Annotated in this window: 55 protein-coding genes, 2 tRNA genes and 1 pseudogene (2 of these 58 cut by a window edge); 22 read left to right on the forward strand and 36 right to left on the reverse strand. The window is 68.3% G+C overall.

Going from position 1 to position 57,069, the window contains the following annotated elements; genetic code table 11:
* The 5 genes in view from G531_RS0103870 to G531_RS0103890 are tightly spaced (at most 47 nt apart) and all read left to right on the forward strand, a layout consistent with a single transcriptional unit that may run on beyond the window.
* On the forward strand, window positions 1–399 hold the 3' portion of the coding sequence (locus tag G531_RS0103870; RefSeq protein ID WP_026926243.1) for an acyl-CoA thioesterase. Its footprint begins 24 nt before the window's first position; the window shows 399 of its 423 coding nt (coding positions 25–423); the start codon falls outside the window, past its left edge; its stop codon occupies window positions 397–399.
* Window positions 400–446: 47 nt separating this feature from the next.
* The gene (locus G531_RS0103875) at window positions 447–917 is read left to right on the forward strand and encodes a MarR family winged helix-turn-helix transcriptional regulator (protein ID WP_081683798.1); all 471 of its coding nucleotides are present in this window, start codon (window positions 447–449) and stop codon (window positions 915–917) included.
* Entirely contained in the window at window positions 914–2,212 is a 1,299-nt protein-coding gene (locus G531_RS20255) for an MFS transporter (protein WP_081683799.1), read from the forward strand. The genes G531_RS0103875 and G531_RS20255 overlap by 4 nt, the downstream gene beginning before the upstream one ends.
* A gap of 8 nt (window positions 2,213–2,220) precedes the next feature.
* A complete protein-coding gene (locus G531_RS20260; protein ID WP_245630540.1) occupies window positions 2,221–2,649 on the forward strand; it encodes a globin in 429 nt (142 codons plus the stop codon).
* Window positions 2,646–4,319, forward strand: a complete 1,674-nt coding sequence (locus G531_RS0103890; RefSeq protein ID WP_035757253.1) for a glycoside hydrolase family 13 protein — start codon at window positions 2,646–2,648, stop codon at window positions 4,317–4,319. The genes G531_RS20260 and G531_RS0103890 overlap by 4 nt, the downstream gene beginning before the upstream one ends.
* Before the next feature lie 33 nt (window positions 4,320–4,352).
* Here G531_RS0103890 and G531_RS27060 read toward each other — a convergent pair whose 3' ends face one another.
* From G531_RS27060 to G531_RS0103900, 3 genes and pseudogenes are all read right to left on the reverse strand, one after another.
* A complete protein-coding gene (locus G531_RS27060; RefSeq protein ID WP_373277319.1) occupies window positions 4,353–4,892 on the reverse strand; it encodes an acyl-CoA thioesterase in 540 nt (179 codons plus the stop codon).
* Window positions 4,878–5,177 (reverse strand): annotated as a pseudogene (locus tag G531_RS27065) (acyl-CoA thioesterase); the annotation flags it as partial. The pseudogene G531_RS27065 and the gene G531_RS27060, both read right to left, overlap by 15 nt.
* 56 nt (window positions 5,178–5,233) lie before the next feature.
* Complete coding sequence (locus tag G531_RS0103900) at window positions 5,234–7,072, reverse strand: AMP-dependent synthetase/ligase (RefSeq protein ID WP_035757256.1); 1,839 nt, start codon at window positions 7,070–7,072, stop codon at window positions 5,234–5,236.
* Between the two features lie 141 nt (window positions 7,073–7,213).
* On the opposite strand from G531_RS0103900, the gene G531_RS0103905 reads away from it, so the two are divergent.
* Complete coding sequence (locus G531_RS0103905; protein ID WP_026926247.1) at window positions 7,214–7,669, forward strand: MarR family winged helix-turn-helix transcriptional regulator; 456 nt, start codon at window positions 7,214–7,216, stop codon at window positions 7,667–7,669.
* A 30-nt stretch (window positions 7,670–7,699) separates the two neighbouring features.
* Entirely contained in the window at window positions 7,700–10,513 is a 2,814-nt protein-coding gene (locus tag G531_RS0103910; RefSeq protein ID WP_035757259.1) for an FAD-binding and (Fe-S)-binding domain-containing protein, read from the forward strand.
* Here G531_RS0103910 and G531_RS0103915 read toward each other — a convergent pair whose 3' ends face one another.
* From G531_RS0103915 to G531_RS20275, 8 genes are all read right to left on the reverse strand, one after another.
* On the reverse strand, window positions 10,514–10,996 hold the full coding sequence (locus tag G531_RS0103915; RefSeq protein ID WP_026926249.1) for a hypothetical protein: 483 nt from the start codon (window positions 10,994–10,996) through the stop codon (window positions 10,514–10,516).
* Between the two features lie 41 nt (window positions 10,997–11,037).
* Window positions 11,038–11,526, reverse strand: coding sequence for a hypothetical protein (locus tag G531_RS0103920; RefSeq protein WP_145978774.1), 489 nt, complete (start codon window positions 11,524–11,526; stop codon window positions 11,038–11,040).
* Between the two features lie 337 nt (window positions 11,527–11,863).
* On the reverse strand, window positions 11,864–12,118 hold the full coding sequence (locus tag G531_RS25600; protein ID WP_026926251.1) for a hypothetical protein: 255 nt from the start codon (window positions 12,116–12,118) through the stop codon (window positions 11,864–11,866).
* A gap of 74 nt (window positions 12,119–12,192) precedes the next feature.
* The gene (gene ettA, locus G531_RS0103930) at window positions 12,193–13,875 is read right to left on the reverse strand and encodes an energy-dependent translational throttle protein EttA (RefSeq protein WP_026926252.1); all 1,683 of its coding nucleotides are present in this window, start codon (window positions 13,873–13,875) and stop codon (window positions 12,193–12,195) included.
* Window positions 13,876–13,941: 66 nt separating this feature from the next.
* Entirely contained in the window at window positions 13,942–14,409 is a 468-nt protein-coding gene (locus tag G531_RS20270) for a single-stranded DNA-binding protein (protein ID WP_051215009.1), read from the reverse strand.
* A 124-nt stretch (window positions 14,410–14,533) separates the two neighbouring features.
* Window positions 14,534–16,165 carry a GTPase gene (locus G531_RS0103940; RefSeq protein WP_026926253.1) on the reverse strand — a complete coding sequence of 544 codons (1,632 nt, stop codon included), beginning with the start codon at window positions 16,163–16,165 and terminating at the stop codon, window positions 14,534–14,536.
* The gene (locus G531_RS0103945; RefSeq protein ID WP_026926254.1) at window positions 16,152–18,071 is read right to left on the reverse strand and encodes a GTPase domain-containing protein; all 1,920 of its coding nucleotides are present in this window, start codon (window positions 18,069–18,071) and stop codon (window positions 16,152–16,154) included. Before G531_RS0103945 ends, G531_RS0103940 begins: the two co-directional genes overlap by 14 nt.
* A gap of 55 nt (window positions 18,072–18,126) precedes the next feature.
* Window positions 18,127–19,557: a PrsW family intramembrane metalloprotease gene (locus tag G531_RS20275; RefSeq protein ID WP_051215010.1), complete on the reverse strand. Its 1,431-nt coding sequence runs from the start codon at window positions 19,555–19,557 to the stop codon at window positions 18,127–18,129.
* Between the two features lie 59 nt (window positions 19,558–19,616).
* On the opposite strand from G531_RS20275, the gene G531_RS0103955 reads away from it, so the two are divergent.
* The 4 genes from G531_RS0103955 to G531_RS0103970 all read left to right on the forward strand — a co-directional run bounded on the left by G531_RS0103955 (window position 19,617) and on the right by G531_RS0103970 (window position 21,744).
* Window positions 19,617–19,693 (forward strand) — tRNA-Arg (locus G531_RS0103955).
* A 51-nt stretch (window positions 19,694–19,744) separates the two neighbouring features.
* Window positions 19,745–20,950, forward strand: a complete 1,206-nt coding sequence (locus G531_RS0103960) for an MFS transporter (protein WP_051215011.1) — start codon at window positions 19,745–19,747, stop codon at window positions 20,948–20,950.
* 4 nt (window positions 20,951–20,954) lie between these two features.
* Window positions 20,955–21,584 (forward strand): oligoribonuclease, encoded by a 630-nt coding sequence (orn, locus tag G531_RS0103965; RefSeq protein WP_026926256.1) that lies wholly within the window; start codon window positions 20,955–20,957, stop codon window positions 21,582–21,584.
* Window positions 21,585–21,668: 84 nt separating this feature from the next.
* Window positions 21,669–21,744, forward strand: a tRNA-His gene (locus G531_RS0103970).
* Here G531_RS0103970 and G531_RS24345 read toward each other — a convergent pair.
* From G531_RS24345 to G531_RS0104010, 8 genes are all read right to left on the reverse strand, one after another.
* Entirely contained in the window at window positions 21,737–23,416 is a 1,680-nt protein-coding gene (locus G531_RS24345; protein ID WP_026926257.1) for a recombinase family protein, read from the reverse strand. The genes G531_RS0103970 and G531_RS24345 overlap by 8 nt on opposite strands.
* Window positions 23,417–23,592: 176 nt before the next feature.
* Window positions 23,593–23,799 carry a hypothetical protein gene (locus tag G531_RS0103980; protein WP_026926258.1) on the reverse strand — a complete coding sequence of 69 codons (207 nt, stop codon included), beginning with the start codon at window positions 23,797–23,799 and terminating at the stop codon, window positions 23,593–23,595.
* Between the two features lie 3 nt (window positions 23,800–23,802).
* A complete protein-coding gene (locus tag G531_RS0103985; protein ID WP_026926259.1) occupies window positions 23,803–24,381 on the reverse strand; it encodes a hypothetical protein in 579 nt (192 codons plus the stop codon).
* Window positions 24,378–24,815, reverse strand: coding sequence for a single-stranded DNA-binding protein (locus G531_RS0103990; RefSeq protein WP_026926260.1), 438 nt, complete (start codon window positions 24,813–24,815; stop codon window positions 24,378–24,380). Before G531_RS0103990 ends, G531_RS0103985 begins: the two co-directional genes overlap by 4 nt.
* 82 nt (window positions 24,816–24,897) lie before the next feature.
* Complete coding sequence (locus G531_RS0103995; protein WP_026926261.1) at window positions 24,898–26,676, reverse strand: type IV secretory system conjugative DNA transfer family protein; 1,779 nt, start codon at window positions 26,674–26,676, stop codon at window positions 24,898–24,900.
* Window positions 26,673–27,221, reverse strand: a complete 549-nt coding sequence (locus G531_RS0104000; protein WP_026926262.1) for a hypothetical protein — start codon at window positions 27,219–27,221, stop codon at window positions 26,673–26,675. Before G531_RS0104000 ends, G531_RS0103995 begins: the two co-directional genes overlap by 4 nt.
* Window positions 27,218–28,702 carry an ATP-binding protein gene (locus tag G531_RS0104005; protein WP_026926263.1) on the reverse strand — a complete coding sequence of 495 codons (1,485 nt, stop codon included), beginning with the start codon at window positions 28,700–28,702 and terminating at the stop codon, window positions 27,218–27,220. Before G531_RS0104005 ends, G531_RS0104000 begins: the two co-directional genes overlap by 4 nt.
* Complete coding sequence (locus G531_RS0104010; RefSeq protein ID WP_026926264.1) at window positions 28,699–29,529, reverse strand: hypothetical protein; 831 nt, start codon at window positions 29,527–29,529, stop codon at window positions 28,699–28,701. Before G531_RS0104010 ends, G531_RS0104005 begins: the two co-directional genes overlap by 4 nt.
* 115 nt (window positions 29,530–29,644) lie before the next feature.
* Between G531_RS0104010 and G531_RS0104015 the strand changes: the two genes are divergently transcribed.
* On the forward strand, window positions 29,645–30,706 hold the full coding sequence (locus tag G531_RS0104015) for a CHAT domain-containing protein (protein WP_026926265.1): 1,062 nt from the start codon (window positions 29,645–29,647) through the stop codon (window positions 30,704–30,706).
* A gap of 2 nt (window positions 30,707–30,708) precedes the next feature.
* Here G531_RS0104015 and G531_RS0104020 read toward each other — a convergent pair whose 3' ends face one another.
* The 3 genes from G531_RS0104020 to G531_RS0104030 are packed head-to-tail and all read right to left on the reverse strand — an operon-like array spanning window position 30,709 to window position 33,898.
* A complete protein-coding gene (locus tag G531_RS0104020) occupies window positions 30,709–32,178 on the reverse strand; it encodes a PrgI family protein (protein ID WP_026926266.1) in 1,470 nt (489 codons plus the stop codon).
* A gap of 3 nt (window positions 32,179–32,181) precedes the next feature.
* Complete coding sequence (locus G531_RS0104025) at window positions 32,182–33,543, reverse strand: hypothetical protein (RefSeq protein ID WP_026926267.1); 1,362 nt, start codon at window positions 33,541–33,543, stop codon at window positions 32,182–32,184.
* Between the two features lie 34 nt (window positions 33,544–33,577).
* Window positions 33,578–33,898 (reverse strand): DUF6112 family protein, encoded by a 321-nt coding sequence (locus tag G531_RS0104030; RefSeq protein ID WP_026926268.1) that lies wholly within the window; start codon window positions 33,896–33,898, stop codon window positions 33,578–33,580.
* Window positions 33,899–34,061: 163 nt separating this feature from the next.
* Between G531_RS0104030 and G531_RS0104035 the strand changes: the two genes are divergently transcribed.
* Complete coding sequence (locus G531_RS0104035) at window positions 34,062–34,928, forward strand: TIGR02391 family protein (RefSeq protein WP_026926269.1); 867 nt, start codon at window positions 34,062–34,064, stop codon at window positions 34,926–34,928.
* 14 nt (window positions 34,929–34,942) lie between these two features.
* On the opposite strand, the gene G531_RS0104040 is transcribed toward G531_RS0104035, so the two are convergent.
* The 9 genes from G531_RS0104040 to G531_RS0104080 all read right to left on the reverse strand — a co-directional run bounded on the left by G531_RS0104040 (window position 34,943) and on the right by G531_RS0104080 (window position 42,639).
* On the reverse strand, window positions 34,943–35,209 hold the full coding sequence (locus G531_RS0104040; RefSeq protein WP_026926270.1) for a DUF6112 family protein: 267 nt from the start codon (window positions 35,207–35,209) through the stop codon (window positions 34,943–34,945).
* A gap of 6 nt (window positions 35,210–35,215) precedes the next feature.
* Window positions 35,216–36,826 carry a M23 family metallopeptidase gene (locus G531_RS27070; RefSeq protein ID WP_026926271.1) on the reverse strand — a complete coding sequence of 537 codons (1,611 nt, stop codon included), beginning with the start codon at window positions 36,824–36,826 and terminating at the stop codon, window positions 35,216–35,218.
* A 12-nt stretch (window positions 36,827–36,838) separates the two neighbouring features.
* Entirely contained in the window at window positions 36,839–37,531 is a 693-nt protein-coding gene (locus tag G531_RS0104050) for a hypothetical protein (RefSeq protein WP_026926272.1), read from the reverse strand.
* Between the two features lie 36 nt (window positions 37,532–37,567).
* Window positions 37,568–38,569 (reverse strand): ParB N-terminal domain-containing protein, encoded by a 1,002-nt coding sequence (locus G531_RS0104055; protein WP_026926273.1) that lies wholly within the window; start codon window positions 38,567–38,569, stop codon window positions 37,568–37,570.
* Window positions 38,566–39,453: a hypothetical protein gene (locus G531_RS0104060; RefSeq protein WP_026926274.1), complete on the reverse strand. Its 888-nt coding sequence runs from the start codon at window positions 39,451–39,453 to the stop codon at window positions 38,566–38,568. Before G531_RS0104060 ends, G531_RS0104055 begins: the two co-directional genes overlap by 4 nt.
* Before the next feature lie 93 nt (window positions 39,454–39,546).
* Window positions 39,547–39,951 (reverse strand): hypothetical protein, encoded by a 405-nt coding sequence (locus G531_RS0104065; protein ID WP_026926275.1) that lies wholly within the window; start codon window positions 39,949–39,951, stop codon window positions 39,547–39,549.
* Window positions 39,948–40,595, reverse strand: a complete 648-nt coding sequence (locus G531_RS0104070) for a DUF2637 domain-containing protein (protein ID WP_013601299.1) — start codon at window positions 40,593–40,595, stop codon at window positions 39,948–39,950. Before G531_RS0104070 ends, G531_RS0104065 begins: the two co-directional genes overlap by 4 nt.
* Before the next feature lie 32 nt (window positions 40,596–40,627).
* Entirely contained in the window at window positions 40,628–41,560 is a 933-nt protein-coding gene (locus G531_RS0104075) for a bifunctional DNA primase/polymerase (protein ID WP_013601298.1), read from the reverse strand.
* Window positions 41,560–42,639 carry an ArdC-like ssDNA-binding domain-containing protein gene (locus tag G531_RS0104080; RefSeq protein ID WP_026926276.1) on the reverse strand — a complete coding sequence of 360 codons (1,080 nt, stop codon included), beginning with the start codon at window positions 42,637–42,639 and terminating at the stop codon, window positions 41,560–41,562. Before G531_RS0104080 ends, G531_RS0104075 begins: the two co-directional genes overlap by 1 nt.
* A 310-nt stretch (window positions 42,640–42,949) precedes the next feature.
* Here G531_RS0104080 and G531_RS0104085 point away from each other — a divergent pair, with 310 nt between their 5' ends.
* From G531_RS0104085 to G531_RS0104120, 8 genes are all read left to right on the forward strand, one after another.
* Window positions 42,950–43,381, forward strand: coding sequence for a hypothetical protein (locus G531_RS0104085; RefSeq protein WP_013601296.1), 432 nt, complete (start codon window positions 42,950–42,952; stop codon window positions 43,379–43,381).
* 59 nt (window positions 43,382–43,440) lie between these two features.
* Window positions 43,441–43,905 (forward strand): hypothetical protein, encoded by a 465-nt coding sequence (locus G531_RS0104090; protein WP_013601295.1) that lies wholly within the window; start codon window positions 43,441–43,443, stop codon window positions 43,903–43,905.
* Window positions 43,902–44,912, forward strand: a complete 1,011-nt coding sequence (locus G531_RS0104095; RefSeq protein ID WP_026926277.1) for an MAB_1171c family putative transporter — start codon at window positions 43,902–43,904, stop codon at window positions 44,910–44,912. Before G531_RS0104090 ends, G531_RS0104095 begins: the two co-directional genes overlap by 4 nt.
* Before the next feature lie 98 nt (window positions 44,913–45,010).
* Window positions 45,011–46,045 carry an alpha/beta hydrolase gene (locus G531_RS0104100; protein WP_206079889.1) on the forward strand — a complete coding sequence of 345 codons (1,035 nt, stop codon included), beginning with the start codon at window positions 45,011–45,013 and terminating at the stop codon, window positions 46,043–46,045.
* Between the two features lie 135 nt (window positions 46,046–46,180).
* Window positions 46,181–46,441, forward strand: coding sequence for a helix-turn-helix domain-containing protein (locus G531_RS20290; RefSeq protein ID WP_035757278.1), 261 nt, complete (start codon window positions 46,181–46,183; stop codon window positions 46,439–46,441).
* Complete coding sequence (locus tag G531_RS0104110; RefSeq protein WP_026926279.1) at window positions 46,438–47,082, forward strand: N-6 DNA methylase; 645 nt, start codon at window positions 46,438–46,440, stop codon at window positions 47,080–47,082. The genes G531_RS20290 and G531_RS0104110 overlap by 4 nt, the downstream gene beginning before the upstream one ends.
* The gene (locus G531_RS0104115) at window positions 47,079–48,746 is read left to right on the forward strand and encodes an Eco57I restriction-modification methylase domain-containing protein (protein ID WP_026926280.1); all 1,668 of its coding nucleotides are present in this window, start codon (window positions 47,079–47,081) and stop codon (window positions 48,744–48,746) included. Before G531_RS0104110 ends, G531_RS0104115 begins: the two co-directional genes overlap by 4 nt.
* Window positions 48,743–51,313: a DEAD/DEAH box helicase family protein gene (locus G531_RS0104120; protein ID WP_026926281.1), complete on the forward strand. Its 2,571-nt coding sequence runs from the start codon at window positions 48,743–48,745 to the stop codon at window positions 51,311–51,313. Before G531_RS0104115 ends, G531_RS0104120 begins: the two co-directional genes overlap by 4 nt.
* Before the next feature lie 289 nt (window positions 51,314–51,602).
* Here the strand turns inward: G531_RS0104120 and G531_RS0104125 are convergent, their stop codons facing one another.
* Window positions 51,603–52,022: a heavy metal-responsive transcriptional regulator gene (locus tag G531_RS0104125; RefSeq protein ID WP_428829745.1), complete on the reverse strand. Its 420-nt coding sequence runs from the start codon at window positions 52,020–52,022 to the stop codon at window positions 51,603–51,605.
* Window positions 52,023–52,090: 68 nt separating this feature from the next.
* Between G531_RS0104125 and merA the strand changes: the two genes are divergently transcribed.
* The gene (merA, locus tag G531_RS0104130; protein WP_035757281.1) at window positions 52,091–53,467 is read left to right on the forward strand and encodes a mercury(II) reductase; all 1,377 of its coding nucleotides are present in this window, start codon (window positions 52,091–52,093) and stop codon (window positions 53,465–53,467) included.
* Window positions 53,468–53,689: 222 nt separating this feature from the next.
* Here the strand turns inward: merA and G531_RS0104135 are convergent, their stop codons facing one another.
* The 4 genes from G531_RS0104135 to cmtR form a co-directional block, all read right to left on the reverse strand.
* Entirely contained in the window at window positions 53,690–54,292 is a 603-nt protein-coding gene (locus tag G531_RS0104135; RefSeq protein WP_026926284.1) for a cadmium resistance transporter, read from the reverse strand.
* A 76-nt stretch (window positions 54,293–54,368) separates the two neighbouring features.
* Window positions 54,369–54,938, reverse strand: a complete 570-nt coding sequence (locus G531_RS0104140) for a signal peptidase II (RefSeq protein WP_081683801.1) — start codon at window positions 54,936–54,938, stop codon at window positions 54,369–54,371.
* Window positions 54,935–56,839 (reverse strand): heavy metal translocating P-type ATPase, encoded by a 1,905-nt coding sequence (locus G531_RS0104145; RefSeq protein WP_026926286.1) that lies wholly within the window; start codon window positions 56,837–56,839, stop codon window positions 54,935–54,937. Before G531_RS0104145 ends, G531_RS0104140 begins: the two co-directional genes overlap by 4 nt.
* A protein-coding gene (gene cmtR / locus G531_RS0104150; protein ID WP_026926287.1) for a Cd(II)/Pb(II)-sensing metalloregulatory transcriptional regulator CmtR crosses the window boundary here: on the reverse strand, window positions 56,836–57,069 show its 3' portion. The gene runs 126 nt beyond the window's last position; 234 of the gene's 360 nt are visible here — the last part of the coding sequence; the start codon falls outside the window, past its right edge; it ends in the stop codon at window positions 56,836–56,838. The genes G531_RS0104145 and cmtR overlap by 4 nt, the downstream gene beginning before the upstream one ends.

The following is a 57,069-nucleotide window of genomic DNA, read 5'->3' on the forward strand; positions in this document are numbered from 1 at the left end:
CCCGACCAGGTCTTCACCTTCTCCACCGAGACCGATATCCGCTTCTCCGATGTGAACCTCGGCGCCCACCTGGGCAACGATGCGGTGGTCTCCCTGTTCGGGGACGCCCGCTCGCGCTACTTCGCCGAGCTGGACCGCGTCGAGGCCGGCCCCGAGGGGATCGTGGTGGCCGATCTGATGGTCTCCTACCGGGCCGAGGGCTTTCTGCGTGACCCGATCCGGATCGATGTCGGCGTCGCCGAGCGGGCCCGGGCGAGCGTCGACCTGGCGTACCGGATGGTGCGCACCAGTGATGACACCGTGATCGCGGTCGGCAAGACCGGGCTGGTCTTCTTCGACTACACCACCCGCACCGTGATCCCGGTGCCGGCCGAGTTCCCCCACCCGCCGGCCGGCTGACCGCCCGCACCACTTGTTTAGCCAAAGTAATGAACTATGCTAAATAAGTGACCTCCCAGACCTCTGCCCACCCGACCGCCGCTGTGACCGACCCGCCCGACGGGGATGCCGACCTGAGCGCGCTCGCCAACGAGGTCCGGCTGGCCTGCCAGCGCATCGCCCGGCGGGTCCGCTACGAGAGCACGGACCTGCCGCCGCACCAGATCGGCGTCCTGATCCGGCTGCGCAAGCGGCCCTGGACCCCGGGCGAACTGGCGGTCGAGGAACGGGTGAGCGCCCCCTCGATGACCCGGACGGTGAACTGCCTGGTCGAGGAGGGCCTGGTGGAGAAGTACGACAATCCCGAGGACGGCCGACAGCGCCTGCTGCGGCTGACCGAGACCGGCCGGGACCGGGCCGAGCGCGCGGTCACCGAGCGCGACACCTGGATGATGCGTCGCCTGACCACCCTGTCCCCCGAGCAGCGCCGCACCCTGCACGAGGCCGTCGCCGTGCTCCAGGAGGTGTTGCACCAGTGACTCCCGCACGTCAGTACACCGGGATCTTCGCCTCCCTGCACCTGCCGAACTACCGGCTGTTCTTCTTCGGGATGATGATCTCCAACGTCGGCCTGTGGATGTTCCGGGTCGCGCAGGACTGGCTGGTCCTCACCGAACTGACCAACAACTCCGCCGGCGCGCTGGGGCTGGTGACCGGGCTGCAGTTCCTGCCGATCCTGCTGCTCTCGCCGTGGGCCGGGGCGGTGGCCGATCGGTTCGCCAAGCGCCGGCTGCTGCAGGTCACCAACATCGCCCTCGGGCTGATCGCACTGCTCCAGGCGATCCTGGTGCTCACCGGCACGGTGGCGCTGTGGCACGTGTTCCTGATCGCCGCGCTGACCGGCGTCGTGTCGGCCTTCGACGGCCCGGCCCGGCAGGCCTTCGTCTCCGAGATGGTGCCCGAGTCCTACCTGACCAACGCCGTCGGGCTGAACTCCACCACGTTCAACGCCTCCCGGCTGATCGGGCCGGGCCTGGCCGGTCTGCTGATCGCGGCCTGGGGCGTGGGCCCGGCGATCGCGATCAATGCGGTCAGCTACCTGGCCCCGCTGATCGCGCTGACCCTGATGGATCCGGCGAAGTTGCATCCGGCTCCGCCGCGGCGCGGTCGCGGATCGGCTCGCGAGGGCCTGAGCTACGTCCGCCGCCGCCCCGACATCCTGCTGGTGATGTTCATGGTGTTCATGCTCGGCACCTTCGGGATGAACTTCCAGGTGACCAATGCCCTGATGGCCACCGAGACCTTCCGGGTCGGCCCGGAGCAGTACGGCCTGATGGGCACCGTGATGGGCATCGGTACGCTCGCGGCGGCCCTGATCGCCGCCTCCCGGTCGCGGCCGCGGATGAGTGTGCTGGTGGGCGCGCTGGCCGGCTTCACCCTCGGCATGTTCGCGCTGACCTTCGCGCCCTCGTACTGGTTCTATCTGGTGGTCCTGGTCCTGGTCGGGCTGTGCTCGCTGACGGTGATGACCAGCGCGAACGTCACCGTCCAGTTGTCCACCGAACCGCAGATGCGCGGCCGGGTGATGGCGCTGTACATGGCGGTCTTCATGGGCGGGACGCCGCTGGGTGCCCCGATCGTCGGCGCCATCGGTGACCTCTTCGGCGCCCGCGCGACGCTGCTGGTCGGCGCCCTGGGCACCGGGATCGCCGTGGTCGTCGCGCTGATCGTGTTGGCCCGCCAGGGCGTACGCCTGCGCCCGAGGCTGCCGCGCCGGCCGGCCGAGACCGCGGTCGGCACCGAGGCTCAGGAGGCCGGGACCGCCCGGGCATAATGGGCCGGGTGAACCGACCGATCCCTCCTGAGACCTTTTACGACGCGGTTGGCGGGCATGCCTTCTTCGCCCAGCTGACCCATGAGTTCTATCGCCGGGTAGCCGCGGACGCGGATTTCCGGGCCATGTACCCCGAGGAGGACCTGGGCCCGGCCGAGGATCGGTTGCGGATGTTCCTGGAGCAGTACTGGGGCGGCCCGAGCACCTATCAGGAGCAGCGCGGGCACCCCCGGCTGCGGATGCGGCACATGCCGTTCCGGATCACCACCGTGCAACGCGATATCTGGCTGGGTCACATGCGGGCCGCGCTGGCGACCACCGCGATCTCCCCCGAACTCGAGGAGATCTTGCTGGACTACCTGACCCGGGCCGCCGACGCGATGCGCAACACCCCCGACGACGCCCCGGCCGAGCCCCGGAAAGGACTCCAGCTGTGAGCGCGTACGCCTCGAACTCCCTGGACTGGTGGCGCAGCGCGGTGGTCTACCAGATCTATCCGCGCTCGTTCGCCGACGGAAACGGTGACGGCATCGGTGACCTGCGGGGCATCATCGACCATCTCGCCCACATCGCGGGCCTGGGCGCGGATGCGATCTGGATCAGCCCCTGGTACCCGTCGCCGCAGGCCGACGGTGGCTACGACGTCGCCGACTACCGCGCCATCAACCCCGACTACGGCACCCTCGCCGAGGCCGACGAGCTGGTCGCCGCCGCCCACCGCCGGGGCCTGCGGGTGTTGATCGACCTGGTCCCCAACCACAGTTCCGACGAACACCGGTGGTTCCGCGACGCGCTCGCCGCCGCCCCCGGTTCCCCGGAGCGATCCCGCTACATCTTCCGCGACGGGCGTGGGGAACACGGCGAGCTCCCACCGAACAACTGGCAGGGCCAGTTCGGCGGCCCCGCCTGGACCCGGGTCCCCGACGGGCAGTGGTACCTGCACCTGTTCGATGTCCGCCAGCCCGACTGGAACTGGGAGAACCCCGAGGTCGCCGCCGAGTTCGACGACGTGCTGCGGTTCTGGTTCGACCGGGGCATCGACGGGTTCCGGGTCGATGTCGCCGATTCGATGGCCAAGGATCAGACCCTGCCCGATCTGCCGACCGACCGGGCCGGCGCGGTCCGGATGGACAAGTATGTCGGTCACCCGTCCTGGGACCGCCCCGAACTGGAGCGGATCCATCGCCGCTGGCGGGCGATCGCCGACGAGTACACCGACAGCCCGCAGGGCCCGCGGGTCTTCGTGTCCGAGGCGTACCTGACCCCGGCGGCCCGGCTGGCCCGCTACGTGGAGCCGGGGCGGCTGCACACCACCTTCAACTTCGACTATCTGCTGGCCGAGTGGAGCGCGCAGTCGCTGCGGCACGTGATCGATCAGGCCCGGGCGGCGCACGCCGGACTGGGCGCCCCGTGCACCTGGGTACTCGGCAACCACGACCAGGAGCGGATCGCGACCCGGCTGGGCCGCAGCCGGACCGGGCGTCGCTTCACCGCCGACGGCGTGGCCACCGAGGAGATCGGGGTGCACGACGACTGGTTCAAGCAGTTCCCGCTGGATCCCGAGCTCGGTCAGCGCCGGGCCCGGGCGGCCGCTCTGCTCGAGCTGGCGCTGCCGGGTGGGGCGTACGTGTATCAGGGCGAGGAACTCGGCCTGCCCGAGGTGCTGGACCTGCCCGAGGACGCGCTGCGCGATCCGACCTGGGAACGGTCGGGGCACCGGATGCGCGGCCGGGACGGCTGCCGGGTCCCGATTCCGTGGACCGCCGAGCCGGGGTACGGCTGGGGGCAGCCGACGTGGCTGCCGCAGCCGGCGGACTGGGCCGGGTTCAGCGTCGAAGAGCAGGACGGGGACATCTCGGGGTTCCTCGAGCTGTACCGGGCCGCACTCTCCTATCGCCGCGGCCTGGCGGCGCTGGGGGACGGCGATCTGACCTGGCTGGATGCCGGGGAGAACGTGCTGGCCTTCACCCGCGAACCCGGCTTCACCTGCATCGTGAACTTCGGCGAGCAGCCGGTCCGCCTGCCCGCCGGTGAGGTGCTGCTGGCCTCGGCCCATCTGCGGGGCGGGACGCTGGGACCGGACGAGGCTGCCTGGATCGAACGCTGACCGGATCGAAACTGCGTGTTCGGCCGGCCGGGCTCACTCGGCCGGCAGCATCCAGGACTGCGCCGCCGCGCGCAGGAGGGTCGGCATCCGGACCGGTACCCCGTCGCGGGTGAGCACCTGAACCGTACGCCCGCTCGCTTTCACCGTGCCGGTCTCGACATCGCGCATCTCCTGGGCCACCACCGAGGAGGTGACTCCGAGCGACTGGACCGCGGAGACCACCTCGAACGGGCGCCGGCGCGGCTCGGTCTGGCTGTGGTACTCCACGTCCTGGCGGGCGACCATGATGCGCAGTCCCGGCATGTCCATCCCGGTGTCGAGCAGGGCCTGGATCCGCCCCTCCTGGAAGTACTCCAGGTAGGTGGTGTTGTTGACGTGGCCGTACCGGTCGACATCGGACCAGCGCACCTGCAGCGGGTGCCGGTGCGCGGCGGCCGCCCCGATGGCCCGGTGCCGGATCCGGCCCAGCGGGAACCCCGGGCGGCCGTCGGCCAGGGCGCGCGCGGCGAACCAGGACCGCTCCTGCTCGGTGAACCGGCGTACCGTGCCGTCGTCGAAGTTGAGCGGGCACAGCGTCGTGGTCGCGCGGTGCACCAGGGTCTCCCCCTGCAGGATCTCGTACGCCAGCACCAGCCGGGCCGCACCGACCGAGGCGGTCCAGATCCGGGTCCGCAGCGGTTGTCCCGGCACGTAGTGGATCTCCTGGAGATACTCCAGTTGGTGGGCGGTGACCACGATGCCCTCGTCGAGCAGGGTCCGGCAGGGCCCGGCCAACAGGAAGTCGGTCCGGGCCTCCTGCAGGTAGCCGGCGATCTGGACATTGTTCACGTGCCCGGCACGGTCCTGGTCCGACCAACGGGTCAGGGTGTCGAACTCCAGCGGACTCACCACGCCCAGCGTGGCGCCGCCTGTGGTCATTCCGGCTCCGCCTCGTACATGCTGTCGAGTTCCTTGGCGTACAGGTTGGTGATCCGGCTGCGGCGGATCTTCATGTTCGCGGTCACCTCACCGGCGTCGAGGTTGAACTCCTCGGGCAGGATGGTGAACTTCTTGACCGTCTCCCAGCGCTCGAGCCGCTCGTTGCCGCGGTCGATCCAGCGCTGGATCATTGCCCGGGTCTCCGGGTGCTCGGTGAGCTCGCGGTAGGTGAGGTCCTTGAGCTTGCCCTGATCGTGGGTCTCGGCCCAGCCCTTCATCGCGTCCGGATCGAGGGTGACCAGCGCCGAGATGTACTTGCGCCCCTCGCCGTACGCCACGACCTGGGAGATGTAGGGGCAGTTGGCCACGATGGCGCCCTCGACCTTCTGCGGAGCGACGAACTTGCCGCCGGAGGTCTTGATCAGATCCTTCTTGCGATCGGTGATCCGCAGGTAGCCGTCGGCGTCGACCTCGCCGATGTCGCCGGTGTGGAACCAGCCGTCCTCGGTGAACGCCTCCGCGGTCCGCTCGGGCAGGTTGTGGTAGCTGCGCATCACCCCGGGGCCCTTGAGCAGGATCTCGCCGTCCTCGGCGATCCGGCATTCGGTCCCCGGCACCGGCGGACCGACCGTTCCCGGCCGCGGCGTCCGCGGGTGGTTGACGAAGCTGATCGCGGAGGTTTCGGTCAGACCGTAGCCCTCCAGGACGGGGATCCCGGCGGCGAAGAACCATTCCTGGACCTGCTGGGAGAGTTTGGCCGATCCCGAGATCAGAAACTCCAGCTTGCCGCCGAGGCGGGCCTTGAGCTTGGAGAAGACGAGTTTGTCGGCGACGGCGTACTGGGCGGCCAACGTCCTGGGCACCGGCTTGTGCTGCTGCAGCAGGGCGAAGCGGCGCTTGCCGACCGAGAAGGCCCAGCGCGAGATCCGGGCCTTCAGCCCCGAGGCGGTGCTGCGCATCACCGTCGCGCGGACCTTCTCGAAGATCCGCGGCGCGCCGCACATGAAGGTCGGGCTGAGCTTGCCGAGGTTGTCCACGATCCGGTCCAGCCGGCCGTCGACCGCGGCCCGGAAGCCGATCTGCAGCTGGGCGGCCAACAGCACGCGCCCGAACACGTGCGACAGCGGCAGCCACAGCAGGTGCTCGGCGTTCTGGTCGATGATGTCCATGACCTCGACCGCGCGGGCCTCGTAGGCCCACACATCATGGTGCAGGCGGACTCCCTTGGGCCGACCCGTGGTGCCGGAGGTGTAGATCAGGGTGGCCAGCATGTCCGGAGTGGTCCGGGCGATCGCTTCGTCGACCGCGTTCGGGTGCTCGGCCAGATAGGCTTTGCCCCGCGCGTGGAGCTGGTCCCAGGTGACGATGAGGTCGTCGTCATGAGTGCCGTCGATCAGCACGATCGCCAGCAACTGCTCGCGCAGTTCGGGATGCTTGAGAACCTTGTCCACCTGGGCGACGTTCTCGGCCACCACGATCCGGGCGCCGGAGTCGGTGATGATGTAGGCGACGTCCTCGTCATGGGTCGACGGGTAGATCGTCGTGGTCGCCCCACCGGCACAGGAAACCGCCAGGTCGGCAAGGATCCAGTCGATCCGGGTGGAGCCGGCGATCGCGACCCGATCCTCGAACTGCAGCCCCAGGTCGAGCAGGCCGGCCGCCAATTCGAACACGGTGTGCTTGGTCTGCCGCCAGGTCATCGCGACCCAGTTCTCGTTCGCGTCCGGATAGCGGAAGGCGACCAGATCGGGGGTGGCCGCCACCCGGCGGACCAGCATCGCGCTGTAGGACGGGGCCCGATCTGCCAGACGTGCTTCCAGTGTGGTGTCGGTCATCGACTTCCCTCCGAGATGGTCAGCTGCGGCGTCGTCCGAGCCTATCGCGGCGCCTCCGCGCGGCCGCGCCGGGTCGACATTCTTGGGTTCTCCCCAGCCCGCAAATATGTTGAATCATCAATCACTTGCTAGACTGGGGTCATGAATGATACCGAGAGCATCGCGTGGTTGGACCAGGAGCAGCAGCAGATCTGGCGTACCTACCTGCTCGGTGTCGCCCGGATCAATCAGCGCCTGGACGACGACCTGCGTGAGTTCGGGATCGATCTGGCCGAGTACGAGATCCTGGTCTGCCTCGAGGAGGTCCCCGAGCATCGGCTGCGGATGTCGGAGCTCGCCGATGCGGTGCACCAGTCGCGGTCCCGGCTCACCCATACCATCGCGCGGATGGAGCGCGCCGGGTTGGTGGAGCGGGTCAACTGCCCCACCGATCGGCGTGGGGTGTGGGCGCAGATCACCGACAGCGGGCTGGAGTTGTTGCGCCGGGCCGCACCGGTCCATGTCGCCGGAGTGCGGCGCAACTTCGTCGAGGTGGCCGATCCGGAGGACTTCCGGGCGATCGGGCGGACGTTCGCGAAGGTGCTCGAGGTCGAGTGACCCCCGCGGTCCGGCTCTAGACTGGCCGCCATGACCGATCTCCGCGAAGCTCCCGAGGCGCTGGATACCGCGCTGACCCGTTTTCTGGCCGCCGCCGAGCGCCGGGGACTCACCGAGATCATCGACGATTCGTCCCTGGCCCGCGCGCTGTACGCCTCCGACGCCTCGCTGTATCGCGTCGTCCCCCAGGCGATCGCGACCCCGCGTACCACCGATGAACTGGTCGCGTTGCTGGACCTGGCCCGCGATGCCGGGCTGCCGCTGACCGCCCGCGGTTCGGGTACCTCCTGTGCGGGCAACGCGGTGGGTCCGGGCCTGGTGGTGGACCTGCGCCGACATCTGCACGAGATCATCGAGATCGATCCGGCGGCGATGACCGCCCGGGTCCAGCCCGGGGTGGTGCAGCAGACCCTGAATCGGGAGACCCTGGCGCACGGGATGAAGTTCGGCCCCGATCCCTCGACCAGTACGCGATGCACCATCGGCGGGATGATCGGCAACAACGCCTGCGGCCCGCGGGGCCTGGGGTACGGGCGTACGGCCGACAATGTGATCGCCCTGGAGGTGGTGCTCGGCACCGGCGAGCGACTCACTGTCGGCTCGGGCCAGGACACCGACTCTCCCGCGCTGACCGCGCTGCAGCGGCTGGTGCAGGAGAACCTGGCCACCATCCGGACCCAGTTCGGCCTGTTCGGACGGCAGGTGTCCGGCTATTCGATGGAGCATCTGCTGCCGGAGAACGGTTTCGATGTCGCCAAGTTCCTGGTCGGGACCGAGGGCACCCTGGCCACCATCGTGTCGGCGCAGGTGAAGCTGGTCGCCGATCTGCCGCACAAGGCGATGATCGCGCTGGGCTATCCGACGATGCCGGATGCCGGGGACGATGCGGCACTGCTGCTGCCCCATCACCCGACCGCCGCGGAGGGCCTGGACCGGCGGATCGTGAACGTGGTCGCGCACAAGCACGGGCTCGACTCGATCCCGAAGCTGCCCAACGGGGACGGCTGGATCTTCGTCGAACTGGCCGACACCGATCCGGACCGACTGGCCGAACGGACCGCTGCCCTGATGGCCGACACCCGCCACATCGACGGCTGGGTGGTGCAGGATCCCGCCGAGGCCGCCGCGCTGTGGAAGATCCGCGCCGACGGGGCCGGGCTGGCCGGGGTCAGCCTGGCCAAGCCGGCGTACGCCGGGTGGGAGGATGCCGCGGTCCGCCCGGAGAATCTGGGCGCCTACCTGCGCGACTTCGATGCCCTGCTGACCAAGTACGGGCTGCACGGGCTGCCGTACGGGCATTTCGGGGACGGCTGTGTGCACTGCCGCATCGACTTCCCGCTCGATGAACCCGATGGCGAACTGCGCTACCGGGACTTCGTCACCGAGGCGGCCGAGCTGGTTGCCGGGTACGGCGGGTCGATGAGCGGGGAGCACGGCGACGGCCGGGCCCGCTCGGCGCTGCTGCCGATCATGTACTCCCCCGAGGCGCTGACCCTGATGCAGCAGGTCAAGCAGATCTTCGATCCGCGCAATCTGCTGAATCCGGGGGTGCTGGTCGACCCGGATCCGGTGGTGCAGAACCTGCGGGTGCCGCAGATGCGCAATGCGCCCCTGCGGCGTACCGATGACAAGCTGGTGTGGCAGATCCACGCCTGCACCGGGGTCGGCAAATGTGTCTCGGACACCCTCGGGTCGGGGTCGGTGATGTGCCCCTCGTACCAGGCCACGCGCGAGGAGAAGGACTCCACCCGCGGCCGGGCGCGGGTGCTGCAGGAGATGATCAACGGCGGGGTGGTCTCCGGCTGGGACGCCCCCGAGCTGAACCAGGCGCTGGACCTGTGCCTGTCCTGCAAGGGTTGTTATCGCGAGTGTCCGACCGGGATCGACATGGCGCACTACAAGTCGGTCGCGCTGGACCGCAAGTACGAGGGCCGGGTACGCCCGCGCAGCCACTACCTGATGGGCTGGTTGCCGCGCTGGGGCCGGCTGATCTCGAAGCTGCGCATCGGGGCCCTGGTGAATGCCGCGGCCAGCGCGCCGGGCCTGCGTCGGCTGGTGAAGTGGACCGCGCAGGTCGATCAGCGGCGCAGCATTCCGCGTTTCGCCAGTGGGTCGAACAAGGCGCGGACGTCGATCCCGGCCACCTCGGGCAAGCCGGTCGCGATCTGGGTGGATTCGTTCTCCGAGTCGTTCGCCTTCGACGGGCTGCCGGCCCTGGTCGACGTGCTGATCGCCGCCGGGTACGCCCCGCGGTTCATCGAGGACCGGGCCTGCTGCGGGTTGACCTGGATCAGCACCGGGCAGCGGGACGGGGCGAAGGCGCAGTTGGCGCACGCCCTGGATGTGCTGCACCCGATCGTGGCCGCCGGGACGCCGATCATCGGGGTCGAGCCGTCGTGTCTGGCGGTGTGGCGCTCGGATGCCGCCGAACTGCTGGATGATCCGCGGGTGGCCGAGGTGGCCGCCGGGATCCACACCCTGGCCGAGTTGCTGGCGCAGACCCCGGATTGGCAGGCGCCCGACCTGACCGGCGTACGCGTGGTGGCGCAGCCGCACTGTCACCACGCCTCGGTGCTGGGCTGGCAGACCGACGAGTCGCTGCTGGCCGGGGCCGGCGCGGAGGTGACCACCGTGTCGGGCTGCTGTGGGCTGGCGGGCAACTTCGGGGTCGAGCAGGGGCATTACGAGGTCTCGGTCGCGGTCGCGGAGGATCATTTCCTGCCGGCGGTGCGCGCGGCCGGGGAGGATGCGGTGGTGCTGGCCGATGGGTTCTCCTGCCGGCTGCAGCTGGAGCAGTTGGAGCAGCGTCGGGCGATCACCCTGGCGCAGTTGCTGGCGCGCTGATCAGCGCAGCGTCGGGGTGCTCAGGGCCCGGGCCGCGGCGTCGAGCTGCGGCAGGTTGTGGGTCAGGTACTGCGTGACCCAGCTGGTTCTCCCGGCCGGGCCACCGACGGTGATCGCCGGCAGCCGACCGAGGGTGGTGGGGGTGATGCTGACCTGTGCCCACGGAATCTGCACGGGGCCGGACGCGGTGTTCACGATGACTCCGTCGCGGCGCAGCACCCACGCCACGCCATTCGGGGCCTCGGCCTTGGCGTACGCGGGAGTGAACGCGCCCACCATGATCAGCACGGCGTAGCCGAGGAGGAACACGGCCAGCACGCCGAACAGGAGCGCGATGGCCCACCCCACGGTGACCAGTTGCAGGATCGCCAGCCCCCCGAACAGCAGTGCGGGGATCAGTTGGATCGCACCGAGCAGCATTTCCTTGCGGCGGACCCGCCGGAGGAGTTCGCCGTTGCGATAGCCCACCACCAGTTCGTTCATGCCGGGCAGTCTAGGAGCCGGGCAGTCCAGAAGCCGCGCGGTCAACTCCAGATCGGCTGGCTCAGCTGGCGTGCGGCGGCGTCCAGTTGCTGCTGGTTGTGGGTGAGGTACTCCGCGGCGTAGGTGGTCGTGGCCTGCGGGCCACCGACGCTGACCGCGGGCTGTCCGGCGACGGTGGCAGCACTGATCCGCACCTGGGACCACGGGGTGTGCACCGGCCCGCGCGGGGTGTTGACCATGACCCCGTCGCGGCGCAGCACCCAGGCAACGCCGTTGGGGGCTTCGGCCCTGGCCGTACCCGGGATGAACAGGCCGGCCATCATCAGTACGCCGAGCACCGCGAGCAGACCGACGACGATCCCGATCGCCAGCAGCACCGCCGGCGGGAAGATCGAGTTCAGGAAGAGCACGAAGTAGGCAACCACAAAAAGCAATCCGGGGAGGAGGCACAAAGCACCCAGCATCGCGTGCTTGACGCGCAGCTTTTTGCGTAGTTCCCCGTTGCGGTAGCCGACGACCAGTTCATCCATGCGCAGCACTGTACGACCGCGTCGGCCCGAACCGAGAGTCCGGAGTCCGGGCTCAGCCGCGGGCTCGCGCTCCATACCGCTGCCGAGCAGCCTCCCCACTGGTTCCGATCGCGTCGCCTACTTGGCGCCAAGAGATGTGCTGGTGCCGAGCGGCCCTCACTGCCTCGGCAAGCTCACTTTCCGCTGCATCCCGCCGCCAGGCCGCGAGCCGAACCGCCATCAGGGGCGGCAGCGGAGCATCCTGATCACCGGGCGCAGGTGAATACCCCTCAAAGGCATCGGCGAATTCATCCGCACGAGCCGCAAGTTCCTCGATCGAGCGTCGGGTCATGCCAGTTCACCTCAAGTACTTCTCACGAGCGGGTCGCATGGCATGAACGATCGCGAGATCGCCATACCACTCCACCACGCCAACTTCCACCAGCGTTCCAGACTCATCCGGGCCGACGAACATGACCATAAAATCCTCTTGCACGAAGTGGCGCACCGGAAACCGCAGAGCATGGAGCATGGCTCCGTCCGGCACACCATGCCGATGAGCACTCTCAAGGATGATCGGCTCACCGCCATCCCACAAGGTTACTTGTCGCACCGTGTTCTCCCAAGGGGCTGTGCGACCAGAACCAAACGCGCCCCCTTCCCAGGGGAAGGGGGCGCGGCGCAGGATCAGCCGCGGGTGAGGCGACGGTGGGTGGTGGCGTGCGGACGCGCCGCCTCCGGTCCGAGCCGTTCCACCTTGTTCTTCTCGTAGTCGGCGAAGTTGCCTTCGAACCAGTACCAGGAGGCCGGGTTCTCCTCGGTGCCCTCCCAGGCCATGATGTGGGTCGCCACGCGGTCGAGGAACCAGCGATCGTGGGAGATCACCACGGCACAGCCCGGGAACTCCAGCAGCGCGTCTTCCAGCGACTGGAGGGTCTCCACGTCCAGGTCGTTGGTCGGTTCGTCGAGGAGCAGCAGGTTGCCGCCCATCTTCAGCGTCAGCGCCAGGTTGAGCCGGTTCCGCTCACCGCCGGAGAGCACACCGGTCGGCTTCTGCTGGTCCGGACCCTTGAACCCGAACGAGGCGACATAGGCCCGCGAGGACATCTCGAAGTTGGCGACCTTGATGTAGTCCAACCCGTCGGAGACGACCTCCCAGACGTTCTTCTTCGGATCCAGGCCGCCTCGGCCCTGGTCGACATAGGAGATCGACACGGTCTTGCCGAGGGTCAGCTCGCCGGAGTCGGGCTGCTCCTCCCCCACGATCATCTTGAACAGCGTCGACTTGCCGACACCGTTGGGGCCGATGATGCCGACGATGCCCGAGCGCGGCAGGGTGAAGGACAGGTCGTCGATCAGCAGCCGGTCGCCGAAGCCCTTGCTGAGGTGGCTGACGTCCAGCACATCGGTGCCCAGCCGGGGGCCCGGCGGGATGTTGATCTCGGACGGGTCGATCTTGCGGTTGCGCTCGGCCTCGGCGGCCATCTCCTCATAGCGGGCCAGGCGGGCCTTGTTCTTGGCCTGCCGCGCCTTCGGGCTGGAGCGGACCCAGTCGAGCTCCTTCTCCAGAATCTTGGCGCGCTTGGCGTCCTTCTGACCCTCGACCTTGAGCCGCTCCCGCTTGGTCTCCAGGTAGGTGGAGTAGTTGCCCTCATAGGGGTGCAGCCGACCGCGGTCGATCTCACAGATCCACTCCGCGACATTGTCCAGGAAGTAGCGATCGTGGGTCACGGCCAGTACGGCACCCGGATAGGACTTGAGGTGGCCCTCCAACCAGTTCACCGATTCGGCGTCCAGGTGGTTGGTGGGCTCGTCGAGCAGGAGCAGGTCGGGCTGCTCGAGCAGCAGCTTGCACAGCGCGACCCGGCGCCGCTCGCCGCCGGAGAGGTGATCGACCAGTTCATCGGCCGGCGGGCAGCGCAGGGCGTCCATCGCCTGCTCGAGCTGGGAATCGATGTCCCAGGCGTTGCTCGCATCGAGCTCGGTCTGCAGGTTGCCCATCTCTTCCATCAGGGCATCGAAGTCGGCGTCCGGCTCGCCCATCAGCTCGCCGATCTCGTTGAACCGATCCAGTTTCGCCTTGATCGGCCCGACGCCCTCCTGGACGTTCTCCAGAACGGTCTTGCCCTCGGTCAGCGGCGGCTCCTGCAACAGGATGCCGACCGTCTTGCCCTTGCCGAGCATGGCCTCACCGTTGTTGGGTTTCTCCAGCCCGGCCATCACCTTGAGCATGGTGGACTTGCCGGCGCCGTTGGGACCGACGACACCGATCTTGGCGCCCTCGTAGAAGGAGAGCGTGACATTGTCGAGAATCACCTTCTCGCCGGCGGTCTTCCGGACATTGTGCATGGTGTAGACGAACTCGGGCATTGCCGGATCAAACCTCCACTGGGGGATTGGGGAACCTCGGACAGTATGCCAGCCCGTGCGCCCTCCTCACTGCGCCACGGCCAGGCCCTCCCGGTCGGCGTCGGTCGGCGTACCCCCTTCGGGGTCGGGTTCCGGCTCCGGCTGCGCGGTGGCATCGGGCCCGGCCGGCTCGGCGGAGCGGCGGCGCTCGGTGCGGAAGGTGGCGCTGCCCCAGGCCAAGTCGTGGCCGACCCCACTGGCATCGATCACCAGCTGTTCGTGCAGCACACCGTCCTCATCGACCCAGGATTCGGTGCGCATCCGTCCGGTCACCAGAACCGGGTCGCCCTTGCGGACGCTGAGCGCGACGTTGTGGGCGACGCTGCGATAGCAGCGGACCGAGTACCACGTGGTGTCCCCGTCGCTCCACTCCCCCGCCCGCAGGATGCGCGGGGTGCTGGCCAGGCGGAAGCGGGCGTACTCCACTCCCTGGCGGGTGACCCGCTTCTCGATGTCGGTTCCGATGCGTCCGGTGACGGTCACGCTGGCGTCCATGGTGATCCCTTTCGTTCAGGCTGTGCCCGAAGGATGGCCGTCGCGGCGGAATCGGTACGCCCGCCCCGGCGTACCTGTGGACAACGCTTGCGGCGCGGCGGGGCTGGGGACAAGTTCCCGGAGATCACGCCGGGCCGAGGACCTCCGCCAGATCGCGGCGGACCGTTTCGTAGCGGGTCACTTCCGCGTTGACCGGCTCGATCACCAGTTTGTCGGTCACCCGCGCGATCGACTTCTGCAGCGCTCGGCGCGCGCTGCGTTGCTTGCTCCGGGCCCCGATCTCGACCCCGATCCGGGCGAACAGGGCGACCAGCAGACCGGCGGCCACCCCACCGACGACCAGCAGCGTCTGCACCCCGAACCCGCGCCACTGCACCGTGGGCAGCGGCGGCAACTGCAGATAGAGCATGAGGAAGTCGACCCCCAGCCAGATCAGCCCGGCCAGCACCGCGACGATCAGAATCCACTGCAGCACGGTGATCGCGCGCCACCAGCCGCGGTCGGCGTCCAACCCGAGGTCGGTGGTCGCGATCGCCCGATCCAGCCGGTCGGAGATGATCCCCCGGTGCTGCTGGGTCGCGGCGCGCACCGCGTCCCGCCAGCCGCGGCCGAGTCCTGGGGTGACCTCGTCCGACAGGTCCCGCACGGCCGCATCCACCCGGGCCTGCTGCACCGAGTTGGTCGTCGGCAGGGAGGTCCGCGGGGCCCGGACGGGGTCGATCGATTCCTGCGTGCGGCGCTTGCCGATGCCGAGCCGGTCCAGGTGCAGCCGCTTCAGCGGATCCGGCCGAAAGCGTCCCAGCCAGGCCAGGGCCGGCCAGCCGGTGGCCAGCGATCCCCGGTGTCGCCAGGCGTTCCCGACCGCCTCGGTGACGATCGGGACATTCGCCGCGACCGCCAGGGCCTTGTTCAGCCGGTCGGCGGTCTCCCGGGACACCGTGCCGGCCGCCTTGGTCCCGTTGGCGCGGGCCAGCGCTTCCCCGGCGGTGCGCACGTCATGGGCGACCCGGGTCGCGGCCGCCTTCTTCGCCGACACGCGCGTACGCAGGGTGGCGCGCAGCTTGTCGACCCCCTCGCCGGTCGCGGCGCTGACCGCGAGCACCTCGGCCCGTCCCAGGCCCTCCGAATCCAGCAGTCGGCGCAGATCGGCCAGACAACGCTTGCGTTCCTCGGCGGACAGGGTGTCGATCTGGTTCAGCACGATCAGCATCACGTCGGAGTAGGCCGCCAGCGGCTTGAGGTAGCGATTGTGCAGGGCGGCGTCGGCGTACTTCTGCGGGTCGACCACCCACACGATCGAGTCGACCAGCTGCACCAACCGGTCCACCTGCTGCTGGTGGGCCAGGGCGGTCGAATCGTGATCGGGCATGTCGATCAGCACCAGCCGGTCCAGGCCGGGCGCATGCTCGAGGTCGCCGCCCCAGTACCGGGTGGGGACCTCCAGCCAGTCCAGCAGGGGCTCGGCGGAGTCGCGTTCGGCGAAGCTGACCGCCATCGCGGTGGCGGTGGTGGGGCGGCGGACGCCGGGCACCGCCAGCTCGGTCCCGGTCAGCGCGTTGAACAGTGAGGACTTGCCCGAACCGGTGGCGCCGCCGATCGCCACCACGGTGTTGTCGCCGGCCAGTTCCAGGCGCCGCCCGGCCCGTTCGACCACGCCCCGGGCGGTGGTCACCGGGCCCGGATCGACGCGGCCGTCGGCCAGGTCGGCGGCCTCGCGCAGCGCCCGGATCCGGGCGCCCAGGTCAGGCCTGGCCATCGCGGTTTCCTTCGGCCGCCTCGTCGAACAGGGTGTGGGTCCGGGTCTCGCCGACGATTTCGGCGTCGACGATCTGCGGCTGCGCCTCGAGCTGGTACGCCTGCCCCTGCTCCCCGGCGGTGATCTCCCGCGGTACGCCGGGCAACTCCGGCGTCCCGGCGGCAGCGCCGTCGGCCCCGACGGTCTCGGTCTCGGCGGTCAGCGCCGGGTCGCTGTGCCCGGTCCGGGCCAACTGGACCGCGGCAATGGCCCCGCGCAGGTCGCGGGCGACCTGCGGTGCGACATGCTCGTCGTCCAGCAGGGCAAGGAAGCGCGCCTTCTCCGAATCCAGCAGCGCCGTCACCCGGGCATCGAGCTCGGCCTTGGCCTGTTTGGTCAGCCGGCGGATCGCCTCGTCCCCGAAGACCGACTCCAGGACGCGCTGGGCCAGCGCGGCGGTGCCGCCGGCCACGCCGATCTCGGCACCGGTCAGCCCGCCGGTCTGGGCGAAGATCACGATCATCAGCGCGACGCCGGCCCCGTTCACGCCGAGGGCGAGGAAGCGGGCCCGGGCGCGCTTGTCCATCCCGGCGTCGGCCACCAGGTCGAGGACCGATCCCTGCCAGTCCCGGATGGTCCGGGCGACCGCGGCCGGGTACTCCCGGGAGGCCCGGGACAGGTCCGCTCCGGACTGATCGAGCAACTGACGGCCGGCGGGATTCGCCCGCCAGGAGGCTTCGGCCCGCTCCGCGGCGGCCTCACCCTGCTCCCGGATCAGCGCCTCGAGTCCCGATTCGACGGCGAGTTTGACCGAGTTGGCGTCGCGGCGGGGTCGGAAGGCCGCCACGATGCGGTCCCGGAGTTTGCTGACGCCCTGGTCCAGCTTGGCGAGCAGTTCGCCGGTTCCGACGAAGTCCTGCCAGCGCTGCATCACTTCGCCGCGCAGCAGCGTGCCGTCCGCGGTCTGCGCCGCGATGCTGCGGGCGGTTTCGGCGTACAGCGTGTCGACGTCGGCGCGCAGCCCGTCCAACGCCTCCTGCTGGTCGTCGATCGCCCGGGCGATTCCCGGTGCCCGGGACTCGATCGAGGCGATCGCGCCGGCCAGGGTCTGTTCCACGACCCGTTGCCGGCTGCCGCGGTCGGCCGCCAGGGCGGCCAGCCAGCTGCGGATCGGCTGGACCGAGGCGTCGGGCAACAGGCCCTGTTCGTCGACGGGCACCTCCGGGACGGCGAACAGGGGCGAGTGGGCCAGCCCCCGTTCGCTCATCAGGCGGCCCAGATCCGGCGGGATCTCCGCCATCGCCGCCGGCGGGATCCGGTCCAGGACCACCGCGACCGCGGCGCTGCGTTCGGCGGCATGCCGCAGGAACTCCCAGGGCACCGCGTCGGCGTACCGGGCCGCGGAGGTCACGAACAGCCACAGGTCGGCGGCGGCGAGCAGCTGGGCCGCCAGCTTCCGGTTCTCCTCGACCACCGAGTCGACGTCGGGGGCATCCAGCAGGGCCAGGCCGCGCGGCAGGGTGTCCTCGGCAACCAGTTGGATCGAGCCGTGGTCGTGCGTCGGTTCCCAGGTCCGGGCCAGTCCCGGCAGGATCCGTTCATCGTCGAACCAGGGCGCATCATCGGGATGATGGATCAGCACCGGGGCGCGGGTGGTGGGCCGGATGATGCCGGGCGTGGTCACCGGACGCCCGATCAGCGAGTTCACCAGGGTCGACTTGCCTGCACCGGTGGACCCGCCGACCACCGCCAGCAGCGGCGCGTCCAGGGTGGCCAGTCGTGGCAACACGTAGTCGTCGAGTTGGGCCACCAGTTCGGCGGCGGTGGCCCGTTGCAGGGGCGCGCCGGGTAGGTCGAGCGGGAGTCGCGCGGCGCGTACGCTGTCACGCAGTTCCACCAGGGCGGCGTACAGCACGCCGCCGCTCATGCCGGCCTCAGCCATGCGTCTCCTCGATGAGCGAGCCGTACGCGGGGGCCGGGGATCAGCGTCCGGGCGGCCCCCAACTGGGATTGACAGGACTGTACTGCGGGGTGAGGTACGCCGCGGGCGCCGCGCCCGGACCGATCCAGGGGGTGTCTGCCGGTGCTTGTGAGGGCGGCCCGACCCGAGCGGTCGGCCGCAGTTCCCGGATCCGGCGCAGCAATACCTTCTCCCGAATGTGGCCGGCCTCGTCGATCAGGCCGCGAACCATGCCGTCGCGCAGGTACGCCAGTTCGAGCATCGCCCATTGGATCCGGACGGTGGAGACGAAGGAGCGCGGATTTCCGGTCAGTAGCCGGCCGAACGCGACCACGACGTCGACCAGGCGCCGGCGCAGGGAGGCCATGTTGCGCGGGTCGGTCGGCAGCAGCCAGCCGGTGCGGGCATAGTCCTCCAGCCGGGCCCGGACCAGGCGCGCCTGGGTGAACAGCTGGGTGATCGCCATCACCAGGATGCTCAGGAACACCGGCACCGCGATCAGCAGATACAACATCAGCAGGGTGGCTTCGCTGGTCACCGTGGAGAGGGTCCCGTTGAACCACATGTGGCCCAGGGCGGCGGCCAGGTAGCCGCACAGCGGCGCGACCACCCGGACGATCTTCGAGCGATGTCGCAGCGCGATCGCCAGGCCGATGCCGGTCATGCAGGTGAACATCGGATGGGCGAAGAAGGTCAGGCCGCCGCGGACGAAGACGAGTTGCTGCATCGCCTGTTCCGGATCCAGCGTCGAGGCGGAGGTGGAGTTGGCCGCCGCGCGGTAGGCCCGGCCGTAGTAGAGGACGTTCTCGATCCAGGCGAACCCGGTCGCGACCAGCCCGCCGAGCGCGATCCCGGTCATCCGGTTGACCCACTGGTTGCGGAAGAAGATCGCGAGCAGGAACAGCACGCTGGCCTTGGTGGCCTCTTCGACGAACGGGGCGACGAAGACGGCAGCGCGGCTGGCGGTCGCGGGATCGCCGTTGCCCAGGATCCCCAGATGCGAGGCGGCCCAGGTGTTCAGATGCATGGCGGCGTAGGTCGCGACGAAGGCGCCCCAGCCGAAGGTGAGCAGCCACACCAGCGGACGCGGGCGCCAGAAGCGGTCCAGCAGGATGAACAGGAGCGCCAGCGGCACCGCGGTGTAGCTGGCGTACTGCACGAACAGCGGCAGCTGGTCGACGCCCAGACCGAGCAGGGTCCCCCCGGGGACCTGCCGGTCGGGAACGTTCTCCGCATACATCCGCCAGGCGCAGATCACCTCGAGCAGGATCAGTCCCAGCACCAGCCAGGTCCGGGGATTCTTCACCAGGGACAGCAGTGGATTCTCCCCGGCCGGCGGTGAGATCGGCAGCCCGGAGCGGCGCAGCGCCCTGCGTTCGGCATCCGGGGCCGGGGCACCGGCGGCACCGGCGGACAGGTCGGCAGGACGCGTCGGAGGTGCGGCGGTGTGCATGGGTGCCACAGTAGCGCGGGCGAGGTTGCGGTCCCAGACCGCTAAACTTTGCCCCCGAAGCCCTCATAGCTCAGCTGGATAGAGCAGCAGCCTTCTAATCTGCGGGTCGTAGGTTCGAATCCTACTGGGGGCGCCACAGTCGCGAAGTGGGACACCGGCGCGGGTACGCGGGGCGTAGCGTGTCCCCGTGCCCGAGCCCACCCATCCCCCGGCCGACTTCTCCTGGCGGGTCCTGCTGATCACCGCGTACCTGCCCACCCTGCTGGTCTCGATCGGATTCGGCGCGGTAGTACCGCTGATCGCGGTCTCGGCGATCGATCTGGGCGCCAGCCCGGGAATGGCCGCGTTCGTGGTCGGGGTGTACGGGCTGGGCGGGCTGCTGGCCGACCTGCCCGCCGGTGCCATTGCAGCGCGATTCGGGGAGAAGCGCAGCATGATCGGCGCCTGTGTGATCGAGGCGGCCGCGATGATCCTGGCCTGGCAGTCGCAGCAGTTGTGGCTGTTCATCGTGGCGATCGCGGTGGCGGGCGCGTGTGCGTCGATGGTCCAGTTGGCGCGGCAGGCGTACCTGTTGGTGGCGGTGCCGATCCACCTGCGGGCCCGGGCGATGTCCGGGCTGGGCGGCACGTTCCGGATCGGCTGGTTCATCGGGCCACTGATCGCCGCGGGGGTGGTGGCCGCCTTCGACACCCGGGCGGCGTACGTGGCGGCGGCGATCATGAGCCTGGCCTCGGCGCTGATCATGCTCGCCCTGCCCGAGCCCGAGGGCGCCCGAGCGGTGACCGAGGACACCGGGCCCCGGCTGGGCACGGTGATCCGGGAGAACCGCAAGTCGTTGCTCACCCTCGGCATCGGGGCCATGGTGCTGATGCTGGTGCGGGCCGCCCGGCTGACGATCGTCCCGCTGTGGGCGGCGCAGCAGGGCGTACCACCGCACCTGATCAGTCTCTTCTTCGCCGCCGCCGGCCTGGCCGAGATCGTGATGACGCTGCCCTCGGGATGGGTGATGGATCGCTACGGCCGGTTCTGGGCGGCGGTCCCGACCCTGCTCGCGCTGGCGATCGGGTTCGCGGTGCTGCCGCTGGCCACCACGGCGTGGGCGATCGGGCTGGTCGCGTTCTGGATCGGCCTGGGCAACGGCTTCTCCGCCGGCGTCGTGATGACCCTGGGCGCCGACACGGCGCCGAAGAATGCCCGCCAGCGGTACCTGGCGGTGTGGCGCCTGATGGTCGACGGAGGCAATGCGGCGGGCCCGCTGTTGGTCACCGCGACCGTGGCCGCGGCGCCGCTGTGGGGCTCGGCGCTGCTGGCCGCGGCGGTGTGCCTGGCCGGGGCCGGGTGGTTCACCCGCTGGCTGCCGCGTAGGCCGGGGCCGGTCAGCGTCCTAGAGTGACGCTGTGAGCAACGAGAAGCTGGTATGGATCGACTGTGAGATGACCGGACTGGACCTGGCCGGCGGCGACGTCCTGATCGAGGTCGCGGCCCTGGTCACCGACGGGGAGCTGAACGTTCTCGGCGACGGCGTCGACGTGTTGATCAAGCCGGAGCCGGCCGCACTGGAGCGGATGACCGATTTCGTCCGGGACATGCACGTCAAGTCCGGGCTGCTGGCCGAGCTGGACCAGGGGGTCAGCACCGAGGAGGCCGAGCAGCAGGTGCTGGACTACCTCAAGCAGCACATTCCCAGTGACTTCCGCGCTCCCCTGGCCGGCAACACCATCGGCACCGACCGGGCGTTCCTGGCGCGCTACATGCCGACGCTGGAGCAGTTCGTGCACTACCGCAACGTCGACGTGTCCAGCGTGAAGGAACTGGCCCGGCGCTGGTTCCCGCGGGTCTACTTCAATACCCCGGCCAAGTCGGGCAACCACCGGGCGCTGGCCGACATTCAGGAATCGATCGAGGAGCTGCGCTACTACCGCGAGGTGCTGTTCGTCGGTGAGCCCGGCCCGGACACCGACACCTGCAAGGCCGCCGCAGCCAAACATCAGGGCTCGCTGACCGGGGCCACCCCGGCCGCAGAATGATCTGATTTCCCTTGGGCGGATTTTCCCGCTAGTATTCTTCGGTCGCCACAAGCGAGGCCAGCCGGCCTCTCTGGGGCAGACATGGTGGGTATAGCTCAGCTGGTAGAGCACCTGGTTGTGGTCCAGGTGGTCGCGGGTTCAAGTCCCGTTACTCACCCCAAACGGGTCAGGTGTGAACTTGCGACCAAGGGGCCACCCTTGGTCGCGGTTCGCGCCTGGCCCATTTTCTTCGCCTCGGCGGCCCAGCTCAGGGCGTCGGCGTGGAGGCCGGAGAGGCTCAGTCCGTCATACGGGTTCCGGTAGCCGACGCGCACGTCGTTGTCCTCGTCGATGTAGATCGCCCTGAACAGTGCTTGGTTGCACAGTCGGCGGTTCGCGTCGTCGGCGTGCTCGTAGAGGTCGGCTGCGTTGGACAGCAGTTTCAGCGAGTCGTCGAGGTTCGCCCGCGCGTCGGCATAGTGGCCGTGGTGAGCGGTGATCCGGTGCTCGATGGTCTCCAACGACGCGGTGATCCGGTCCTGCTCCTTCTTGAGCAGGTCGAGCGGGATGGCTCCGGCGTAGTGGGCTTGCAGCAACTTCTGCTGCTCGCCTTCGAGTTGGGTTCTCCGGGACGCGAGGTCGGCAAGTTCGGCGGCTCCTTCGGCCATCATCTCGTCGAACCGGGCATGGATCATCGCCGAGACCGCCTGCGTCGTCTCGGGATCGAGCTGCACCTTGGCATAGAAGCGCTCGATGAGCCGTTCGACCTGCTCGATGAGCATCGCCTGCCGGGTGCAGTCGCCTCTGCCACCATGCCTGCTCGCGCACACGAAGTACGGGTAGATCGTGCCCTGGCTGCTCTTGGCGTTGCACACCAGTAGCCGCGAGCCGCACTGGCCGCAGAACACCGTCCCCTTCAAGTAGTGCTCGTGGACTTGCGTTGCATCTGCTGCCGAGCGGTGCGTGCCGAGCACGGTCTGCACCTGGTCCCACACCTCGTTGGGGACGATGGCCTCGTGCGCTCCGGCATAGGTCACGCCCTGGTAGCGGACGCTGCCCTTGTAGTACGGGTTCGTCAGCATCCGATGCACCGACGACTTCCCGATGGGTCGGGACGGTCGCCGCGGCGACGCCGCTGTCGTGAGCCCGCGCGCTACGAGCTCCTGGTGAAGCTGGCTCGTCGTCCAGTCGCCGGATGCGAACACCTGGAACGCCCACCGCACCAACGGGGCTCGCTCCTCGTCGATCTCGACGGTGCGTACTTCCCGCCCGAACTCGTCGCGCACGCCGACGTTGCGGTAGCCGATGGGTGCCTTCGTCACGGTGCCGCCCTGCGCGGCCTTCTGCGACAGACCCTTGACGACCTCGGTGGCGAGGTTGCGGGAGTAGAACTCCGCGATCGAGGACATGATGCCGTGCAGCAGCATCCCGGACGGGGTCTCGTCGATGTTCTCCGTGGCCGACACCAGCGTGACGCCGGCGTCCTTGAGGGCGAGGTGGATGGTCACGTCGTCGGCTCGGTTGCGGGCGAGCCGGTCGACCTTGTGGACGATGCAGTAGTTCGTCTTGTGCTTCGCGACGTACTGGATCATCCGCATCAGTTCGGGCCGGTCGGCCTTGCGCGCGGACTCGCCCGCGTCGACGAACTCCTCGATGATCGTTGCTCCGAGCTGGTCGGCCTTGCGCTGGTTCGCCTCGCGCTGGGCCGGGATCGAGAAGCCCTCCGCCTGGCCGCCCTTCTCCGCCTGCTCCTTCGTGGAGACCCGTAGGTAGGAGACGGCGAATGATCCGGGGAACGGGGTGGGCGCTACGAGGCTGTCTATCGCGGTTCGGTCCGCGTCGATGATCGTCATGGCTCTTCTCCACAGTCACTGGTCCTGCCGACGCGGACTTGTGAGAGCGGATGTTGATCGTGAGAAGAGCCCGAAGGCTGTAGGACTAGGCCGAGTCGGCCACGTTTACTTTGCCTCGCCGTGGCGGCGAAGCGCTAGGACCACAACATCCGCCATCCGCGACGGATGCCTCCATTCTACGACGACGCGCTCGCGGAGGCACGAGGGCGCTTCGGTCGCGTCGATCCCTCCGAACGGCACGCTCCCGACTGTTGGAGCGCCAGGCGGATCAGCAGCTCGCAGAGCTTGTCCAGGTCGGGCGGCTCGTGGAACTCGGCGCGGATCGTCAGCTCGCGCTCGCTCTGTTGACGCTGCCCGGTCTTCCGTTCATAGCGGCGCGCCACGATTCACACCTCGCCCGTCTCCGGGTCGATGCCCGCGAAGAAGGCATCCTCTGCTTCCTGGCGCGCATCCACCATGTCGATCACGAACCGAACGAAGTCTTCGTCGCGATCCGTGATCGGTGAGTCCTCGATGGGCTGAGTGGGGTCTTCACCGGGCCAGCTCGTCTGGCGAGTCGGGCGGTCTCGGTCGAGCCGCGTACCGCAGGCCGACACCCAATCACGAAGGCGGGCACGGGCATCGGCGAAGTCGCGGTGCCAGCCGAGCGGTGCCGACCCATTCTGCTCGGGGTCGTATGCGCACAGCCAGTGCAGGTGCAGCGCCGACAGTTCCCAGAGGAGCTCGGGGTGACGGTGCCAGTAGGGCGGAACGACGCTGGCCGGAAGTCCGTAGGTGTGGCGAAGCCAGTCCACCCAACGGTTCAGTTCGAGCAACTCGGCTTCGAGATCGTTGGCGGTCAGCAGATTCCAGTTGACCGGATGCGGCGGCTCGGGCACGTCGAAACGCGGGGACGCGAGACCTGCCTCGGGTGGCATGTCGTCGTGCTCAGGGTGGAACTGATCGCTCATGGCGGGATCGCTCACATTCCGATGGCAGCCGCGGTGGACGGCGCGGCCTGCTGAGGTCCGGTGAACGCCGCGGCGTCTCGGCCGGAAGTGCGTTCGCTGCGATCCACCTCGTAGCGGGTGCGGGCGAGGTCGTGTCCGATGCGCGTCGCGATGAACTCCTCGCCCTCGTACCGCTGGCCGTTGCGCTCGTAGGAGTAGTCGCGCACCCGTCCGTCGGCGATGATGTTGTCGCCCTTGGCGAGCCGCTCGGCTCCCTGCTCGGCAGCACCGCGATACGCAATGAGGTCGTGGAACGTCGTCTCCAGTTGCGTGAAGGAGTTGTCGGGCTCCTTGCGGTAATGCTCGATGCCGACCTTCATGTAGAGCCGTGCGTCGCCGCGGTCGGTGTAGCTGAGCTGCGGGTCCGAGGCGACAAAGCCGGAGATGGACTGGTGGGTACGAATGGCCATGATGGCGTCCTCCTGAACTCGGGCGACCAGCCGTGTGTGGCCGCTGTGTCAGGCAGGTGCGCTTCGGCACCCAGACGCAGCGTCAGGTGACGGGGCGGTGGCGCAGCAGTGTTTCGAGTTCGTCGCGGTCGCTGCGGAGTTGCGCGGCATCGGGGCGAGTCGGCCAGGCGCGGAGGTCGGTGACGATGGGCGGCGCGGAGCGCAGCATCGCAATGCCGGTGCCGAATGGCAGGGTGCGGATGCGGTCTGGCGGCAGGATCGGGACGCGGCGGATCGAGCGCTGGTTGGAGCGGGTGCCGTGGTCGCCGAGTGTCACGCTGTCGGTGTACTCGTCGCGCTCTCCGATGAGCGTGGAGAGGTCTTGGAGGTCGCGGCTGTTGGATGCGCCGCCGAGGATGATCTTGACGATGCTAGCGTCCCAGATCGCGCCGGCCTGGTGTTCACTCCACCTGTCGCGAGCCTGTGCGAGGGACTGCAAGACCGGCATGGTCGTGATCCCGGTGCCACCGCCTTCGGCCATGAGCGTCGGCAGTGACGGCAGCGGTGCGAGATTCCCGATCTCGTCGAGCGCGAGCAGTAGCGGCGGGTCGAGCCGTGCTCCGGGCGAGCGGGCGGCAAGTCGGCGGGCGGTTTCGATGAGGTCTTCGACGAACGCCGCGACCAGCGATGCCGAGGCTCCTGCTCCTGCTCCGGTGGCGAGCAGGTACAGGGTGCCTTGTTCGGTGAGGAAGGTCTCGGGGTCGAAGTGCTCGTGCGGGCCTGGCGTGACGGCATCGAGCACGCGCGGGTCGGCCAGTGCGGCCAGTGCGAGGGAGACGCCTTGCCAGATGCTGTCGCGGGTCTTGGGGTCGGCGTCGATCATCGCGGCCAGGGAGTCGTCCCAGCCCATCGCCGCGTTCGGGTGTGAGTTGAGGATGGCGACGGCTTCGGACGCGGCGCTGGGGTCGAGGGTCCATCTGAACAGCTCGGCTGGCTGGCGGCCGTCGAGCGCGGCGGCATGCAGCAGGCTTTGGAGTGCGGTGCGGGTTTTGCCTTCCCAGAACCCGCCGGACTCGACCCCTCCGGCGCTGAGTCCTGTGGCGGCTGCGAGGCCGTTAGCGCGGATCATCGCGGTCAGCGGATCGTCACAGCCGCGAATGGGCGACCAGCGCAGCCCGGCGGGGATGCCTTCGGCGAGGTGTTGCGGGTCGAACACCGCGACCGGTCCGCCCCTGCGGCGTCGGGCGCGGAGGGTCGCGGTGAGGTTGTCGGGCCTGGTGCTGGTGGTGACGACCGCTCCGGGTGCGTCGAGGATCGCGTTGATGACGACATGTAGGCCCTTGCCTGAGCGGGGTGGGCCGATCAGCAGGATCGAGTCTTCGACAGATGCCCAGACCTCCGTCCCGCGACTGGCACCGAGGAGGTAGCCGACATCCTGCGGGGCTGGTGATTCCAAGGAGGGGCGCAGTGTGGCCGCGCGGTGCAGCAGTGCCTTCGCGGATGCTGCGGTCTTGACTTCATGGCTGGTCGCGATCCCGGCAAGGCGGTGCGGGTCGGTCTCGGTCTTCCGCGTGTGGCGGCGCAGCACGATCCACACCCAGACGATCCCGGTGGCGAGTCCGCCGAGCAGTGCCGCGCTGACGAGCCAGTAGGCGACCGGGTTGAGACCGTCGGCACCGAGCGCGGTTGCCGGGTCGCCGGGGTTGAACAGCACGGCGAGTCCCGCCGCTGCGCCGGCGTCTGGCTGGGGTGTGCCGGTGAGGAACGCGGCGACACTGCCACCGGCGCGGAGAACGAGGGCGATCCCGAACATGCCGATCAGCCCAATGAGGGCGGCATTGGTGAGTTCGTCGCCCATGCCCCCGGCCTGCCGCTGGTTCATGTCAGCCGCCGCACCGCGAGCGTGCCCGAGATGCGCCCGAACAGGATCACCTCGTGTGTGCCGTCGGGTAGGTCGTCGAGGTCGATGAGCGTCCGGGCTTCGCCGGTCCCGGTAGCGTCGGTGTGGGAGACGATCGTCGCGACAGCGACATCCTCGCCAGGCACGAACCCGCCCGCGGTGACCTCAGCCAAGCGCGGCACCCGTCGGGCGTGGCGACTTCGACGAGTTTCCGGCGCAGGGGTCTCGGACGGTGCGACTGCGCGTCGGGGTTTGCGGGTGCGGAGGATGTCGGTGAAGACGCTGCCGTCGTTCTCGCGCACCTCGACTCGGACTGCGATGGTGCGGTCGTTGGTGATGGCATCCATGAGCGGCCCGAACGTCGCGCGCGTCCAGTCGCCCGCGTCCGGCGACGCGAACGGTGTTCCATCGACCGTGGCGGTGAGGGTGCCGTCTGCAGCGACGGTGACGAGGACGTGCGGCAGCTCGACGGGAGCCGTGGCATCGTCTTCGTTCGGGGTGGATCGGCGCGGGCCGGTGAGGTTCATCGGTGTCCTCCTGCGGCGCGGCTGCTGGTGTCGAACAGGGCGAGTTCGTCGGGGTGGAGTTGGTGCTGGCAGACGAAGCTCCTGGCCTTGATCCGCCACAGCCCTTGGCCGACGCCAAGGTTCGGCAAGAGCTGCTGCTCCGTGCCGGTCAGACCGAGGGCGGTCGCGGTCGGTCCGAGCTGGTCGGACTCCTGCCGGTACACGATCCGCGTTTCCGCGTTCGCGAGTAGTGAGTTCGCCAGGGAGCGCATGGCTGAGCCTTGGTCGCCCACGTTGTCGAGGTCGGTGAGCTTGTGGAAGATCAGCATGTTCGCGATCCCGTAGTGCCGCGCGAGTCGCCAGTGCGCATCCATCCGCCGCAGCAGCGCTGGATGGGACATGAGCCGCCAGGCCTCGTCGTAGATCACCCACCGCTGTCCACCGTTCGGGTCGAGCAGCGCGGACTCCATCCACGCCGACGAGCACGTCATCAACACCGAAATGAGCGTCGAGTTCTCGGTGACGCGCGAGAGGTCGAGCGAGATCATCGGCAGCGACGGGTCGAACGCGACCGTCGAAGGCCCGTCGAACAGTCCGGCCAGGTCGCCGGCCACGAGACGGCGCAGCGCGTGGCCGACGAGCCTGCCGTCCTCGGCCAACCGGCCGTCGGCATCCGCGCTCGGGGCGAGGATGCGGTCAACGACCATCGGCAGGATCGGCACATCGTTCTCCCGCACGGTCTGGGTCAGGGCGATGTCGATCGCGGTGTGCTCCAACGGCGACAATCCCCGCGCGAGCACGGTCTCCGCGAGTGCGCCGATCAGGTCACGCCGTCGGGCTGCGACAGTGGACGCCCATTGCTCATCCGAGAGACCGCTGGGCCGGTGGCCTTCATCGAGCGGATTCAGGCGAGTGTTGAGTCCGTGACCGAGGACGATGGCACGTCCACCGACGGCGTTGGCGACGGCGGTGTGTTCGCCCTTCGGGTCGCCGGGCACGTATACGCGCCGTCCGAACGGTAGCGAGCGCGTGTAGAGGGACTTGGCCAGCGATGACTTGCCGGAGCCGACGATCCCGGCCAGCACCACGTTGGGTGCGGTGATGATGCCGCGTGCGTAGAGCACCCACGGGTCGTAGACGAAACTCCCGCCCGAGTAGAGGTCTTGGCCGACGAACACGCCATCGGCGCCGAGACCGCCCTCGGCGACGAACGGGTACGCACCCGCCAGCGTCGCCGACGTGTCCTGATGCCGCGTCAGATGGAACCGGCCCGGAGTGCGCAGCCGCGCAGCGCCGGACTCGCCTGCCTTCGGCAGGTAGACCGTCGCGCGGCGCTCGGCACGCTCCTCCTCGGCCTTTGCCTTCGCGGCGGCGAGCGCGGTCCTTCGCTGCTCGGCGTGGAGTCGGGCCTCGGCCTTGCGGCGCTGCTTGCGGAGCTTCCGCCGCTCCTTCGACGGTGCCACCAGGACAGCGGTATGCAGCCGCGCGCGATCCTCGGTCACCGCACCAGCCCCCGCGACTGCTTGACCGCCGTGATCTTGGCCGGCTCGAACCACGACCCATCCCGCTTCGGGGTCGGCGGGTCGGCTCGCTTCGGAGCGCCCGGCGACGAGTACGACACCAGAAGCTCCGGCCCCGGCTGCACCGGAGCCGGTTCGACCAGCTCGGCATCCTGGGGCTCGGCCTCTGGTTCGGTGTAGCGGCGCAGCAGCGAGACGTAGCCGATATGCGGGTTGACGACCAGCGCGTAGTCGCCCGAGAGCGCAACCCGATCGTTGGTGCCCTCGCCGGGCTTGTCGTAGACATACCCGTTCTCCAGCGCGGCCTGCGTGGTCTCGTCGCCGTAGTCCCACTGCGCGAGGAAGTCCACCGCATCCACGTGTCCCAGCTCGCCCAGGATGTGCAACGGCCGGTCGGCCTCCTCGCCCTGGAGGAACACCACGCTGACCCACCGCGACGGCATGACCTCCTCGACGGCGGGCTCGGGGTGCCAGGCGATCCGCCCCGCGGCGATGAAGCCTTCCGCGAGCCGGTCGTGGGCCCGGTCGACGAGGTTCGCGGCCTGACGCAACTCTTCCGCAGCAGCGAGCGCCTCCCGCACGCCTGCCTCGTGGCTTCCGGCGTCGTTGAACGCGTGCGCGGCCTTGCGCTCGTGAACATCGGCGATCTGGTCGAGCGCCTGCCGCAGCGAGCGCATGCCCGAGGACAGATCACCGATCACCCCGTACATCTCGGCGGGCTGATCGAAGCCCCGGCTCGCGTGCGCGAGGCCGCGCAAGGCTTCGGACGCCTCGGCGGCGTCGGCAGTCGAATCGAAGAACGTAGGCATGGTGACCTCCTGGTGCCGTATGACGGGGAGGTGCGCACCAGCGAACGGAAAATGTCGGTGGTGCGGCCTAGCGTTGTAGATGACACGAGGGCAAACGAGGCAGGAGCCCGACAGAGTGAGCGCAAGTCAGTACCGAGGACAGCTTGACCGCAAGCGCAAACAGCGGATCGACGCGGACAAGAAGGCGGGTGAGTACCGGTCGAAGGAGTCCTCGAAGCGAGCCGATGCCGCCAAGGCGCGGCAGGCTGCCGCAAAGACGACGAGCAGTTCCACCCGCAGCAGCAAGTTGCGGGACGCCGAGCGCCGCGAGAAGGAAGCGGAGACTGCGGGCAAGGAGGCCAGCCGCTGGCAGACCCGGGCAGCCGGCTACGCGAAGGACGAGGCCGCGCTACAGACCAAGCTCTCCCGTGCCGAACAGTCGGAGGCCGATGCCGCCGAGAGACGCCGAAAGAGCGAGCAGCAGCGTGCCGACCGGCGGGCGGCGGCTGAACGTGCCCAGCTTGAATCGCGGATCAGCGGTGCCGAGGTAGCCGTCAGTCACGCGCTGCGTCAGCTCCCAGCGCCCAAGCCGGAGAAGCTCCGAGTGCTCATGCTGGGTGCTTCGGCCGAAGGTGACCTCCGCGTTGGAAGGGAGCAGAAGCGCATCCGGGCAGCGGTCGAGTCGGCTTTGCACCGTGACCAGATCGAACTCGATGTGCGGCCAGCAGCAACTACGGCTGACCTACTGGACGGCATCACGAAGTTCCGTCCTCACGTGGTCCACTTCTCGGGCCACAGCAACGACGACCTGATCGTCTTTGAGGATGAAGCAGACGAACCCCACGAGGGAGTGATCGTGACGGCGCTAGCCTTCGCACGCGCGATCAGCGCAACCGACGATCCTCCGCTCCTCGTCCTGCTGAACTCGTGTCGCTCCGCAGCCCAGATCGACGACCTGGTGGCTCGAGTCGTGCCGTTCGCGATCGGGATGGCCGACAGCATCGAAGACGCCGATGCGATCAACTACGCCGCACAGTTCTACGCGGCAGTCGCAAACGGGCAGTCCATCATCTCTTCGCATCTGTCGGGACAGGCTGCGCTCGAACTCGCGGGACTGGAAAGCGCTGACCTGCCGACCCTTGCTTGGGCACCCGATGTCGATCCATCAGCCACGATCCTCGTCAGCCCTGAAGGCTGAACTCAGACCCGCCGGCAGAGCGGGAGCGCGGCGGCGGTGAAGGCGGCGGCTTGCTGGCCGACGAGCAGCCGCGTCTCACAGGAGGCTTGGATCGCGGCCTGCTCGATCGCGGCGACGGCGGCATCGAGCTCTTCGCCGGTGGGCGCAGAGACGGCGATGAGGCCGGTGTAGCGGAGGATGCCGTGGCCGGCGGTGAGGTCGGCTTCTTGCTGGAGCACGTCGTGATACTCGGCGGTCTGCGAGGCGTCCTCGATCTGGCCGATCTTCGCGCGCTGGGCCTGGTCGGAGATGTGCTCGACCTTCTTCCTGCGGATGTCGCGAGCAGCGGCATCGGAGCGCATCGGGGTGCAGATCAGCGAGAACGACCGCTGGATGCCGGTGGACAGCAGCACGGGCGACAGGAATCCCGGATAGACGAGCGACCTGGGCCACTCGCTGACCCAGAGCACCGCGTGGTGGGCGGAGTCGGTGCGCAGCTTGCCCCAGGTCTCGGTGACCGCAACCGGCCCTGCGGTCGCGAGGGACTGGCCGAGCCTGCCGTGCCGTTCCAGCGTGGCGGCGATCGCTGGGTCGTAGGCGGAACGCAGCATCACCGCGATGTGCCCTGGTGTCAGCCATCCCGACGGCGAGAGGTCGGCGGAGCGAAGCGCCGCGATGAGAGTGTTCATCTCTTGGCGCAGCACGGCGGCAGCACCGCGCATCCCGGCGCCCGCGGTCCTGATCTGCCGAGCGCTGGTCTTCATGTCCAGTGACAGCGAGAGGGTGGTGGCGTGGCGTTCGCCGGCGGGTCCGGCACGGTCGATGAGTTCTGCGTAGGTGTCGGCCGCCCATGATCCGTCCGGGGTGCCGTGGGTGGCCCACCATTCGGCCAGTCCGGTGCCGGAGTCCGGCAGAGTCCGCTCCAAGACCTGAAGAGTCGCGATCCGCCCGGAGCGGCAGACGGTGGCCAGCACCCGGCCCCAGGAGCTGACGCGGCGTTCCTGCTCGCCGGGATCGAGGAGCACGAACGCGGGATGGGTGACCTCGCACACCACGGTCAACGTGGCGGCGTGGGGGTCGTGGATCATCCCCGCTCCGGTGTCGGGGTCGGTGTACTCGCGCAGTCGCGCCATGTCGCCGGGCAGTGCGAGGGTGCCGACGGGGCGCGGGACGACGATCCTGCGCCGGTACAGCAGTTGTCCGCCGGTGGTACGCCACAGCCACCAGCAGGCGATGGGCAGCCACTCCACGATCGGCCGGCCCGCGATCGGTATCCAAGTCAGCGCGGCGGCGAGTACCCAGATCGGGGCACTGTAGGCGAGCAGCATCCCACCTCCGGCGTAGAACGCGCCGATGAGTGTGGCTCCGCCGATGGCGAGTGTGATGAGCTGGGTCAGCGACAGGCCGAGGAGGACGCCGCGGCGGGTGAGGCGGGAGAACTTCACCGGCACGAGTTCACCCGCAGTGGGCCGGTCCTGGTTCGTGCTGCTCATCATCTACTCCTTTGGTGGGCGTGGCGCGGGCGGCGGGGGCTGCTTCGGCGGCGGTGACGGGTCGGTGCTCGGCGGTCGTGGTGCCGAGATTGACGGCGGTGCCGCAGGTGAGGCGGCGGGCGGTGGCGTTGTCTGCGCGGCTGCGTCGGCGGCGTGCTCGCCCTGGGTTCCCAGCGCCGTTCCGGCCTTCGGCCCGGCGGTCGCGGCACCCTTGGCGACACTCGCCCCGACCACCACCCCTGCGGCCACGGGGCCGGCCGCGGCCGCGCCGCCCCCGCCTGCGGCGGCACCTCCACCACCCGCGGCGGGTGCCGGTGCCGGGGTCTTCGGCGGTGGCGGTGTGCTACTTCCTCCACCGGAGCCTCCGCCCGCGTTCCCGCCGCCACTGCTGCTCCCGTCGAGCACCTTCTTCCGATCGCCGCCTCCTTGCGGCTTGGTCGGGACGGGGATCGGGCGGTTGAGTGCGCTCTTGGCGTCCTGCTCGGAGCCGATCGCGTGGTACATGTCGAACCCGACGAACGCGATGAACTTGTACGTGAGATACGGGGCGAACGCGGCCATCGCCATCAGCACGATCCCCGCGATGGGATCGCTGACCGAGGCGAGGTCGGCGTCGATCGGTGCGGAGACCTGGGTGATCGCGACGAGGAACATCACGACGAGCACGAGCTTGGAGCAGATCAGCGCGACGACGAACATCGCCCACTTCCCGATCCACCCCCGCGAGGCGTCCCACGAGGCACCGCTGAACGCGAGCGGCGCGAACACGACCGCCACCAGCAGGAGCGCTTTCCGGACGAGGAGGGACAGCCACACGATCGCGGCGGCGGTGATCGCGAGGCCAGCCATGAAGATCGTGATGATGGCGCCGACACCGGGAGCGGCGATGTTGATGCCGACCAGCCCTGCGGCGAGGAGGGCGATCTTGTCGCCCATCGACTCGGTGGTCTCTCCGGCGGCTTGCACGATCCCGATGCACAGTTGATCGACGACTTCCAGCAGCAGTGCCGTGAGCGTGATGACGACAAACGATCCGAGGACGGACTTCGCCAGGCCGAGCGCGGCGCGGGTCAGGGCGGTGGGGTCGCGGCGGATCAGCCCGGTGATGAGTTGGAGGCAGAAGAAGATCAGCATCACGAAGACGGCGATGCCGAACAGCAGGTTGTAGACGGCGATGTAGCCGGGCTTGGTGACATCCACCAGCGTCGTGGTGTCGAAGACCGACCAGACCGCCTCGAACAGCCACCCGGCGGCGGCACCCATCGCCTGCGCGAGCCAGTCGAACGGGGCCGCGACCAACGACGCGGCTCCTTCGCCGACGGCATCGCACACCGAGGAGATCACGGGAACGTCGCACACGCCCATCACGAACACCAGCTCTCGACGACGATGGGGCGGGTCAGACGGACTGGCCGACGTTCCAGAAGAAGTTGATGAGCGTCACGCTCGAGCCGCAGATCACCGCAGCGCCGCAGGAGACGAGGACGCCGATCTTCCCGCGCGAGGCGAGGTGTGGGTTGGAGGAGTTCGCGCCGAAGCCCCACACGATCGCGGACACGATCAGCGCGAGCACGGACAGGATGAGGCCGATGGTCATCACCGCGCCGACGATGGTGCGCAGTTGGTTGATCCCCGGCAGGCCGTTGGTGTTGGGGTCGATGTTGATGTCCATTGGCACCAGCAGCGGCGCGGACATGACGTTGGCGAGCAGATCGAACACGGTAGGTCTCCTTGGCGACGGGCGGCCCGCCCACGAACTCGCAGACGGGGTACACGCGACAGGTGCGCGCTCGTCGCCGTCCCTGTCGGTGGCCGCCCGTAGCCTTGGAGTATCTGTGCGTCGCTCGCCCGCACGGGACCGCCGGACGAGAGGTGCAAGGAACATGAGTCAGTACGGGGTGGATTACCTCCAGCGGTTGCGTGCCGCTGTTGAGAAGTTCGAGGAAGCGTTCGACGCCTGGATGAGCACTCAGGTTGAGTCGGATCACATGTCGGCGCGCGGCCTCTTTCCTACTGTGTGGACAAAGGAAGGCCAGGACCAGAGCGAGGTTCAACGGCTCGAACTCGGTGTCGCGGAGGCTGCTGGCCTGGCGGCGAGCGCTGTGTCAGTGACCGGTGCCTACATTGGGATCGCTGGTCTCGGAGCGATCGACCCGATCTCTAACTGGTCATTTATGTCTGCGCCCAAGGCCCCCATCGCGCCTCGGGATATTCGGACTACGACCGCCAACGTCAAGGGCAGGCTCGACGCGATGATCGTCGACGCCGAGTCACGTACCGACTCTGACCTTCCGACCTTCGCTCCCGCACAGTTTCACCCCGTGGTCTGGGCTGGTGCTTCCGCCCATTGGACGACGCATCAGTACCGAGTTGCAGTTCGTGAAGCAGCCGAAGGCCTCACGGTCCACTGGAAGGAACGTCTCGGCCGGAACGATGTCGATGACACGGTCTTCTGGCAGCAGACGTTATCGTCGGGCGCTCCTGAACCGGGCAAGCCGAAGCTCACCTGGCCGGGAGGGTCGGATGACAAGACGGTGAAGAGCATGCGCGGCGGTCTTGAACCGCTCGCTAAGGCCCTCAACGCGCTGGCCACTGGTCTGAACCTCACGGTCCGCAACGTGACGACGCACACGCGCACCGAACTGTCCGAGCAGGAAGCGATGGAGCGCCTCGCGGCATACAGTTACCTCGCGCGCCTGCTCGACCAGTGCGAGACAGCGAGCGCCGACGCGGAGGAATCAGACCGATGACCGCGAAGCCGCAGCTACAAACTTGAACCGACTGTGAGTAGCCAGTTCATCCAGGCCACGCCGCCTCCGGCGAGGACGGCCGCGCCGACGGAGACGAGGACACCGATGCGGCCTTTGCTGGCGGTCGCGTAGTTTCCGTGGGCCGTCGCGATCGCCCAGACGATCGCGGAGACGATGAGCATGAGGACGGCCACGATCAGGACGAACGTCAGGAGCGCGCCGACCACGGCGCGGAGGTCGCCGATGCCGCCGAGTCCGTCGAAGTCGGGGAAGACACCCATTGCAGGTCACCCTGCCTTGACGGTGAGGTGGAGGTGGTCGTAGTGGCCGCCGGTGATGGAGGCGGGGTCGTGCATGCCTCCGCCGTTGTATGGCCGCCAGCCCTCGGCGTCGCGGGCGACGGACCAGATTTGGCCTTGCCAGATCAGGTACTCGACGCCGAGCACGTCGGCGTTGTCCTTCATCCAGTTGGTGACCTTCCAGCCGGCGTCGAGTTGTGCCGGGGTGGGTCGCTGGCCGATGCGGTTGCCGAAGGTGATGTCGCAAGCCCTGCCGAGGGGATGCTCGGACTTGGTGCCGGGGCGTGGTGAGTAGCAGCCCCAGCCGGTGTCGGGGAACGCTGCGAGGGTCTGCTGGTAGAGGTGGAGCATGCGGGCGGTGATCTTGCCCGAGCTGGTGGGATCGTCGACGAGCCGGTCGGGGTCTCCATCGACGCCGGTCGGCGTGCCCGCAGTGGTGTTGTTGCAGGCGGCGGGTGATCCGCTGGTCGCTGTCGGCAGGTTCGCAGCCCCGTGCTCATTGAGCCAGGCGGCGGCGTCGATGGCTTCCCCGTTCGTGCCGCCGGGCCGGACCTCGAAGTGCAGATGTGCGCCGGTGCTCATGCCCGAGGAGCCGACATCGCCGATGTGCTGCCCTGCGTTCACGCGGTCACCGGGACGGACGTGGATGCCGCTCTGCCACATGTGCGCGTAGGCCGTGGCGACGGTCTGGCCGTCGATGGTGTGCTCGATGACGATGAGGCCGCCGTACCCACCGGAGAACTCCGCGACGGTCACGGTGCCATCCGCGGCGGCGAGGATCGGCGTGCCGTCGGGCGCGGCGAAGTCGGTGCCGGTGTGCATCTTCCGTTCGCCCGTGATCGGGTGCACTCGCATCCCGAACGGCGAGGTCAGCACCCAGGTGCCCTCGGGCAGCGGGAACACCACCCGCGACGACAAGACCGCCGGGCCGCCCGCGCCGCTAGCGGCACCGCCGCCTGTGGTGAGGGCGGCGAGGATGCTGTCGGCGACGGGCGCGTAGTTGCGGTAGCCGTCGGGGAAGGCGGAGACCTCGACGGCTTGGGCGGCTTCGCCAGGGTCCATCTGTTGCCAGCCGGGGATGTCGAGCAGCCCGCGCGGCGAGGGGTAGTTCGGGCCGGTCGGCCCGCCGAAGAACGCCTGCGCCTGATAGTTCGGGTCCATCAACTCGGCGACGGTGCCCCACCCGGATTGGGGGCGCATCTGGAACAGGCCGAGGGAGTCGTGGTCGCCGCCGTTGCCGTCGTTCGGGTAGTTCGCCGAGTCGGGGTAGGTGCCGGTGTTGGTGAGCATCCGCAGCGTGGACTCGGTGAGCGCGGCCATCAGCGCGATCTTGATTCCCGGCCTGCCCACGTTGGTGATGCCGTTGCCGACCGTGATGATCGTGGCCGCGTGCGTGAGCTGCTGACGATTCAGCGTGAAGGTCTCGTCGTTCGCGGTGGTCACGGTGAGCGCGTCCGGGATCGGTCCGAGGTTCACGCTCCCGGCAGGTGTGGCGCAGTACGCAGCGGCGGGGTTCATCAGCACCCCGATCCCGAGGAGCGTGGCGGCGGGGGCGAAGAACAGCAGTGCCAGCGCTGCGATGGTGGCTTTGCGGAACACGACGCCAGCCCTTCAGCGCAGCGGGTTGTCGAGCTGCGAGAGCCGCAGCAGATGACAGGTCGGGTAGGTCGGGGCGCAGACGACGAACACGGTGAACGCGACCGGATGCTCGCTGGTGACCGGTTGCCCGTTCCAGACCCCGGCACGGTAGCGGGTGCCCTCGATCGTGACGGCCGTCGTTCCTGCCGCGAGCTGCCCCGGCTGGGCCTGCGCTGCCGCGTCGGCCCAGCCGTCGGGGACGTACGCGGCCTCGATGGTGAGGTGTTGGCGGGTGGCGTATTGCCGCAGCTCGATCCAGGCGTCTCGGGTCGGCAGGTAGACGGCTACGTCGGAGGCCAGCCCCGCCTGTTCGTCCCCGCTGGGGTCACCGACCGCGAGGATCGTCGGGCTGTAGTCCAGCGGCCACAGCCCCGAGGCGGTGTCCCACGCGAACAGCGTGGACGCGACGCCGCGAGCGAAGGTCTCGGGGTCTACCGAACGCGGAACCGCTGGAACCCGTGGTGTCCGGGGCGTGCTCGGTGCCACGGTCGGCGGTGCCGTCGTGGTCGGGCCAGGCTCCGGGCCGGGATCGGTGCTGGTGCTGGTGCGGGGGCCGGTGAGGAGTCCGTAGACGCCGACACTGGCGAGGAGCAGCAGGACGATGCCGGCGGCGATGAGGGCGACGAGTCGGCGGCGGTTCCGGGGATCGGTGGGTGCAGGGCTCATGCCGAGCAGGTGCACATCCGACACCCATGCCAGCGGTCAGAGCGCGCGGAGTCGTGGCCGCTCCACCGCGTCTTCGCGTGCGGCACGGAGGGCGTCGGCGAACCGGACGGTGCCGTCGGTGGTGGTGAGGAAGTTCTCGAACTGCTCGTCGGTTAACTCGGCGGCGAGTGTGTCGGCGTCGTAGTGGGTCCACCAGTTGGTGAGCTCGCCCCAGGTCTGCACGAACGCGCGAAGCGGGTAGCGGACGGGTTGGCCGTCGCCGGTGACGAGCGGCAACGGCTTGGGTGGGGTGCGCTTGCCCTTCTTGATCGACTTCGCCTGGGCCACGGCTGCTTCGGCGCGAGCGTGCATCTCTGCCTCGCGCCGCTCCCGCGCAGCGGTGTCGGCATCGCGGATCGCTTGATAGATCGGATGCACCGCGTCACCGGCCTCGATCCGACCCAACCCGGCGGCGGCCTCGGCGCGCAGAGTCTCTGGCAGAGCAGGGTTGCCAGCGATGTCTTCGAGGTAGCCGATCTTCTCCAGCGTCGTGTGCGACGCGCCACCCGGAATCATCGCCGCCGCCTGCTCCCGGGCCTTCCCAAGCGGCCCGCTCGACGGTGGTGCAAATTTTGCACCACCGTCGTTTCCTGGCTGGTTCTCGCTGCTGAACTGGGTCGCGCTCTTGCGACGGGCGGCGTCTTCGGCCATGACCTGCTTGATCTCGCGGTAGAGGCCGGCGGCTTCGAGCTGGGTGTAGGGCTTGTGGAGCATGTTGTCGTCCTGCTCGGCGAGGAGCTGCCCGAGCCGGTCGGACAGGCCGCTGCGCACCCACACGTTGACGGTGCGCCAGCCGAGCTTCTTGATCGCGGCCAGGCGTCGTGCCCCGCACACCAGTACGCCGTCGATCGTGATGGTGAGTGGTTGCAGCAATCCGTCGCGCCCGATGGATGCCGCGAGGGCGTCGATGTCGCCGAGGTCGGCGCGGTGCCGGGTGCCGACGAGGATCGACTCGACGGTGCGGTCGAGCTGGATGCTGCCGATCTGTGGCCCGGTCACGACGACTCACCGCCTCCACCACTCGGAGCGGCCAGAGCGAGCGCGAGGATCAGATCGTCGTCGCGGAGCAGTAGGTCGAGCGTTTCGCCCAGCAGCAGCCGGAGCAGGATGCCGCGACCGCTGCTGGTGGCGACGTAGGCCGGGTGCGGGTTCCCGAGCAGCGCCTTCAGCAGTGCGGCCCAGGAGCGGCGCGGGAGGTCGAGCAGTGCCCGCGCGTGCCGGTCGCGGCGCAGCGTCTCGTAGGCGGACTGGCGGGTGCCGGCTTTCGTCAACGCCCCGCAGACGTGCTCGACCGCGGCCCGTGCGGTGTCGGCGGGCCAGTCGAGCAGGCACAGCATCGCGATGGCGTCCTCGGCCGCCGATCCAGCGGACATGCACGCTTGCGCTGACCCGAGACTGTCGCGCGGTTCCGGTTCGAGGTCGCTGGGACGCAGGTCGGTGGTGTGGAACGCGGGATGATAGTCGGCCAGCGCGGTGTCGCGTTCGGAGAACCGTTCAGGATCGTGGAACGCCGAAACGTGCGCGCGACGAGCCTGGTGCACCGAGCAGAGCAGGCCTTGGGCGCGTTCCTCGTAGACGCAGGTGATCCGCACGGCGTGGGTGATGATCGCCCACGGATCGTTGGCCTCGCGGGTCGAGCGGTACTGCATCGCGTCGAACGCCGCCGTCACCGCTTCCCAGGTGTCGAGCCTGTGTTTCCTCGCGAGAGCGCGGTACTTGTCGGCGGCGAACTCCATCAGGTCGCGGGCCACCGGGTCGTGAACCCAGGCATCCTCGCCGCCCTCGGCGAGGCGATTGAGCAGGGCACGCAGGCCCTCGCCGGTGGTGAAGTCCTCAGCCCCGTCGGCCGTCTGCTCGGTGCTGGTGCTGGTTGGTCTGGTCATGGTGTCGGCACCTCCTGGCAGGCAGGTGCGCACTCGCTCCCACGAGCGCGTCCTGCATGCCGATGCCGTCGCAGCCATGACCTGTCACCACCGTCAACTCATCGAGACCCCGGAGCGGGACACCTGCGAGGCAGGTGCGGTGCTGCACCCGAACGCCGAGATCGGCGGCAACCGCCGGGCGCGATCCCCGAGACGACGAACACCTGCACCGAGCGGGGTGCGGGTGCGGCGTGCCAGCTCGGCCTGGAAGTCGAGACCCCGCCCGGCCGCGTGCGCCGAGTGCCGGGCGATCAAGTCAGTGGGGCGCACCCACTCCACGCCTCGCCCACGAACGAGCGCGTGCCGCTTGCCGTCGCGGGCGACCGGCGCGGCCCGCACCGCCTCCGGCGTACTCATCACTTCGACCGACTCGGGGCGCTCCCGCGGCTCCTCGGGCACCAGCCGTGCGGGATCGGGCCTCGCGGAATCGTTGCGCTGGGGGTTCTCAGTGGTGTTCATGGGATCGTCTCCTCCCGCTCGTCGGCGGTGTCAGTGGTGTCAGTGAGGTGCGCGACGGCGAACCAGCGGCCCACGGTCGAGGGATGCACCCCGAGTTCGCGGGCGATCCGCTTGTTCGACCAGCCCGCCTCGCGCAGCTCCCACCCCAGCGCCCGCCGATCCGCCACACCCTCATCGCGACGGTTGGCCTCCATCTCGCCAGGCGGCAGCGCAGGCATCGAATCCGCGGTGTTCGTCGAGAACGAGTCGGCAGTGGCGGGTTCCGCATGGGGGTCGGTGGTGCGGGTGAGAATCACGGTCAGGTGCGTGATGGCCAGCAGCACGACGGGCGGCACCGCGGCGACCGAGGCCGCGAGCATCCTTGGCACGTCGGCGTCCGCGGCGACGACAGCATGAATGGCGTTCGCCGTCACCGACACGAGCGCGCCGCCTACCAGCAGCGCCCACGGATACCAGGCCGAGCGCTGCCCGGCGAGCGCGACGACGGCAACCGTGGCGACGACGATGATGCCGTCCACGATCAGCGGCCACGCCCACGCCTGCCCAGCCCCGATCCCGGAGCGAGCAGCCAGATCGGCCAACGACGTGAACGACAGCCAGAACGCCCCGGCGGCGATGAACACCGTCCCCGCGACCGCCGTCATCGCGGCCCAGCGCCGCCCTCCCGATTCACGCCTCACAGCCCAGCCCTCCCCAAGGCTGCGGACGGTGGGCTCGCCGAGCGACCGAACCACCGACCCGCGCTCTGGCTCCGGCCGCCGGGCGTCACTTCGGATGCGGGCTGGGTGGCTCGGTAGGCGGAGCGCACGGTCGTGGTGATCTCGCGATCACCCAGACCCGCCGACTGTGCCGCAGCACCCAGCGCATCGAGCGCCTCGGCGGGCGAGACGCCGTTCTCTGCGAGGCGGCAGGCAGCCCAGAACAGGCCTCGGTTCCGCTCGCCCTCACCCCGCCCAGCGACCCACGTCGCCAACCGCTCAGCATCCTCATCCATCGAGCCGCTGCTGGCGCGTAGTGGAGCGACGGGGCGCGGGTCGAGGAAGTCCCGCAGACGGGCCGCGTCCACATGACCGACCGAGTGCGCGGCGATGTCCGCGACCTCGTAGCGGCACACACTGCCGTCGATGATTCGCCGGGAGGGAGGAGCGATGATGTAGCCGCCGTCGCCCCGGAAGTCGACGCCCGCGGTGGCTGCCTGCCACGACCGCTGCTCGCGGCCCGGGGTCGCCGGGAAGTACACGTGCGCGCCTCCGGTGGGTGTGCGCACGAGCAGACCCGCGCCATCGACGAGCCCCGCGTCGGTGGCGCGCTGGAACGCCGCGCGGCCGTCGTGGGGGCCGTGGACATCGACATCGACGACGACAACGCCGGATGGAGCGCCGGTCGGGATGCCGATGTTCGCGTTCGGTGTGCGCGACCACCACGCGGCAACCTGTTCCGGGTCGCTGCTCGCATCGAGGAACCCACGGCGGGTCAGCGGACGCTTCCCCTCGACGACGCACGGAAACACGGGCACGCCAGCCGCCGCGAGGCTCCGCGCCGCGAGCCCCAGGCTCGGTGAACGATCCACGCGAATGAGCGCCGCCAGGACATCGAATGCTTCGGGCATCACAGCCTCCGCCCTGCCAGCGCTGGCGCCGACGCAGCACGCGGACGATCGGTCTCCACCGAGTTCGCAGCCGTACGGGAGGTGCGCGGACTGGGAGCGTCGCGTTCGAGTCCGGGCGGGGTGCCGTCGCCGACCTGGAGCGTGTCGAGCTGGTCGAGGATCGCCAGCGCGGTCTTCCGCACCCGCTCGCCGGTGGACTGCACCACCTGGACGGGCTCTTGGCCGTCCACGCGGGCGGCCCAGGTCGAGACGTACGGGATCGTGTACCCGGTGGTGTCCATGCCGTGCGCGGCACCGATCATCAGCGCGACGGACTCGGCTTCGACCTCGCGGATGCCGCGATGCTGACGTGCTTCCTCGTCGTCGGGATCGTGCATCAGCACGTGCGCCAGCTCGTGCGCGAGCGTCTTGACCTGCGCAGCAGGGTCCATGTTCTCCCGCACCGCTACCGTGCGCTCCTCATAGTCGGTCATGCCGTTCGCGCCGGAGATCATCCCCTCGTGTGGCACCCGCAGCACCTCGAACCCCGCGCCGCGAATCTGCCCGGCCAGCCCGTCCCACAGCCCCGAGGGTGCTTCGCCTTCCAGCAGCGTCGGAGCGGGCGGAACTGGCAATGGTTCTCCGTCGGTCTGGGAGGCATCCCACACGTAGGCCGGCCGGGCTCCGACCATCCGCGAGCGCACCACCTCGCCGGCCTTCGGCGTCTCCCTCGGCCCGAGCCGCCGCCACGAGCCCGCATCGGCAGGGGTCGCGGTGGCGAACCGGCCCGTCACGGGCGCGAAGATCATGTAGCCCGGCTGGCCCTTCATCACCTGCCGACCGAGCCCCTGCCACTGCCGGTACCCGGCAACCAGGGTGGGGAAGGGTTCGGGCACGCGGCCTGCCTCGAACGCGGCTTCGTGCTGCACCCAGATCAGCATCGTGTTGTTGAACGACCGCGACCGGAACCGCGCCGCGAAGGCGAGCGCCTGGCGCCAGTCGTCACCCGAGACCAGCGACTCGACCGCGCCGGTCAGCTTCTCGTGCAGCTCGTCGAGCTTCGCCTCTCGCGCCGCGCGGGCGTCCTCGTTCGATGCCATGCTCCGGCCTCCTCTTCGGCGGGCCGCGACGCGGCTGCGCGCGGCGGTACACCTGGCAGGTAGGCGCGAACACCCGCGCCCAGACCGTGAGCTGGACATCGTTCACCTCCTTGAGGCAGCCCGAGCCGAGACCGGGACGCAACATTGAGCATGCTCAAAATGCCCCGGAGTCCTGTTCTAACACTGACCGTTGAGCATGCGCAAGCCTTGATTTGTGCATGCTCAACGAGTACGGTTGAGCATGCACAACCACCTTCTGGGTGGACTACATCGATGCCTTGCCCGTTGCGAAGGGAAGGGGGTCACCGTCATGACCGAAGACGAGAGCCAGGCTGCGGCCGAAGACCTCGCCAAACGTCTGCGGCTCCTGATGGATGTCGCCGTCGCCGAGTCCGGCACGGAGCCGACCTACTCGCAGATCGCCGGCTACCTCCAAGAACGAGGCACCAACCTGTCGCGGTCGCGCTGGACGTACATGGTCAACGGCCACCGCTACGTCCAAGACCCCGCCGTCTTCGAAGGGCTCGCGGAGTTCTTCGACGTGGACGCCGCGTTCCTGCTCGGCGAGGACGGTGCTGCCACTCCCGAGAAGGTCTCTGCGCAGCTCGACCTGGTTCGGTCCATGCGTGCCGCGAAGGTGAAGTCCTACGCTGCCCGCACCCTCGGCGATATCTCGCCGAAAGCACTCCACGCCATCACCAAGTTCCTGGACGAGGAAATGACACACATGCCCGAGCACTGACCGGTACCGCACGATGGAGCCGCCACCGGTCCCTGCTCCCTACAGAGAAGGGGCGAACCGTGAAGATCGAACAGACCGTATCGGCGGCCGTCGCGGGCCTTGAGCTCGGCAATACCTTCGCCCTTGACGATCTCCTCCACACCGTCCAAGACCGGCGGCACCGTAGGCTCCGCGTCGTCGAACTCGCAGACCTCGACACCCACGACGGCCTCTGCGCGCTCTGGCTCTCCACCGATGCCGAAGACGTCGTGCTTCACGCCCGCAGCGACTCCGCGCTGCATCGCCAGCAGTTCGTGCTCCACGAGCTCGCCCACATGATCCTTGGCCACGGCGAAGGCGACGGCTGTGCAGTCGGGGAGGTACTGCTGCCCAACATCCCGCCGTACACCAGAGGTCGCCTGCTCAGGCGGCAAGACCTCGACAGCGAAACCGAGATCGCCGCCGAGTCCCTCGCCGACCGGCTCGCCGCCGGCATCCGAGGGTCGGTGTTCGCGGAGTCCAGATACTCGGAGATATTCGGATGATCCAGACGCTCGTCGCAACGCTCATGTGGGCGCTCGTGGCGAGCCTGCTCATCTTCCGACGCAAACGCACCGACCGAAGCATCACCTACGCCGCCCTCACCATCGCCATCGCGATGACGCTCAACGTGGATGCCGCCTACAGCGCCGTCGATCGACTGCTCGGTGGCACCAACCTCGCCACCCTGATCGCGGACGCGCTCCTGATGACCGGGCTGTTCTTCCTCGGCCGCGGCGTCATGAAGACCGGCGAGTACCGGCCCAGGCTCGTCCGAGCCGCCGTCAGCATCCCCGTCCTGCTCGTCGCGCTGCTCGCGATCACCGCATCGTTCCTGCTCATCGACCGCGGCACCACTACCACACGATTTATGATCGACCTCGGCGCACAGCCAGCGGCGGCGGTCTACTCGATCATCAACTTCACCTACTGCCTCGTCATTGTCGTGGCGATGCTCGTCCTCGCCATAAGGCAGTACCGGCACAACACCGGCATCCAGCACCTCCCCGCGGCACTGTTGAGCCTGGGGTCGGCGTTCGGCGTCGCGCTCTGCCTCGCCGTGATCGTCATGGACGTTGCCCACGCCACGGGCCACCTCGACCTCATGCACACTATCCAGTCCGCCTACGATCCGCTCTCCGTCCTGACCTTCGTGTTCCTCTGTGCCGGGTTCGCGATCCAGCCTGCCGTCCGTCGCGCTCAGCACCGCGCCCGGCAGAGGCAGACCGTCGCCCTCACAGCGCAGCTGGAGTCGCTTTGGCACCAGGCGACGCGCGCACGGCCCGGGCTGAGCCAGGCCGACCCCCTCGCCGCCAGTAGCGAAGACCCCGAAGGGCACCTCCACCGAGTGATCGTCGAAATCCGCGACGCGATGATCGACCCTCGCATCACCTTCGACATCAGCACCGACGACCGCGACCTGCTCGAACGCGCCGAGAGCCACCTCGTCGGAAGCGACAGTGCCCTCGCGACGACCTCGCCCGTTCCCTACGTCGAGGAGCGGGAGTCGTGATAGGCCGCATCGCTCTCGGCGCTGGGGCCGCGGCGGCAGCGGTTGCCGGGGTCGGGTGGGCCATCGCGCGGCGGCTCACCGCACCCGTCGGCCCACGAATGTTCGACCTCACCGTTCGAGGCGTCGAGTACACCGACGACGGCGACCTGATCGTGCTCGACCGCACCGACCAGGCCGCCGCGCCAGGCATCTACAATCTCTGGTTCGAGCACGGCGGCTGGGCGCAGCTCGCCACAGATAGCGTCGATCGAGGACCCACCCGCGTCGCTCGCAGGATCACGGGCACCACATCGGGTTTCACTCCGAAGACCGGCGATTGCGCCTCCTGGAGCGGCATCTACTACGCCACCCCAGCCGACGCCGGACTCCACACACGCGACATCACCATCACGACCCCCGCAGGACCATGCCCGGCCTGGCGCATCGACGGCGACCTCGCGACCTGGGCCATCCACATCCACGGCCTCGGCAGCACCCGCGCCGGCACCCTCCGCGGCGTCCTCGCCGCAACCGAACTCGGCTACACCTCCCTCGTCGTCAGCTACCGCAACACAGCAGAAGGGCCGCGAGTTGGCACCGGCCGGACGACCTTCGGCTACGCAGAGACGAGCGACGTTGACGAGGCCATCGGGTACGCCGTCCGACGAGGAGCCGAACAGGTCGTGATCTTCGGCTGGTCGATGGGTGCCGCTGTCGCTCTCCAGCTCGCCGACCACCCGCGACATCCGGGACTGATCGCCGCGCTCGTACTCGACTCCCCAGTCCTCAACTGGACCGAAGTCATCAAGTCCAACTGCGCCCGCAGCGGATGGCCTGCAGCAGCCGGGCACCTCGCGATCCCGTGGCTCACCCTCGACCCACTGGCACGCACAGTCGGCCTGCCAGGACGCATCCCACTTCCCACCTTCGACTGGACATCCCGAGCCGTAGAGCTCAACACGCCGACCCTGATCCTCCACGGCACCCGAGACGACTCCGTGCCGATCCGGCTCTCACAAGCACTCCGAGACGCTCGCCCGGACCTCGTTGAGCTTGAGACCTTCGATGCCGGCCACACCCTCTGCTGGAACAGCGATCTGGACCGCTGGCGGAACACGGTGACCGCCTGGCTCAAGGTGCGCATCCCACGCTGATCGGCAGAACGCAGCGGCCACTCTCGAAACCCGTCTCGTTCGGCCACGCCCGGAGAAACCCAACTCAAGCCGTACCTCAGCCGGTATCATCGTGGGTGTTGGCCTGCCTGGGCCATTGAGCGAGGGAGGACCAACGTGGCTGAGCCGTGGCTGTCCGCAGACGACATCGCCGCCCACCTCGGGGTCACCAAAGACACCGTCTACACCTGGATCGCCGAGAAGGCCATGCCCGCCCACAAGGTCGGACGCCTCTGGAAGTTCCAAGCCAGCGAGATAGACGACTGGGTGCGCGCGGGTGCGGCGGCCAGTGACCAAGAGCTCCACGTAGCCCATCCCGGTGTCGGTGGACGCTCCTACGCTCATGACAACGACGAGCACCGGGAGGGGGGAAGATGAACCTGAAAGACGCCCAGCGCTTGGTGAAGTCCAAGCAACGCGTTGCGGACCACGGCGAGGTGTTCACGCCGGCGTGGATGGTCGAGGACATGCTCGACCTCGTTAAGCACGAGTCTGAGCGGATCGACTCCCGCGTACTCGAACCCGCCTGCGGCTCGGGCAACTTCCTCATCCCCGTCCTGGCTCGCAAGCTCGCCACGGTCGAGCTTCGGCACGGCAAGAGCGAGTTCGAGAAGCGCCACTACGCATTGTTCGCGCTCATGTGCACCTACGGTATCGAACTTCTCGCAGACAACGCCGAAGAGTGCCGTCACAATCTCGCCGAGGTGTTCAACACGTTCTTGGGTATCGGCAACGATGACCAGTGGGCACGAGCGGCCCGCGCGGTTCTCACCGTGAACATCGTCCAGGGCGATGCCTTGACCATGACCGTGCCAAGCGGCCAGCCGATCACCTTTCCTGAGTGGGGCTACCTCGGCAAAGGCAAGTTCCAGAGGCGCGACTTTCGCTACGACGACCTCACTCAGCGCGCCTCGTACGAGGGAACCCTATTCGGCGAGCTCGATGACGAGGACCTGTTCGTCCCCGCGCAGACTTACCCGACGATGACCGTCATTCAGATCGCCGAGGCCGCCGCGTGACCCTTGCACCTTTGACTCTCCGAGGGCACAACCCGGATGTCTTGACCTGCATCGCGAACCTCTCCAACGATGAGGTCTTCACCCCGCCGGAGTTCGCGAACCAGATGCTCGACACGCTTGCCGCCGCGTGGGCAGACGCCAACGACGGCGCCGACATCTGGGCCAACCCCGATGTCACGTTCCTCGATCCGTTCACCAAGTCTGGTGTGTTCCTCCGCGAGATCGTGCGCCGACTCACCGACGGCCTGATCCTGACGATCCCCGACCTCACCGAACGCGTCGATCACATCCTCACCCACCAAGTGTTCGGCATCGGGATCACCCAACTCACGGCGCTGCTCGCGCGCCGGAGCGTCTACTGCTCGAAGTTCGCCAACGGCCCGCACTCGATCGCTAGGTCATTCACGACCGAGGACGGCAACATCTGGTTCGAGCGCACCGAGCACACCTGGGGCGGCGGGAAGCGGGAGTTCCGTGCTGATCCACTGACCAGCGAGGAAGTCGCCGTCTATACCAACCGCAAGTGCATCTACTGCGGCGCAGGCGAGGATGACTACGCCCGTGGTGACGACCTTGAGACTCACGCCTACGCCTTCATCCACACCGACGACATCAAAGCCCGCATCGCGGAGCTGTTCGGAGACACCATGCAGTTCGACGTCATCATCGGCAACCCGCCCTACCAGCTCAGCGACGGCGGTCATGGGACCAGCGCCGCCCCGATCTATCAACTCTTCGTAGAGCAGGCCAAGAAACTCGACCCGCGTTTCTTGTCCATGATCGTTCCCTCGCGTTGGTTTGCGGGAGGAAAAGGCCTCGATGAGTTCAGGGAGTCAATGCTGACCGACAGCCGCGTGCGGGCAATCAACGATTACCTGAGCGCTTCGGACGTGTTCCCAGGCGTCGGACTAAAGGGCGGGGTGTGCTACTTCCTCTGGGATCGCGACCACCCCGGACTCTGCGAGGTCACCACCCACTTCAAGGATTGGCCGACGACCACGGCCACTCGCTCTTTGCTCGAACCAGGCGCGGATGTCTTCATCCGGTTCAACGAGGCTCTGTCAATCTTGCGCAAGGTGATTGCCGTCGAGACCGGGCAGGAGCACTCGCTGGCACTGCCGGAGAGCAAGCGCTTCGAAAGGCTGGTCAGCTCCCGTAAGCCCTTTGGATTTGAGACCACGTTCAAGGGCAGAGCGTCAAAGGCGCCTGGCGACGTGCTCATCTACCAGAACGGTGGGACTGGGTATGTGGACCGAGCATCGATCCCTTCGGGCGCTCACCTCATCGATGGCTGGAAGGTTTACGTTGGCCGCGCCGCGCCCGGCACGGGAAATAAGGACACCTATCCCCATCGGATCATCAGCACTCCCTTCCTTGGCGAGAGCGGGAGCATCTCCTCCGAGACGTACCTCTGCATCGGAACCTTCGATACACGAGGAGAGGCGGAGAGCGCGCTGTCGTACCTCCGCTGCCGTCTGACGCGCTTTCTCATCCTCCTTCACAAGCCCTCGCAAGACACCACGCGGAAGGTCTATGCCTTCGTTCCGACCCAGGATTGGACGCGAGACTGGAACGATCATGATCTTTACGAGAAGTACGGACTCTCGGAAGACGAGATCGACTTCGTCGAGCGGATCGTTCGCCCGATGGAGGCGGACGAGTGAAGCGGGAGATTGACGAACTCCTCCCCAAGAAGCCCGAGGCGCGACTGCGAATCTACGCATGGTCGCCGAACGATCCACCAGTCGGCTACGCGGGGCTTCTCAAGGTGGGCCAGACGACGAAGGCGGATGTGAACGCGCGCATCCGCGAGTCTCAGGGGCAGATGCAGCAGGCATACACGCTGCACGTTGATGAGCTCGCCGAACGAGGCGACGGGACGGTGTTTCGCGACTCAGATGTGCGCCAACGGCTGATCGACAAGGGCTTCGAGAACCCGATCTTCGGCTCAGCGCGAGAGTGGATGTGGTGCACCCCAGACGATGTGCGCACGGCGATCACTGAGCTTCGCACAGGCGTGAAGCTCAGTGGAACCCATCATGAGAAGTTTCCGATGCGCCCGGAGCAAGCCAGCGCCGTGGACAAGGCCGAGGGCTACTACAAGTCCATCTGGGCCGAGGACTCTCACGCGGTGCCACGGTTCCTGTGGAACGCCAAGATGCGCTTCGGGAAGACCTTCGCCTCCTACCAACTCGCGAAGCGGCTCGGCGCCAAACGCATCCTCGTGGTCACCTTCAAGCCCGCAGTGGAGGACGCCTGGCAGACCGACCTGGAGTCTCACGCCGACTTCGACGGCTGGCAGTACCTCTCCTCGGCCACCGGGGGCAGCCCAGATGAGGCGGACAAGACTCGGCCACTGGTCTACTTCGGATCGTTCCAGGACCTGCTCGGGCGAGATCGGAAGACCGGCCTCATCAAGGCGAAGAACGAGTGGGTCCACACCACCAACTGGGACCTCGTCATCTTCGATGAATACCACTTCGGTGCGTGGCGAGAGTCCGCCAAGGAGCTGTTCGAGGGCGAGGACGAGAAAGTCAAGCAGAAGGAACTGGCCGCGGAGTACAACGACGGCCTCGTGGCCTTCGACGAGGAGCTTGACGAACTCGGCAACGACGAGGACGACTTCCTGCCGATCACCACCCGCGCCTACCTGTACCTGTCGGGCACGCCATTCAAGGCGCTGGCAACCGGTGAGTTCATCGAGGAGCAAATCTTCAACTGGACCTACACCGATGAGCAGCGCGCCAAGGCCGAGTACGCCGTCGCGCAACCGGACGCCTGGAACCCGTACGGGTCGCTCCCGGAGATGCGTCTGTTCACGTACCAGATGCCTGACGAGTTGATTGCCGTTGCGAATCAGGGAGAGTTCGACGAGTTCGACCTCAACGAGTTCTTCGAGGCAAAGGGCATCGGTAAGGACGCCGAGTTCACCCACAAGACCGACGTGCAGAAGTGGCTCGATCTCGTCCGCGGCGCTCACCTTCCCACCCAGGTCGACGCGATGCGGATGGGCACCCGCCCGCCATTCCCGTACTCCGATGTCCGACTCCTGCCGTACCTTCAGCACTCGTTCTGGTTCCTGCCCAACGTTGCTGCCTGCGAGGCAATGTCGAACCTGCTCGCGGAGAAGCAGAACGTGTTCTGGCACGACTACAAGGTCCTCGTCGTCGCGGGTCCCGGCGCGGGCATCGGGCTGGATGCTCTCCCGCCAGTGCGGGCGGCGATCGGCGACGGCCACGACACCAAGACGATCACCCTGTCGTGCGGCAAGCTCACCACGGGCGTCACCGTCAAGCAGTGGTCCTCGATCCTGATGTTGCGCAACCTCAACTCACCCGAGACCTACTTTCAGGCAGCGTTCCGCGTACAGTCACCGTGGTCGATCAAGAATCCCGACGGAGACAACCCGAGCGCCGAAGCAGTCCTCAAGCCTGTGTGCTTCGTGTTCGACTTCGCGCCCACTCGCGCGCTGCGTCAGATCGCCGACTACGGCGCCGGTCTCTCGCCGGAGACGCCGAACCCTGAGCAAGCCGTCGAGGAGCTCGTGAAGTTCCTGCCCGTGTTGGCGTACGACGGGTCGAATATGACCCAGGTCGATGCCGGCGGCATCCTCGACATCGCCATGTCGGGCACCTCCGCGACCCTCCTGGCCCGCAAGTGGGAGTCCGCAATCCTCGTCAACGTCGACAACGACACCCTGCGCAAGATCATGAACAACCCCGACGCCCTCAACGCCGTCATGAACATCGAAGGCTTCCGCGCGCTCGGCAGCGACATTTTCGAGACCGTCGTGAACAAGAGCGACGCCGTGAAGAAGGCGAAGAAGGAGAAGGGCGACGACATTACTCCGGCGGAGAAGAAGGAGTTGACGGAGGAGGAGAAGGAGTACAAGTCCAAGCGGACGCAGATTCAGGAGAAGCTGGTCAAGTTCGCCACCCGCGTCCCTGCGTTCATGTACCTGACCGACTTCCGTGAGAACACTCTTACCGACGTCATCACCAAGCTCGAACCCGGCTTGTTCCGCACCGTCACCGGACTGACCGTCGAGGACTTCCACCTCCTCGTGAATCTCGGCGTCTTTAACGCCACCCATATGAACCAGGCCGTCTTCGCCTTCCGCCGCTACGAGGACTCCTCCTTGTCCTACACCGGCATCGAGTCCCACAAGGGCCTGCGCCGCTACGGCCTCTACGACACCGTCGTCGCCGTCAACGACGAGACCGCAGTCTGACCACCCGTCAGCCCGAATCGAGAGAGCCGCATGTACTTCTAGACCCCGTGCAGCATCGAGGAGATGCTCACCGCCATCCGCAAGCGCGAGTATCTGATGCCAGCTATCCATCGTGAATTTGTCTGAGGCACGGATACCCTGTCGGCTCCTTCCTGCTCTGGAACTTCAAGCCCGAGACCGCGCAGTCGTACACGTTCTACGAGTTCCTGACGAACTACCGCGAGCGCGACAACCTTACGCGGACAAGACAACGGTTCCCTCCGGGCAGCAAGACCCTTCAGCCGATTGGTCAGAGGTACCGGCAGATCGACTCGGGTGTGCAGGCCTCCGGCGGCGTCTGTGCTGCGTTCGCGCGGAGCTCGGCGACGCTGGTACGGAGCAGGCGGAGCTGCTCGAGCTGCTCGTCGATCTCGACCAGTCGCCGGTCGAGGAGGTCTCGAACATGACCGCACGGCGACCCGCCCGCGTCACGTACTTCGAGGATCTCGGCGGTTTGCGCGAGGGTGAGCCCTGCTGCGCGGGCCCGGTCGATGAATTCGAGCCGCTGCACCGCCTCGTCGCCGTAGTTGCGGTACCCGGCCGGGGTGCGCTCCGGCGGTTGGAGCAGCCCGCGCTCCTCGTAGTACCGCAGCGTGGACGCCCTCGTCTTCGCCTTCCCCGCGAGTTCTCCGATCCGCATCGTCACCTCGGCCACCGACTTGACCTTCAAGCATACTTTAAGGTCCATTCTTTCAGGAGTGGCCGCATGAGTGGCCGGTTCGAACTGGAGGAGGCATCGTGACATGGCACACGGAGGTTGATCTCGTGGTGATCGGGACGGGCGGGGCGGCGATGTCCGCAGCGATCCACGCGCGCCTCGAGGGGGCCAGCGTGGTCGCCATCGAATCGGGAACCCTCGGCGGTACCTGCGTGAACGTGGGTTGTGTGCCGTCCAAGACGCTTCTCGCGGCCGCGCACACCCGGCACTCCGCCCTCACGAACCGGTTCTCAGGCGTCCCCAGCTCTGCTGGGATGGTCGATCTCAGCGCGCTCATCGAGCAGAAGGATGATCTGGTTGGGATGCTCCGCCAGACCAAGTACGCCGACATCGCCGCTGCCTACGGGTTTGACATCCTCCCGGGCACTGCAACGTTCACAGACGCGGGAACCCTGCTCGTGGATGGACGACCGGTGCGCGCGAAGTCGTATCTCGTCGCCACCGGCGCCGAGCCGCACGTGCCGGCAATCCCTGGGCTTGAGCAGGTTGATTACCTCACGTCGACCACAGCGATGGAACTGACGGAACTGCCCGCGTCGCTCGTGGTGATCGGCGGTGGCTTCGTCGGCCTGGAACAGGCGCAGCTGTTCGCCCGGCTCGGAGTAGAGGTCACCGTCATCGGTCGGCTCGCCCCGCACGCCGAACCGGAACTGTCATCCGAGCTCCGCAAGGCCTTCCTGGCCGAGGGGATCAGCGTCATCGGCGACCGCGCAGCCACGATCACCCAGCACGAGGGCCTGGTCCAGGTGACGACCCGCAACGGGAAGGACGCGACCGGTGAACGTGTCCTCGTTGCCACCGGTCGCACCCCGCGCACCGAAGGGCTCAACCTTCCTGCTGCGGGTATCGCGACCGACGAGCGCGGCTTCGTCATCGTAGACGAGCAGCAGCGGACCACGAACCCGGCTGTGTTCGCCGCCGGTGACGTCACTGACGTGCCCCAGTACGTGTACGTCGCCGCGAGGACTGGGAAGATCGCCGCGCACAACGCCCTGGGTCACGACGAGCGAGTCGACTACACCGGGTTGCCGTCTGTGCTGTTCACCTCACCCCAACTGGCCTCCGCCGGGATCACCGAAGCCAGCGCCATCGCCGCCGGATACCGGTGCGCCTGCCGATTCCTACGACTTTCCGACGTGCCCAGGGCCATCGCCAACCACGACACACGCGGCGGCATCAAGGTCGTCGCCGACGCCGACACCGGCAAAGTCCTCGGTATCCACGCCCTCGCCGACACCGCTGGGGAGATGATGCTCGCCGCAACCTACGCCATCACCGCCGGATTCACCGTCACCCAACTCGCCGACACCTGGGCCCCCTACCTCACCATGGCCGAAGGCATCCGCCTCACCGCGAACCTCTTCCGCAACGAACTCCCCACCTCCTGCTGCGCCTGACACAAGAGCCGGGCCCAGCGATGTGGTGATCCAAGTGATATCCGCGACGCCTTCAACACCGGCACCGACCGCGTGATCGACGCCTACGCGGTCAGCGTGGGCTCAGTTGAGGCAGCGGCGCCGAGCACGTCGTCTGGGCCGCTCACACGCGCAGCGCACCGGGACACTCAGCCGCCAGGTAGCAACCACAGCACGCTGCCATCTACGCAGTCGGCTACGAGTTCAGAGGCCGAAGGCACCACCACTGACGAGGATGAAGATGCCCAGGCCGATGAGCACGATCGGGAACAGGATGTGTTCCCAGCGTTCCAGGAGTTCGGCGATCGGTCGGCGGGTGGCGACGAACTTGCCCAGGCCGACGAGGGCGGCGACCAGGGCGAGGAACACGATGCAGTACGCCACCACGGCCGCTGGGCCCACGCTGAGGAAGACCGGGACGTAGACGCCGATGTTGTCCCCGCCGTTGGCGAAGGTCACCCCGGCCACCGTCCACACCCCAACCTTCTTGCCCTCGACCTTTGCCTCATCGTCATCGTCGGCACCGCGGTTGCGCCAGGCTTGCCACGCAGCCCAAAGTCCCAACCCCAGCGGAATGAGTCCGAAGTAGGGGATGACCTCTGGCGGCAGGAACGCTCCCGCCCCGAGCGTCACCAGCACGGAAGCGCCCAGGATGCCAGCGAACCCGAGGTACTGTCCGACCAGGATTCGGGCGGTGGTCCCGCGCTGGCCCGCGCCTCGGGCGAAGAACAGTGAGAGCACGATGATGTCATCGATGTTCGTGGCGATGAATAGGCCGATCGCCTGCAGGACGGAGGACAGGATCATGCGCCCACCGCCGCGTTACAGCCGCCTGGCGACCCAGCGGTTCCGGCAGCCGCGTGCCGTTGATACTCTGCGACCATCATTGTCCGTTCCTGGTGTGGTGTGGGCCTCGGAGGTAAAGCAGGACGCCCAGGGCGACGCCGAAACCGAGGATGACGTCGGCAAGGTTGCCGATGAACAGGTTGCCGTAGGCGAGGAAGTCGGTGACGTGACCGCGGCCAAACTCGGGAGGGGCGAACAGCCGGTCCAGCAGGTTGCCGACCGCGCCTCCCCACACCAGGCCGATCGCGACCGCCCACCCGACGGTGCGGGCGCGGGTTGCGGCGACGAGTAGAGCGACAGAGGCCGCCGCGGCGATGACGGTGAGCAGCCAGGTTGCGCCGGCTCCGAGGGACATCACGGTGCCGGGGTTGAACGCGAGCTGCAAGCCGAGCCAGTCTCCCAAGAGCGGAATACGGTCATCCTCGCTGAGCTGAGCGAGGGCGAGTGCCTTGCTGCCTTGATCGATCAGCACCGCGCCAGCGGCGACGGCGCACGCGAGCAGGAACCAGCGGAGCCGGACGCGCGCCGCCGCCGGGCCGACAGAACTCGCTTCCACGGCACCCGCTTTTCCCGGGGAGGGAGCGGAGCCGTCAAGGGGATCGGTCATGCCTTCGTGCGCCGCGCCGCGCGGAGCCCGTTGAGGATGACGACGACTTCAGCGACCTCGTGTACAAGCACGACCGCGGCGAGCCCGAGGACTCCGGTAATCGCCAGCGGCAGCAGCACCACGATGATCGCGATCGACAACACGACGTTCTGGTTGATTATGTTGCGGCCGCGGCGGGCGTGGGCGAGGGCCTGTGGGATGAGGCGCAGGTCGTGGCCGGTGAACGCGACGTCGGCCGACTCGATCGCAGCATCGGCGCCCTTGGCTCCCATCGCGATCCCCACATCCGCGGCCGCCAGCGCGGGAGCGTCGTTGATGCCGTCCCCGATCATGGCAGTGGGCTGAGACTTCGACAACTCCGCGACGGCGGTGGCCTTGTCCTCGGGGCGCAGCTCGGCGCGCACGTCCATGATGCCGGCCTGGCCGGCCAGCGCTGCGGCGGTGCGGGCGTTGTCGCCGGTGAGCATCGTCACCCCGATCCCGCGGCGGTTCAGCGTGGCGATGACCTCGGGAACCTCTGGGCGCAGTTCGTCACGCACCCCGATCGCGCCAGCCGGCCGGTCGCCGCGGTGCACGATGACGACGGTCATCCCCTCGGATTCCATCACCTGCACCTGGTCGGCCAGCGTGCCGGCGTCCAGCCAGCGGGGGCTACCGACGGCGAGACGGGCACTACCGAGCGTGCCGGTGATGCCGCGCCCGGCGGTCTCGGTGACGTCGTGCGCGGTCGGGGCGTCGGGGACGGCCTTCGTGATCGCGGCGGCCAGCGGGTGCGTGCTGTGACCTTCCAGGCTCGCCGCCCACGCCAGCACCTCATTCTCGGTCGCGCCGGTGGTGACGACGCGGGTCACCGTGGGCTCGTTGCGGGTCAGCGTGCCGGTCTTGTCGACGGCGACGTGGCGGATGCCGCCGAACCGCTCGAACGCGGCCCCGGACTTCACGACCACACCGAACTTCGACGCCGCGCCGATCGCGGAAACAACGGTGACCGGGACGGCGATCGCCAGCGCGCACGGCGAGGCTGCGACCAGCACCACCAGAGCGCGGGTGATCCACAGCTCAGGGTCGCCGCTCAACAGCGACCCAAGCACGCCGACCAGCACGGCGAGGATCATCACGCCGGGCACCAGCGGGCGGGCGATCCGGTCGGCCAGGCGGGCACGGTCGCCCTTCTCGGCCTGCGCCTGCTCGACCAGCTCCACGATGGTGGTGAGCGAGTTGTCGGTGCCGGCGGCGGTGGCCTCGACCTCGAGCACGCCGGTGGTGTTGATCGACCCGGCCGAGACGTCGGTGCCCGGTTCGACCTCGACCGGGATCGATTCACCCGTGATCGCGGACGTGTCCAGGCTGCTCCGCCCGGCCCGCACGGTGCCGTCGGTGGCGATCCGTTCGCCCGGCCGGACCACCAGGACATCCCCGACGCGCAGCTCCTTCGCCTCGACCTCGGCGGTGGCGTCGCCGCGCTTGACGAGTGCGGTTTCGGGCACGAGCTTCAACAGCGCCCGCAACCCTGCGCGGGCGCGGTCCATCGCCTTGTCCTCCAGCGCCTCCGCGATGGAGTACAGGAATGCCAGCGCGGCGGCCTCCTCGACGTAGCCGAGGATCACCGCGCCGGTCGCGCTGATCGTCATCAGCAGCCCGATGCCGAACTTGCCCTTGGTGAACAGCTTGCGCAGCGCGCCCGGCACGAACGTGTACGCGCCCAGCAGCAGGCCGATCCAGAACAGCACCAGGCCCGCGGTCTCCGCGCCGGTCCACTCGCACACCAGGCCGGCGGCGAACGCGACGCCGGAGGCGATCGGGATCAGAACGCTCGGGCTCCGATACCACGGCCGGTCATCGTCATCATCGTGGTCGTCGAGGTCGACATGCTCGACCTGCGAACCCGTGACCGCGCTCACGCCCGCACCTCCCCCGCCTGGCAACCCTCGACCCCGCAGTCCGGGTCCATGCACGGCACGCTCTCGTCGACCGCAAGCGTGACATCCACCAGCGCCGTCAGCGCGCGGGCCAGGTGCGGGTCTGCCACCTCGTAGCGGGTCTGTCGGCCCTCGGGCTCGGCCACCACGATCCCGCACCCGCGCAGGCATGTCAGATGGTTCGACACGTTCGAGCGCGACAACCCCAGCTC

This window comes from Granulicoccus phenolivorans DSM 17626 = NBRC 107789 = JCM 15570, assembly GCF_000423085.1.
Lineage (GTDB): Bacteria > Actinomycetota > Actinomycetes > Propionibacteriales > Propionibacteriaceae > Granulicoccus > Granulicoccus phenolivorans.

Bases quoted from the DNA above. Each gene is read 5' to 3' on its own strand.
- G531_RS0103900 (WP_035757256.1), bottom strand. From the start codon at position 7,072: ATGACCGACACCACACTGGAAGCACGTCTGGCAGATCGGGCCCCGTCC.
- G531_RS0103905 (WP_026926247.1), top strand. From the start codon at position 7,214: ATGAATGATACCGAGAGCATCGCGTGGTTGGACCAGGAGCAGCAGCAG.
- G531_RS0103910 (WP_035757259.1), top strand. From the start codon at position 7,700: ATGACCGATCTCCGCGAAGCTCCCGAGGCGCTGGATACCGCGCTGACC.
- G531_RS0103915 (WP_026926249.1), bottom strand. From the start codon at position 10,996: ATGAACGAACTGGTGGTGGGCTATCGCAACGGCGAACTCCTCCGGCGG.
- G531_RS0103920 (WP_145978774.1), bottom strand. From the start codon at position 11,526: ATGGATGAACTGGTCGTCGGCTACCGCAACGGGGAACTACGCAAAAAG.
- ettA (WP_026926252.1), bottom strand. From the start codon at position 13,875: ATGCCCGAGTTCGTCTACACCATGCACAATGTCCGGAAGACCGCCGGC.
- G531_RS20270 (WP_051215009.1), bottom strand. From the start codon at position 14,409: ATGGACGCCAGCGTGACCGTCACCGGACGCATCGGAACCGACATCGAG.
- G531_RS0103940 (WP_026926253.1), bottom strand. From the start codon at position 16,165: ATGGCCAGGCCTGACCTGGGCGCCCGGATCCGGGCGCTGCGCGAGGCC.
- G531_RS0103945 (WP_026926254.1), bottom strand. From the start codon at position 18,071: ATGAGCGGCGGCGTGCTGTACGCCGCCCTGGTGGAACTGCGTGACAGC.
- G531_RS20275 (WP_051215010.1), bottom strand. From the start codon at position 19,557: ATGCACACCGCCGCACCTCCGACGCGTCCTGCCGACCTGTCCGCCGGT.
- G531_RS24345 (WP_026926257.1), bottom strand. From the start codon at position 23,416: ATGACGATCATCGACGCGGACCGAACCGCGATAGACAGCCTCGTAGCG.
- G531_RS0103990 (WP_026926260.1), bottom strand. From the start codon at position 24,815: ATGGCCATTCGTACCCACCAGTCCATCTCCGGCTTTGTCGCCTCGGAC.
- G531_RS0103995 (WP_026926261.1), bottom strand. From the start codon at position 26,676: ATGAACCAGCGGCAGGCCGGGGGCATGGGCGACGAACTCACCAATGCC.
- G531_RS0104000 (WP_026926262.1), bottom strand. From the start codon at position 27,221: ATGAACCTCACCGGCCCGCGCCGATCCACCCCGAACGAAGACGATGCC.
- G531_RS0104010 (WP_026926264.1), bottom strand. From the start codon at position 29,529: ATGCCTACGTTCTTCGATTCGACTGCCGACGCCGCCGAGGCGTCCGAA.
- G531_RS0104020 (WP_026926266.1), bottom strand. From the start codon at position 32,178: ATGAGCAGCACGAACCAGGACCGGCCCACTGCGGGTGAACTCGTGCCG.
- G531_RS0104025 (WP_026926267.1), bottom strand. From the start codon at position 33,543: ATGGGCGTGTGCGACGTTCCCGTGATCTCCTCGGTGTGCGATGCCGTC.
- G531_RS0104035 (WP_026926269.1), top strand. From the start codon at position 34,062: ATGAGTCAGTACGGGGTGGATTACCTCCAGCGGTTGCGTGCCGCTGTT.
- G531_RS0104040 (WP_026926270.1), bottom strand. From the start codon at position 35,209: ATGGGTGTCTTCCCCGACTTCGACGGACTCGGCGGCATCGGCGACCTC.
- G531_RS0104050 (WP_026926272.1), bottom strand. From the start codon at position 37,531: ATGAGCCCTGCACCCACCGATCCCCGGAACCGCCGCCGACTCGTCGCC.
- G531_RS0104060 (WP_026926274.1), bottom strand. From the start codon at position 39,453: ATGACCAGACCAACCAGCACCAGCACCGAGCAGACGGCCGACGGGGCT.
- G531_RS0104065 (WP_026926275.1), bottom strand. From the start codon at position 39,951: ATGAACACCACTGAGAACCCCCAGCGCAACGATTCCGCGAGGCCCGAT.
- G531_RS0104070 (WP_013601299.1), bottom strand. From the start codon at position 40,595: ATGACGGCGGTCGCGGGGACGGTGTTCATCGCCGCCGGGGCGTTCTGG.
- G531_RS0104075 (WP_013601298.1), bottom strand. From the start codon at position 41,560: ATGCCCGAAGCATTCGATGTCCTGGCGGCGCTCATTCGCGTGGATCGT.
- G531_RS0104080 (WP_026926276.1), bottom strand. From the start codon at position 42,639: ATGGCATCGAACGAGGACGCCCGCGCGGCGCGAGAGGCGAAGCTCGAC.
- G531_RS0104085 (WP_013601296.1), top strand. From the start codon at position 42,950: ATGACCGAAGACGAGAGCCAGGCTGCGGCCGAAGACCTCGCCAAACGT.
- G531_RS0104095 (WP_026926277.1), top strand. From the start codon at position 43,902: ATGATCCAGACGCTCGTCGCAACGCTCATGTGGGCGCTCGTGGCGAGC.
- G531_RS0104100 (WP_206079889.1), top strand. From the start codon at position 45,011: ATGTTCGACCTCACCGTTCGAGGCGTCGAGTACACCGACGACGGCGAC.
- G531_RS0104110 (WP_026926279.1), top strand. From the start codon at position 46,438: ATGAACCTGAAAGACGCCCAGCGCTTGGTGAAGTCCAAGCAACGCGTT.
- G531_RS0104135 (WP_026926284.1), bottom strand. From the start codon at position 54,292: ATGATCCTGTCCTCCGTCCTGCAGGCGATCGGCCTATTCATCGCCACG.
- G531_RS0104140 (WP_081683801.1), bottom strand. From the start codon at position 54,938: ATGACCGATCCCCTTGACGGCTCCGCTCCCTCCCCGGGAAAAGCGGGT.